This is a genomic window from Cyclobacterium salsum (assembly GCF_010119245.1).
Taxonomy (GTDB): domain Bacteria; phylum Bacteroidota; class Bacteroidia; order Cytophagales; family Cyclobacteriaceae; genus Cyclobacterium; species Cyclobacterium salsum.
On record NZ_WNKG01000007.1, the window covers coordinates 288,358 to 346,028 of the forward strand.

At 45.8% G+C, this 57,671-nt stretch carries 44 protein-coding genes (2 of these 44 only partly in view); 29 read left to right on the forward strand and 15 right to left on the reverse strand.

Annotation, left to right across the window (positions count from 1 at the left end; genetic code table 11):
- Window positions 1-476, forward strand: the 3' end of a protein-coding gene (locus GJS45_RS14360; RefSeq protein ID WP_162342545.1) for an alpha/beta hydrolase. The gene continues 562 nt to the left of window position 1, outside the view; 476 of the gene's 1,038 nt are visible here — the last part of the coding sequence; its start codon lies off the left edge, out of view; it ends in the stop codon at window positions 474-476.
- Between the two features lie 204 nt (window positions 477-680).
- On the opposite strand, the gene GJS45_RS14365 is transcribed toward GJS45_RS14360, so the two are convergent.
- Window positions 681-1,016 carry a winged helix-turn-helix transcriptional regulator gene (locus GJS45_RS14365; RefSeq protein ID WP_162342546.1) on the reverse strand — a complete coding sequence of 112 codons (336 nt, stop codon included), beginning with the start codon at window positions 1,014-1,016 and terminating at the stop codon, window positions 681-683.
- A gap of 78 nt (window positions 1,017-1,094) precedes the next feature.
- Here GJS45_RS14365 and GJS45_RS14370 point away from each other — a divergent pair, with 78 nt between their 5' ends.
- Together GJS45_RS14370 and GJS45_RS14375 are read left to right on the forward strand one after the other, a co-directional pair.
- On the forward strand, window positions 1,095-1,721 hold the full coding sequence (locus tag GJS45_RS14370) for an NAD(P)-dependent oxidoreductase (RefSeq protein ID WP_162342547.1): 627 nt from the start codon (window positions 1,095-1,097) through the stop codon (window positions 1,719-1,721).
- A 1-nt stretch (window position 1,722) separates the two neighbouring features.
- Window positions 1,723-2,604: an NmrA family NAD(P)-binding protein gene (locus GJS45_RS14375; RefSeq protein WP_162342548.1), complete on the forward strand. Its 882-nt coding sequence runs from the start codon at window positions 1,723-1,725 to the stop codon at window positions 2,602-2,604.
- 316 nt (window positions 2,605-2,920) lie between these two features.
- Here the strand turns inward: GJS45_RS14375 and GJS45_RS14380 are convergent, their stop codons facing one another.
- The gene (locus tag GJS45_RS14380; protein ID WP_162342549.1) at window positions 2,921-3,337 is read right to left on the reverse strand and encodes a GxxExxY protein; all 417 of its coding nucleotides are present in this window, start codon (window positions 3,335-3,337) and stop codon (window positions 2,921-2,923) included.
- A 692-nt stretch (window positions 3,338-4,029) separates the two neighbouring features.
- Between GJS45_RS14380 and GJS45_RS14385 the strand changes: the two genes are divergently transcribed.
- Complete coding sequence (locus tag GJS45_RS14385) at window positions 4,030-4,425, forward strand: MerC domain-containing protein (RefSeq protein WP_162342550.1); 396 nt, start codon at window positions 4,030-4,032, stop codon at window positions 4,423-4,425.
- Between the two features lie 46 nt (window positions 4,426-4,471).
- On the opposite strand, the gene GJS45_RS14390 is transcribed toward GJS45_RS14385, so the two are convergent.
- Entirely contained in the window at window positions 4,472-5,752 is a 1,281-nt protein-coding gene (locus GJS45_RS14390; protein ID WP_162342551.1) for a nucleoside hydrolase-like domain-containing protein, read from the reverse strand.
- A 128-nt stretch (window positions 5,753-5,880) separates the two neighbouring features.
- Here GJS45_RS14390 and GJS45_RS14395 point away from each other — a divergent pair, with 128 nt between their 5' ends.
- Complete coding sequence (locus GJS45_RS14395) at window positions 5,881-7,305, forward strand: DUF1593 domain-containing protein (protein WP_162342552.1); 1,425 nt, start codon at window positions 5,881-5,883, stop codon at window positions 7,303-7,305.
- Window positions 7,306-7,943: 638 nt separating this feature from the next.
- Here GJS45_RS14395 and GJS45_RS14400 read toward each other — a convergent pair.
- Window positions 7,944-10,787, reverse strand: a complete 2,844-nt coding sequence (locus tag GJS45_RS14400) for a triple tyrosine motif-containing protein (RefSeq protein ID WP_235954766.1) — start codon at window positions 10,785-10,787, stop codon at window positions 7,944-7,946.
- A 250-nt stretch (window positions 10,788-11,037) separates the two neighbouring features.
- On the opposite strand from GJS45_RS14400, the gene GJS45_RS14405 reads away from it, so the two are divergent.
- From GJS45_RS14405 to GJS45_RS14420, 4 genes are read left to right on the forward strand one after another with little or no spacing between them, the layout of a single operon-like run.
- Complete coding sequence (locus tag GJS45_RS14405) at window positions 11,038-14,118, forward strand: SusC/RagA family TonB-linked outer membrane protein (RefSeq protein ID WP_162342553.1); 3,081 nt, start codon at window positions 11,038-11,040, stop codon at window positions 14,116-14,118.
- Between the two features lie 5 nt (window positions 14,119-14,123).
- A complete protein-coding gene (locus GJS45_RS14410) occupies window positions 14,124-15,596 on the forward strand; it encodes a RagB/SusD family nutrient uptake outer membrane protein (RefSeq protein ID WP_202928088.1) in 1,473 nt (490 codons plus the stop codon).
- A gap of 12 nt (window positions 15,597-15,608) precedes the next feature.
- Window positions 15,609-17,090, forward strand: a complete 1,482-nt coding sequence (locus tag GJS45_RS14415; protein WP_162342554.1) for a PKD domain-containing protein — start codon at window positions 15,609-15,611, stop codon at window positions 17,088-17,090.
- A gap of 8 nt (window positions 17,091-17,098) precedes the next feature.
- Entirely contained in the window at window positions 17,099-18,223 is a 1,125-nt protein-coding gene (locus tag GJS45_RS14420) for a glycoside hydrolase family 16 protein (protein ID WP_235954768.1), read from the forward strand.
- Between the two features lie 703 nt (window positions 18,224-18,926).
- On the opposite strand, the gene GJS45_RS14425 is transcribed toward GJS45_RS14420, so the two are convergent.
- From GJS45_RS14425 to GJS45_RS14435, 3 genes are all read right to left on the reverse strand, one after another.
- Entirely contained in the window at window positions 18,927-20,942 is a 2,016-nt protein-coding gene (locus tag GJS45_RS14425) for a protein-disulfide reductase DsbD family protein (RefSeq protein WP_162342555.1), read from the reverse strand.
- 102 nt (window positions 20,943-21,044) lie between these two features.
- Window positions 21,045-22,436, reverse strand: a complete 1,392-nt coding sequence (locus GJS45_RS14430) for a dipeptidase (protein WP_162342556.1) — start codon at window positions 22,434-22,436, stop codon at window positions 21,045-21,047.
- 56 nt (window positions 22,437-22,492) lie between these two features.
- Window positions 22,493-23,428: a hydrogen peroxide-inducible genes activator gene (locus GJS45_RS14435; protein ID WP_162342557.1), complete on the reverse strand. Its 936-nt coding sequence runs from the start codon at window positions 23,426-23,428 to the stop codon at window positions 22,493-22,495.
- A gap of 134 nt (window positions 23,429-23,562) precedes the next feature.
- Here GJS45_RS14435 and GJS45_RS14440 point away from each other — a divergent pair, with 134 nt between their 5' ends.
- The 4 genes from GJS45_RS14440 (at window position 23,563) to GJS45_RS14455 (ending at window position 28,719) form a co-directional block, all read left to right on the forward strand.
- On the forward strand, window positions 23,563-24,594 hold the full coding sequence (locus tag GJS45_RS14440) for a Fe(3+) ABC transporter substrate-binding protein (RefSeq protein WP_162342558.1): 1,032 nt from the start codon (window positions 23,563-23,565) through the stop codon (window positions 24,592-24,594).
- 13 nt (window positions 24,595-24,607) lie between these two features.
- A complete protein-coding gene (locus tag GJS45_RS14445; RefSeq protein ID WP_162342559.1) occupies window positions 24,608-26,242 on the forward strand; it encodes an ABC transporter permease in 1,635 nt (544 codons plus the stop codon).
- Between the two features lie 19 nt (window positions 26,243-26,261).
- Window positions 26,262-27,299, forward strand: a complete 1,038-nt coding sequence (locus tag GJS45_RS14450) for an ABC transporter ATP-binding protein (protein ID WP_162342560.1) — start codon at window positions 26,262-26,264, stop codon at window positions 27,297-27,299.
- 196 nt (window positions 27,300-27,495) lie between these two features.
- Window positions 27,496-28,719, forward strand: coding sequence for a redoxin domain-containing protein (locus GJS45_RS14455; RefSeq protein WP_162342561.1), 1,224 nt, complete (start codon window positions 27,496-27,498; stop codon window positions 28,717-28,719).
- Window positions 28,720-28,829: 110 nt separating this feature from the next.
- Here the strand turns inward: GJS45_RS14455 and GJS45_RS14460 are convergent, their stop codons facing one another.
- The 3 genes from GJS45_RS14460 to GJS45_RS14470 are packed head-to-tail and all read right to left on the reverse strand — an operon-like array spanning window position 28,830 to window position 31,999.
- Entirely contained in the window at window positions 28,830-30,362 is a 1,533-nt protein-coding gene (locus GJS45_RS14460) for a P-loop NTPase family protein (protein ID WP_162342562.1), read from the reverse strand.
- Between the two features lie 3 nt (window positions 30,363-30,365).
- Complete coding sequence (locus tag GJS45_RS14465; protein ID WP_162342563.1) at window positions 30,366-31,466, reverse strand: vWA domain-containing protein; 1,101 nt, start codon at window positions 31,464-31,466, stop codon at window positions 30,366-30,368.
- A 50-nt stretch (window positions 31,467-31,516) separates the two neighbouring features.
- A complete protein-coding gene (locus GJS45_RS14470; protein WP_162342564.1) occupies window positions 31,517-31,999 on the reverse strand; it encodes a GNAT family N-acetyltransferase in 483 nt (160 codons plus the stop codon).
- Window positions 32,000-32,126: 127 nt separating this feature from the next.
- On the opposite strand from GJS45_RS14470, the gene GJS45_RS14475 reads away from it, so the two are divergent.
- Both GJS45_RS14475 and GJS45_RS14480 read left to right on the forward strand, forming a co-directional pair.
- Complete coding sequence (locus GJS45_RS14475) at window positions 32,127-32,909, forward strand: type III pantothenate kinase (protein WP_162342565.1); 783 nt, start codon at window positions 32,127-32,129, stop codon at window positions 32,907-32,909.
- Between the two features lie 79 nt (window positions 32,910-32,988).
- Complete coding sequence (locus GJS45_RS14480) at window positions 32,989-33,369, forward strand: DUF805 domain-containing protein (RefSeq protein ID WP_162342566.1); 381 nt, start codon at window positions 32,989-32,991, stop codon at window positions 33,367-33,369.
- A gap of 15 nt (window positions 33,370-33,384) precedes the next feature.
- Here the strand turns inward: GJS45_RS14480 and GJS45_RS14485 are convergent, their stop codons facing one another.
- The 3 genes from GJS45_RS14485 to GJS45_RS14495 all read right to left on the reverse strand — a co-directional run bounded on the left by GJS45_RS14485 (window position 33,385) and on the right by GJS45_RS14495 (window position 36,285).
- The gene (locus GJS45_RS14485; protein ID WP_162342567.1) at window positions 33,385-34,956 is read right to left on the reverse strand and encodes an Rne/Rng family ribonuclease; all 1,572 of its coding nucleotides are present in this window, start codon (window positions 34,954-34,956) and stop codon (window positions 33,385-33,387) included.
- 179 nt (window positions 34,957-35,135) lie between these two features.
- The gene (locus GJS45_RS14490) at window positions 35,136-35,957 is read right to left on the reverse strand and encodes a tetratricopeptide repeat protein (protein WP_162342568.1); all 822 of its coding nucleotides are present in this window, start codon (window positions 35,955-35,957) and stop codon (window positions 35,136-35,138) included.
- A 19-nt stretch (window positions 35,958-35,976) separates the two neighbouring features.
- Window positions 35,977-36,285: an HU family DNA-binding protein gene (locus GJS45_RS14495; RefSeq protein ID WP_162342569.1), complete on the reverse strand. Its 309-nt coding sequence runs from the start codon at window positions 36,283-36,285 to the stop codon at window positions 35,977-35,979.
- Between the two features lie 162 nt (window positions 36,286-36,447).
- Between GJS45_RS14495 and mutY the strand changes: the two genes are divergently transcribed.
- The 5 genes from mutY to GJS45_RS14520 all read left to right on the forward strand — a co-directional run bounded on the left by mutY (window position 36,448) and on the right by GJS45_RS14520 (window position 45,795).
- Complete coding sequence (mutY, locus tag GJS45_RS14500) at window positions 36,448-37,530, forward strand: A/G-specific adenine glycosylase (protein ID WP_162342570.1); 1,083 nt, start codon at window positions 36,448-36,450, stop codon at window positions 37,528-37,530.
- 57 nt (window positions 37,531-37,587) lie between these two features.
- Window positions 37,588-38,052: a single-stranded DNA-binding protein gene (locus GJS45_RS14505; protein WP_162342571.1), complete on the forward strand. Its 465-nt coding sequence runs from the start codon at window positions 37,588-37,590 to the stop codon at window positions 38,050-38,052.
- A gap of 56 nt (window positions 38,053-38,108) precedes the next feature.
- On the forward strand, window positions 38,109-39,458 hold the full coding sequence (gldE, locus tag GJS45_RS14510; protein WP_162342572.1) for a gliding motility-associated protein GldE: 1,350 nt from the start codon (window positions 38,109-38,111) through the stop codon (window positions 39,456-39,458).
- A gap of 366 nt (window positions 39,459-39,824) precedes the next feature.
- The gene (gltB, locus tag GJS45_RS14515; RefSeq protein ID WP_162342573.1) at window positions 39,825-44,318 is read left to right on the forward strand and encodes a glutamate synthase large subunit; all 4,494 of its coding nucleotides are present in this window, start codon (window positions 39,825-39,827) and stop codon (window positions 44,316-44,318) included.
- 1 nt (window position 44,319) lies between these two features.
- Window positions 44,320-45,795, forward strand: a complete 1,476-nt coding sequence (locus GJS45_RS14520) for a glutamate synthase subunit beta (protein ID WP_162342574.1) — start codon at window positions 44,320-44,322, stop codon at window positions 45,793-45,795.
- A 339-nt stretch (window positions 45,796-46,134) separates the two neighbouring features.
- On the opposite strand, the gene GJS45_RS14525 is transcribed toward GJS45_RS14520, so the two are convergent.
- Both GJS45_RS14525 and GJS45_RS14530 read right to left on the reverse strand, forming a co-directional pair.
- Window positions 46,135-47,007 (reverse strand): receptor L domain-containing protein, encoded by an 873-nt coding sequence (locus GJS45_RS14525; RefSeq protein WP_162342575.1) that lies wholly within the window; start codon window positions 47,005-47,007, stop codon window positions 46,135-46,137.
- Window positions 47,008-47,400: 393 nt separating this feature from the next.
- Window positions 47,401-48,498 carry an amidohydrolase family protein gene (locus GJS45_RS14530; protein ID WP_162342669.1) on the reverse strand — a complete coding sequence of 366 codons (1,098 nt, stop codon included), beginning with the start codon at window positions 48,496-48,498 and terminating at the stop codon, window positions 47,401-47,403.
- 240 nt (window positions 48,499-48,738) lie between these two features.
- Here GJS45_RS14530 and rnhA point away from each other — a divergent pair, with 240 nt between their 5' ends.
- The 9 genes from rnhA to GJS45_RS14575 all read left to right on the forward strand — a co-directional run.
- Complete coding sequence (gene rnhA, locus GJS45_RS14535; RefSeq protein ID WP_162342576.1) at window positions 48,739-49,206, forward strand: ribonuclease HI; 468 nt, start codon at window positions 48,739-48,741, stop codon at window positions 49,204-49,206.
- A 59-nt stretch (window positions 49,207-49,265) separates the two neighbouring features.
- The gene (locus tag GJS45_RS14540; RefSeq protein ID WP_162342577.1) at window positions 49,266-49,925 is read left to right on the forward strand and encodes a tRNA1(Val) (adenine(37)-N6)-methyltransferase; all 660 of its coding nucleotides are present in this window, start codon (window positions 49,266-49,268) and stop codon (window positions 49,923-49,925) included.
- 59 nt (window positions 49,926-49,984) lie between these two features.
- Window positions 49,985-52,267 (forward strand): glycosyltransferase family 4 protein, encoded by a 2,283-nt coding sequence (locus GJS45_RS14545; RefSeq protein WP_162342578.1) that lies wholly within the window; start codon window positions 49,985-49,987, stop codon window positions 52,265-52,267.
- A gap of 332 nt (window positions 52,268-52,599) precedes the next feature.
- Window positions 52,600-53,610 (forward strand): glycosyltransferase family 4 protein, encoded by a 1,011-nt coding sequence (locus tag GJS45_RS14550; protein WP_162342579.1) that lies wholly within the window; start codon window positions 52,600-52,602, stop codon window positions 53,608-53,610.
- 316 nt (window positions 53,611-53,926) lie between these two features.
- Window positions 53,927-55,177 (forward strand): glycoside hydrolase family 130 protein, encoded by a 1,251-nt coding sequence (locus GJS45_RS14555; RefSeq protein WP_317165107.1) that lies wholly within the window; start codon window positions 53,927-53,929, stop codon window positions 55,175-55,177.
- Window positions 55,178-55,304: 127 nt separating this feature from the next.
- The gene (locus tag GJS45_RS14560; protein WP_162342580.1) at window positions 55,305-56,201 is read left to right on the forward strand and encodes an endonuclease/exonuclease/phosphatase family protein; all 897 of its coding nucleotides are present in this window, start codon (window positions 55,305-55,307) and stop codon (window positions 56,199-56,201) included.
- A gap of 44 nt (window positions 56,202-56,245) precedes the next feature.
- Window positions 56,246-56,791, forward strand: a complete 546-nt coding sequence (locus tag GJS45_RS14565; RefSeq protein ID WP_162342581.1) for a macro domain-containing protein — start codon at window positions 56,246-56,248, stop codon at window positions 56,789-56,791.
- A gap of 75 nt (window positions 56,792-56,866) precedes the next feature.
- Window positions 56,867-57,478, forward strand: coding sequence for a bifunctional nicotinamidase/pyrazinamidase (pncA, locus tag GJS45_RS14570; protein WP_162342582.1), 612 nt, complete (start codon window positions 56,867-56,869; stop codon window positions 57,476-57,478).
- Between the two features lie 160 nt (window positions 57,479-57,638).
- A protein-coding gene (locus tag GJS45_RS14575) for an AAA family ATPase (RefSeq protein WP_162342583.1) crosses the window boundary here: on the forward strand, window positions 57,639-57,671 show its beginning. It continues 3,324 nt past the right edge of the window; only the first 33 of its 3,357 coding nucleotides appear in the window; the start codon lies at window positions 57,639-57,641; its stop codon lies off the right edge, out of view.

Sequence of the window (57,671 nt, forward strand, 5' to 3'; positions counted from 1 at the left end):
CAACCATCACAAAAGTTAACCCGGGAGTGCATCCAGATCAACTCAAAGGCCTGCTGCTGTACTGTGGCATTTATGAGGTAGACAATCTAAATTCCGAAGGTGCCTTTGCGTCTTTTCTGAATACCGTCACCTGGGCCTATTTTCGCGAAAAAGACATTTCCAATAACGAATACGCCAAAACGGCATCGGTACTCAATTATCTTACAGGTTCATTTCCCCCTACCTTTATTTCAGCCGGAAACAAGGATCCGCTATTGGCTCAGTCCAAACGCCTTGCCGTGAAGCTTTCAAGCCTTGGTGTCCAATTGGATACCCTGTTCTTTCCTGATAATTACGAACCAGCGCTGGGGCATGAATATCAGTTTACTTTTGATGAGGATGGAAAACGAGCCTTTGAAAGGTCCATCCAATTTATTGATCAGTTGCTCCCTACTAAGGTTGGCACTGATACACCTTCCGTGGTTCCCGCTTTTTGAACCACATAAAACATATAAGCTTGTTTGCAATCCCTTCCATGCCCTTATATCCCTTATATGGTTCCAATTTTTTTTAAACCATATAAGGTATTTAAGAAAATATAAGCTTGTTTGTAGCCCCTTCCATGCCCTTATATCCCTTATATGGTTTCTTTTTTACCCTTGATGGCAGTCTCTTCCAAGCAAGGACGTTACTTATTAGGTTCACCCCTTTTTTACCATTTTTTCCTCATAAAACAGGGCAAAGTGGCGCATTTCTTCGATCAGTGGCAGCACGGCCCGACCGGTATCGGTTAGGGAATATTCTACCCTGGGCGGTACCTCACCGAAATTCCTTCGAATAGCCAAACCGCTTTCTACCAGGGTTTTTAGCTCTTGTATCAGCATTTTTTCGCTGATATCCGGGATCTGTTTTTTGAGCTCCGAAAGTCGCAAGGGCTTTTCCATAAGCTGGAACAAAATCAGCAACTTCCATTTACCGCCCACCAATTCCAGAGTAGTGCGTATCGGACAGCGATTGGTGATGCGAATCGACTTCATACTGACAAAAAGGTTAGTACGTAACTTTTTATATGGTAAGGCAAAAACAGGTACTATTGCCGAAACAAATAGATAATTATGAAAAGAATTGCGCTATTTGGTGGCTCCGGACAGACGGGCCGTCAGTTTTTGGATCGGGCGCTTGAAAATGGGTACCTTGTGAAAGCACTGGTTCGAAATCGGGAAAAACTACCCATTACTCACCCCTACCTGGAAATTGTTCAAGGGGATGTGCTGCATGCCGGGGAAGTCAAGGCGAACCTTGAAGGAACGGACCTGGTGGTCAGCCTTTTTGGGCATGTTAAGGGTTCCCCGGATTGGCTGCAAACCGAAGGAACCCGAAACATTGTATCTGCTATGAAAGAATTGGGTATTGAGCGTATCATTTCCCTTTCCGGCGGCGGCCTGCCCTTCCCGGAGAAAGACCGGCCGAAAATGGCCGACAAATTCATCCGTACTATCATGAAACTGGCGGTCCCCCGTGTCTTAAACGATGCCATCCGACACCAGCAAGTGTTGGCGGAAAGCGGATTGCAATGGGTTATTGTACGCGGTCCGCGGCTGACCAATACACCTCCCAAAGGCAACTATCGGGTAGGGGTCAATGCCAGCACCAATATCAGCCGGGCGGACCTGGCCGACTTTATCCTGAGCCAGGTAGAAGACCAAACCTTTATTCACCAAATGCCCTTTGTCAGTCAATAGGATGAACATCTTGATCAGCGGAGCAACCGGAAACGTGGGAATTGAAATTTGCAAGCTACTGCAGGAGGGTCACCATGGCCAACAGGTCTTTGCGGGGGTTAGAATCCCTCAAAAGGAAAGCGAATTTCAACGGCGCTTTCCTTCGATTCAGTTGAAAGAATTTGACTTTGACCGGCCGGACAAATTTCCCTCCTATTTAGCGGGTATGGATGTTTTATTTTTTTTGCGACCTCCCCAAATTTCGAATGTCAAAAAGTATTTTGAGCCTCTCATCGCAGCTTGTATCGGCGCAAAAATAAAGCACCTGGTATTTCTATCGGTGCAGGGGGCAGATAAAAGCCGGCTGATCCCACATCACAAAATTGAAAGGTTAATCAGGACCTCGGGCATTCCTTTTACCTTTCTGCGTCCGGCTTATTTTATGCAAAACTTCACAACCATTTTGCGCAACGATATCCTCAGGAAAAACAGGGTATACCTTCCTGCCGGCAAGGCAAAATTCACCCTGATTGATGTCAACGACCTGGCAGCTGTGGCTGTGGAAATCCTATCGAAACCGGATCCCCATCGCAACAAGGCCTACGACCTTACTAATTCGGAACAAATGGATTTCTCCGGAATGTGTGGCGTATTGAGCAAGGTATTGGGAAGGAAGGTTAGGTTTGTTTCCCCGAACCCGCTACGTTTTTTTCTTCAAAAACGAAAGGAGGGAGTGGCGACTCCGTATATTTTAGTGATGATCCTTCTTCATTACCTTCCCCGCTTTCAGCCTACTCCCCCAACTTCGGCTACGCTGGAGCAAATTGTGGGGAGGAAAGCCAGTACTTTTGAGGAATTTGTGCGGCGGGAAAAAAGTAAATTCGATGATGGATGTCACCGATAGTTTCGCTTTTTTTTAAACCACATAAGTAATTTAAGTGAATATCAGGGTGCTCGTAGCCCCTTCCATGTCCTTATATCCCTTATATGGTTCCAATTTTTTAAACCATATAAGGTATTTAAGAAAATATAAGCTTGTTCGTAACCCCTTCCAAATCCTTATATCCCTTATATGGTTCCCTATTTTTTAAACCATATAAGGTATTTAAGAAAATATAAGCTTGTTTGTAGCCCCTTCCAAGTCCTTATATCCCTTATATGGTTCCCCTTTTTTTGACCATATAGCCTGTTGCTAGATTTTATTCCTTTTAGTTTTTCAATCACTCATCCTCGAGATCTCTATAAAATTCATTCACGTAGGTCTTCTGGCCTTCGTTAAAAATATGGCTGGTATTAAAATTGATTAGCAAGCCTTCTGGGGAATTCAGAAGTTTCATGTAGGTGATAAGCTGGGCTTCGTGAACAGGTAATACCTTTTCTACGGCTTTTAGCTCCACAACCAGAATGTTTTCAATAAAAAAATCACAGCGCAACGCTGTTTCAAGGGTGTGGCCCTTGTAGTTTACGGGTACCGGTATCTCGGACTGGAAGTGTAGGCCTCTCAGGCGAAACTCTTGAATCATGCATTTTTGATAGACACTTTCAAAAAGCCCGGGTCCGAGAGCTTTATGGACCTCTATGGCGGCCCCATTAACCTGATATACCAGGTCCGTTAAGAAACGCTTGGTTATCCTCATGCCTTCAAAATTATAGATCAAAATAAAATTAAGCCTTTCTCATAAAAAATAATAGATTATTACATTTTTTTTAAAACCATATAAGGAATTTAAGAGAATATCAGGGTGTTCGTAGCCCCTTCCATGTCCTTACATCCCTTATATGGTTCCCCTTTTTTTTAAACCATATAAGTAATTTAAGTGAATATCAGGGTGTTCGTAGTTCCTTCCATGCACTTATATCCCTTATATGGTTCCCCTTTATTTTTAAACCATTTAAGGAATTTAAGAGAATATCAGGGTGTTCGTAGCCCCTTCCATGTCCTTACATCCCTTATATGGTTCCCCTTTTTTTTAAACCATATAAGTAATTTAAGTGAATATCAGGGTGTTCGTAGTTCCTTCCATGCACTTATATCCCTTATATGGTTCCCCTTTATTTTTAAACCATTTAAGGAATTTAAGAGAATATCAGGGTGTTCGTAGCCCCTTCCATGTCCTTACATCCCTTATATGGTTCCCTATTTTTTTAAACCATATAAGGAATTTAAGAGAATATCAGGGTGTTCGTAGTTCCTTCCATGCTCTTATATCCCTTATATGGTTCCCTCTTTTTTGATAGCAAACCTACAATCTCAAATTATTAAACGCAACAGTATTGCATTAAAAATAATAAGTACTACATTTGCAATAAAGTTGCATAAAATTGAAGTATGAAAAATCAGTTTGTCGGCCTTCATTTGGATTTTGTTGGTTTTAGTGCTTCCATGCTTTGTGCCATCCATTGTATAGCCGTACCCTTTCTAGTCACATTAGCACCCCTTGCGGGGCTACATTTTCTCCACGATCCCTGGATTGAATACACCGTTATCTTGTTGGGCTTTTTTATTGCTGCTATTGCATTGGCACATGGTTATCGAAGCCATCATCAAAAAGGTCAGGCACTATGCTTGGTGGTAGCGGGATTTCTACTGATTGGATCAGGTCACTTGTTTCATAGCCAGTGGGGGGAACTACTATTGACCGGTTCGGGAGGAATTACCGTAGCCATTGCCCACCTGGTAAACTGGAAGCATATCCGCCAGTCTGGTTCGGACTTATCATCCTGAAATAAACGAACCATTTTCAATATAGAACCTTTCGCTAAGCATCCACTTAATCGCTCAGCCAGTCCCACCTTTTGGCCCAGTCCAGTAAGTATTCCTCCCGGTACTGGGCAATGGTCCGGGCACCTTGCTGGTCTTCTATAAATAAGTCCGGATCCGGTCGGTCGCTATACCAATGGGATCCCAACTGGAAATCTTCTTCGGAAGATCTTCCCGGCCAGGGGTTGGTGCTGGTATAACCGCCCTTTAGGCCATGAAGTGCCGGAAGTTCGCTAATGGTTTCATAGCTGCCGGTTTCGGCTCGCTTAGGAGAATAGCGGATGCTATATACCCCGTCTCCCAAGTAATACCCTGGCCATACCTGATCCCATATCTCCATATGGAAACAAGCACTATCCGGAGAAATGCCCATCTCGGGGCCCTTAAATCGCCATTCCAACGTGGCATAAGAATTTACCGTATCGGCAGGACTGCTATTTCCGTCAAAAATTACCCGGGCACTCCGGTCAATAGGAACAAAGCTTCCCCCCCAACTTTCTCCCTCCGGGTCATCCGGATCGCCGTGCAACAGGTACGCCAGGGAGGGCGTGTCACCCATTTTAATCCGGCCTCCGTAAAAGTCCTTAAAAGCCTCCCCCATCGCTCCTTTGCCCTGAATATAGCGGGAATAATAGGCATCGCCTTTCAGGTGATCAGGAGATTCGTTATCCATAAACCAGCCCCGGTAGCTGGCATTCGCCTCAACCATCCATAGCTCCGGATGATTTTGGGCAATGTAGGCATAGCTATTGACGCTCCATTTTTTATTGGGACCGCCAATCCAGTACACCCGAATTTTCTCCTCAATATCCGGGGCATCGTGCAGGGCCTGGGCCAGATCCTCCAACCCTCCCCATACCAAGACCCATAAGGGCCGGTCAATTTGCTTTCTGGCACAATGGATGATCCAGTCAGACCCTTCACTAGCATTGGCATAGCCCGCAAAAGGGGCACTGGAAATAGCACCTTGTTTGGTTAGGGTACGGAGTGATTCTGGTTCGGGAAAGCCTTCCGCCTGCCCGGAAAGTAGGGGATAGTCCTGCTCGTACAGGTCAATGATTTGATGAATTGCGGCCGTTCTCCCTTCTCCGAAAGGGGAAGCAATGAGCCCTTCGATGGCTACCTTGTCCGCATACATAAACAAATGAATCAGGGACTGAAAATCATCCGGGTCGGTTCCCCCGACATCCGTGCTCACCAGCACGCGTGGCTTTTCCATTTGTCCAAAAGCCGGGGATCCTTGAATCAACAGCAGTAGGGTCAGACAAAGATTAAAGTACCGAAAAGTCATAGGTGGGGTCATTTTTGGGTTTACGGTTCTGTAAATGCTGGCATTAGAAGCAGAGACAGGACTAAAGGTAAAAACAATGAATATAAAATCGGACAAAAAAAGTAAAGAAAAATCAATAAATTAGTACTATGAAATTAATACAAACGCTACTGCTGACGGCTATCCTGGCCTTGACTTCCGGAAGCATCTCCGCTCAGGAAGTCCCCGCCAAAAATCGCATCCTGGTACTGACCGATATCGAAAATGAACCCGATGATGCCCAGTCCCTGGTGCGGTTTCTAACGTATGCCAATCAATGGGATGTAGAGGGCCTTATCGCTACCACTTCCCGGCACCAGCCAGATCAAACGGCCGCCTGGCGAATTTTAGAAATTCTTGATGCCTATGAAAAGGTACGGGATAACCTGGAAATGCACGAAAAGGGTTACCCTCAAGCAGCTTCCCTGCGTAAACTTGTAAAAGAAGGCCGAGCGGATTATGGAATGGAAGCCGTGGGAGCCGGTATGGACTCACCTGGATCGGATTGGATCATTCAGACCGTTGACCAACCGGATGATCGCCCGGTATGGGTCTTGGTTTGGGGCGGCTCCAACTGCCTGGCCCAGGCACTTTGGAAGGTACGGGAAACCCGCTCTCCGGAGGACTTGGAACGCTTTGTGGATAAATTAAGGGTATATACCATCTCGGATCAGGATGACAGTGGTCCCTGGCTTCGGAAAAACTTTCCGGAGCTTTTCTATATCGCCAGCCCGGGAGTTCATTCAATTGGAGCCTACCATTTTGGTACCTGGTCAGGTATTAGCGGGGACAAGTTTCATGGCAGGTTTGCCGGTGGCAATTTTGAAATCGTGGACAATCCCTGGTTGGACCGGCATATCCGGAGTAAAGGACCGCTCGGTGCCGAATACCCTCACACTGAATACTTGATGGAAGGCGATTCTCCCAGCTTCCTGTACCTGATACCCAATGGCCTGGGAAACCCGGAGCGACCGGATTGGGGCAGTTGGGGTGGCAGGTACGAATATTACCAGCCACGCATGGAATCCTGGTTTTCCGAACCGGAAACCCGACCCCTTTGGACCGATGCCATGGATGAGGTGCTGGGTGCGGACGGCGAGTGGCACACGAGCAACAAAGCCACCATCTTCCGATGGCGAAGGGCTTTTCAAAACGATTTTTCCGCCAGGATGGATTGGACCATCAAATCGTATTCGGAGGCGAATCATCCACCGGTTCCCAAGTTGGCCATGGAGCAGCGCATGCAGGCAAGGGTAGGGGATCGGATTGAGCTGAATGCGGAAGGAAGCAGCGACCCGGATGGGGATACCTTGCAGTACCGTTGGTACCTGTATGGAGAACCAGGAGATTTCACCCTTTCCAACGGCCGGACGGCGACACCCCTGACCATTACGGATGCAGACAAAGCACGGGCGCATTTTGTGGTTCCCCAACCAGGTAAAATGGGAGAACTTCACCTTATTTTGGAAGTGACGGATGATGGAGAGCCTGCCCTTACCCGGTACAAGCGGGTAATTGTGGATGTCCGCCCCTGATAGCCAGGAGGGGAAAGTTGAGAAGGGTTGTTTCAGGTAGCTAGAGACAAAATTAAAGAACTGTTAAAAAAAGGGTTTCACGCAACGGGCGCGGCGAAATACGCAGCGATCGCAGCGGATTGGGATGATCGGGTTGATGTCTTGGTGACTTCTTCTCGTCAATTCGAGGGTGTTAACGTGAATTCAATCGAAAGGCAATACCTTCTCCGGCACGTGCGGCAGACTGTCGGTATACGTTTACGCTACTCGTTTTCTATTTGCTTTCTACGGAGGACTTGCGGTTTCGCACCGTATCAGATTGCTTCGCTAGTGCTCGCAATGACGAGGATTTACGTTATAGGGGCCCCTTCCCATCGCTGCGAGACCTAACATTTTAAAAAACGCAGAAATCGGGATGACGGTGTAAAATAACCAACCACGGTAGGGGTCACCTGTTTGTAGCCCCGGGTAAGCCGACGCAGGAGGTGCGACTTCTAAAACAAGTTTCCATACTCGGGGGATATGTAAATGGGAAAATGTGTTGTCCCCGCCGCGTCCGCCGCGACTCCTTTGCGTCCGCCGCGTGAACCCCCGGGATCGCACAAAAAAGGATAACCGCGAAGTATCTCTCTATTCTGAATGTGATGGAAAATGCCAACCTAAAATTTAAGAATGTACTCCTGCAAGTTGTCGCTGCGTTCCAGTTGTAGTTTCTTTCGGAGTCGGTAGCGGCCGATTTCTACTCCCCGGACTGAAATATTCATCAGATAGGCAATTTCTTTGGTGGACAGATTCATCCGCAGGTAGGCGCTAAGCTTGATTTCCTGGGGACTGAGGGTGTCGTATTCCTTTTTAAATCGGGCCATAAAATCACCGTGCACCTGGTCAAAATGGATTTCAAACTGCTCCCAGTCCTGGTCTTCCGCAATGTTCTTTTCGATGGTCTTAATTACCTTTTGGATTTCATTCTTTACTTCCTGATTTTTACTCTTTTTGGTAATGCTGTTCAGGTTGTTCCGCATCTGATCGATAAAGCCGTTTTTGTTAATCAGATGCATGGTGGCTGCGGCCAATTCTTTGTCCTTGATTTGGATTTCCTGCTTCAACCTTTCAGTTTTTAGCCGCTCCACCTCTTTTCGGCTTACCTTCAACTCACTTTCTTTTGCTTCAATGGCTTTTTGAGAGTCCGATTTCAATTGTAAGGTTTTCTTTTGGTACCTTTTTTCAACCAGGCGGTAGACCAGGAAGGCGTTCAGAATCAGCAGTGAAAGGTATATCAGATAGGCCGTTCGGCTTCTGTACCAGGGGGGCAACACTTCAAAAGAAAAAGTGGCTTCCGGACTGACCGCTCCATACAGGTTTTTACTCCGAACATGAAATGTATACCTACCTTCCCTTAAGTTAGTATAGGCTTTTTCCCTTCTCTCAACCCATTGTCCAAACCCATCCTCAAATCCTTCCAGCCAGTATTGGTACCTCAGGTCCTTTTCGTTATTGGGGGTAGGGTTGCTACTTTCGAAACGTATATTGGCTTGTTTATAGGGGATGCGAATGGATGGTAAGGGGAGTTGCTCCCCGGCATTTCCGGCAAAAATCAAGGAGTCCGCAGCCCCTGTCAGGTAAGCCGCCCGGATCAGGGTAGGGAAAACAGGGGGATCAAAGGCGTTGTCATTCAGGCTAAACCGAATAAACCCTTCGTTGGCTGCGAAAAGCACTTCGTTTCCGCGCATGACGGAGATATTTTGCAGGTCGTCGTTGAGCAGGGGAAGCAATGGATTAAAAACCTGAAATTGCTTGGAATAGCTACCATCAACTTCCTTTTCCAATACCCCGGCTTCGGTCTCTCCGATAAAATAAATATTTCCCATCTGGTCTTCTGCCAGGTAATGGATCAGGCTACCTTCTTCAAAATAAGTGCTAAAAAAGGAGTCTCTTTCGAAGGAATTTCTACTTTCGTTGTAACGGAAAATTCCAGCCTGGGTGGTCACCACCAGGCGATTGTTTATTTTCCAGACGTTGTTTAGAATATCCGTTGGCAGGCCTTGTTCCGACCCGAAATAGCTTACCTCGGCCGATTTCAGGGATTCATCCAGTTGGAGCTTATACAAGCCCTTGTAGCCATGGGCAACCCAAATATTGCCCTGATCATCCTGCTCCACAATCCTGCTGGACTCATTGAATCCGTCAATTTTACGCATGTAACGGAGGGAATCTTCCTTTATTTCAAAAAGATGCAAACCAAAATACCCGCCAGATAAGATGAGTTCGGGATGATTTCGGAGGGGCTGAAAATTCCATATTCCCTCCGGTGACCCGATATCACGGGCAACGCCATCCTGAAGGACAAGGGCACCGTCATTGTGAGCGATCAGGATCCGGTCCTGAATGGTTTTAATCTGATATACCTGCCCGGTAGAATTGGGAAGCCATTCCACGCCATCCGTTGTATTTTCTTCCCGTACATAGACCCCATTATTCGTCCCAAAGTAGAATTTACCTTCGTGGAAAGTGGCATGGTAGCCCGTGCCGGAAAGTCCTGAAAAATGATTGATTTTATTAAAGGGAAGGCTCAATTGAATCAGGCTAAGCCCGTTATTATGCCCCAGCCATAAATTACCCGAAAGGTCTTCAAAAAGCGATACGACGGAGTTATTGTTTAATCCGTTTTGCCGGTCCATTTTCATCAGTTCCGTTCCAGCTGGATCCAGCAACAGCAGCCCATTAAGCTGGGTTGCTACTGCAACGGTCCCGTTTCTAAGGCGCAGGGCTGCATTGATGGTCAGATGTTGGCCTCCTGGCCAGCTTTCGGTTGATTTTCCGGAACTGGTAAAAATTCCGTTGTCACGGGTAAAGACCAAAAAACGATCCGGCCCGGTAGGAAGCAGGCCTGTTACCAGTTTATCTGAGAAAAAGGGATTTAATGGGCTAAAGCTGCCATTTTGAACTTGAAGCAAGCCGGTTCCCCTTTCATTTACAATCAGGGAGTTGTTTTGGAAATGAAAGCTCTCAAAATCGTTGCTCGTTTCCAGGCTATAATCAAATTCATGATCGGTCGTATAGGCAAAGATCCTTTCGCTTGTGCAGAAATACAGGTTTTCTTCCCCTAAAAATACCTTCCAGACTTCATCCAGGTCCCGAAGGTTTTCCGGAAGACTGTCTTTCAAGGAGTGAAATTGGAGTCGGCCCAGTTTGTCGGGCATAAAAATGCCAAAATCTCCCTGTCCGGAGGCATACACGATTCCCTTTTCATTGACCGCTACATGCCTGATTTTAGTGCTGTTGGGTAAGGACTGTCGCCTCCAGGTGCTGCCATCGTGTATAAGGAGGCCGTAGTTGTTCGCCACATACAGCATACCACTTGCATGTTGGGTAATGGCATAATTTTGAATTCCGCCCTGGTATTCCTGACTGGAATAATAGCGGGAAAAGGGGATACCCATGGATTGGGATTGGACCATTTTCACTCCTGCCAGTAGGACTAGGAGGCTGAGTAGGTACTTCATCTGCGTTAGTCGCCTGGTACGAGTAGCCAAGTTACTGGATTTCTTTTTGATGTACTAACTAATTACAGAACATGAGGTTTACTGGAAATTTAAAAGTTCGATTTTAATCCTTTAAACCCGTATTTTACACGTTTTTGTAGAGTTTTTGTGAAAATGAAAATAGGACCTTGTAGTACTTATGATGTACTTCTATTTTTTCGAGAAACGGATATTTGCAGCACCTTGGGGCCAGAAATAAATCCAAGATCAAATGAAAAATGTTTTATTGCTTTATTTTACCCTGTTCCTCTCCGCAAGTGGATGGGCACAGTCCAATGAAATCATTGGCACGGTAACAGACGAGACAGGGTTTCCGCTTCCGGGGGTAAGCATCCTCAAGTTGGGAACCAGCACGGGTACGGTGACGGATATTGATGGGAGTTTTTCCATCGAAGCTAGTACCGGAGAAAGGCTCCAGTTTTCTTATCTGGGCTTCCAAAGTCAAACCCTGACGATTGACAACAGCACGGAGCTAACCGTAGTCATGCAGGAAGATGTGTCCAACCTGGACGAAGTAGTGGTCATTGGCTATGGTTCTGCCTCCAAAAGGGAATTAACCGGAGCCACCTCCCAGGTAAAAGGGGAGGCCATCGAAAAGATGAATATGCCCAGAGTGGACCAGGCCCTTCAGGGGAAATTGGCCGGTGTGAATATTTCTACCAACTCTGGTGCGCCCGGCGGAACATCCAATATCCGGATTCGGGGAATTGGCACCTTTGGGGATAACGATCCGCTGATCCTGGTAGACGGAGTGATTTATGATGCTGCTGGATTAAATGCCCTTAACCCAGGCGATATCGAGTCAGTGAACGTATTGAAGGATGGTACGGCCGGAATCTACGGAGTCCGGGCTGCCAATGGCGTTATCCTGATTGAAACGAAAAAGGGAAATCTAGGATCGAAACCGCAATTGGACCTAAACGGTTATTATGGCGTGCAGGAGACGGCCAGACAACTAGATCTGCTTAATGCCCGGGAATATGCTATTTTAAAAAATGAGGCGTTCGCCGCAGGGGGACAGCCTCTACCCTTTGCCAACGTAGAATTGGGAGAAGGCACCAACTGGCAGCGTGCGGCATTCCAGCAAGCCCCTATTCAGGAATATAACCTGACTGTAACCGGAGGATCCGAGAAGACCAGCTACTCCATCGGTGGAGGCTATTTTGCCCAGGATGGTATTGTAGGAGGGTCTAAAGCGAATTTTGAAAGGTACAATGCACGGATAAACTTCACCACGCAACTAGCACCAAAGCTTAAATTCACCAACGTATTATTGTTTACCCGTGAAGAGAGCAGTGGCCTGCCGCAGGGAGGAATCGGATCAGTTTTGTACAATACCATCAACGCCTATCCGACAGAACCCATACGAGTGGGTGACCGGTACTCTTACCTGGAAAATGTCAATGACATCATCAATCCGATGGCCCAAATGGAGAATACCTACAACAACTCCTATGTAAACAAGCTGGTGGGTAAGGAAGAACTAGAATATACCATCAACGATCATTTTACCTGGACCGGAAGGGCCGGTTACAATTTTGCGATGGTAGATGCCAAAACGTTTAATCCATTGGTCTGGTACGGACCGGGCAAATTTGCCAATTCGGCTAGAAATGCCAACCTGGATCCGGTGTTGGTGGATGTAGGTGGTTTGGAAATTGAGCGGGGAGCCAATGTGTTTGAGTCCAGAAATACCTTTTTGGACTATAACCTGGAAACTTATTTAAATTACAACAGAACCTTCGCCGATGTACACCGGGTAAAAGGGATGTTTGGGCTTTCCCTGGTGGGTAACCGAAGTGAGGGGCTAAATGGCACGGGCTTTAATATCCCCAACAATGACCTGGATTTTGCTGACATTTCGGCCAATCAGGCTTCGGGAGGCTTTTTGAATAATGTAGGTTCCTTTCAGAGTCGGCAGCGGCTCACTTCCGCTTTCTTCCGAGGAGAATACGATTACAAGCAGCGGTATCTCTTTTCCGCCATCATCCGAAGGGATGGCTCTACCAATTTCGGCCCCAATAACCGGATCGGGTATTTTCCCGCCATTTCAGGAGCTTGGGTGGTGTCTGACGAACCGTTTTTTAATGTATCAGGCATTGATTTTATGAAATTGAGGGCCAGTTTTGGTGTTTCCGGAAACGATCAGATCGGGCTGTTTCGTTACAGGGGGCTCCTGAACGGATCGGCGACCTATGTATTTAACGACCTGATCGTCAACGGGGCGGCCATAGGCAATACCAGTAATCCCGATCTGAAATGGGAAACGACCTACCAAACGAATATTGGATTGGACTTTTCCCTTTTGGGTAACCTGGATTTTACGGCTAACTATTTTGTCAAAAATACCAAGGACCTGCTCTTCCAGCCGGATGTCTCTGCGCTATTGGGAGCCTACGGTCCCGGGGGGGCACCACCGGTAATCAACGCCGGGGACGTGTTAAACCGAGGCATCGAATTGGAACTGGGATATGCCACCAATCGCTCAGAGGGAGTGAATTTCAGCGTGGATTACAATTTGACATTATTGAAAAACGAAGTGACAGCCGTTCCGATTGGATTTGAGTTTATTCCGGGAGCAGCCTTTAGCGTGGGAGGCAATGTAGCCAGTCGTTTTGAGAAAGGATATCCCATAGGATATTTCATCGGGTACCAAACCGATGGGGTTTTCCAAACTCAGGAAGAAATTGTTACGAGTCCCGTGAGTCAACCCGGGGCGCAGCCGGGAGATTTTCGCTTTGTGGACCAAAACGGGGACGGTGTCATTAGCTTTGGGGACGACAGCGATCGGACAAGCCTGGGATCTCCCATACCTGACATGACCATGGGCCTCAACTTATCGGTAGACTACAAAGGATTCGATATGGCAGCCAATGCGTACGCAGCACTGGGTCAGGAAATTATCCGTAATTACGAAAGGCAACAACCCTATGCCAACCAACAAGCCTATTGGATAAACCGTTGGACCGGGGCGGGAAGTACCAATGAGTATCCAAGACTCACTACGGGAGCCACCCGAAACACCGTATTCTCCGATTTCTATGTAGAGGACGGGTCTTTTCTACGGTTACGGAATGTACAACTGGGATATACCCTACCTACTACCGTTTCGCAGAAAATCGGCATGAATTATTTTCGCTTTTACCTGGCAGCCAACAACCTGCTGACCCTAACCCGATACCAGGGTTTTGACCCGGATGTGGGTTCCGGAAACCCGCTTTTTGCCGGAGTGGATAATGGGATTTATCCTCAGGCAAGAACATTTATGGCAGGTTTTAACATTAAATTCTAAATACAATGAAGTATATATATCAATGGTCACTCGTCCTGCTATTCGGGACAATGACCGCTTGCGATAGCTTACTGGACATCGATCCGGAATTTACGCAGGATGCCGAAAATTTCTTTAATACGGAAGAAGATTTTGACAGAGCCATTATAGGTGTCTACGACATGATGCAACCAGCCTATCTGAACATGTGGATTGGAGAGATCGCATCCGACAATGCCATTGCAGGTGGAGAAAGCGTGAATGATTCTCGCGGTCTTCACGAAATTGAAAACATGACCCATGGAGGTGTCAACGAAGAGTTGAGAGCCGTCATGCGTGTAAATTATACGGGCATTGCCCGGGCAAATTACATTTTCGAAAATCAGGAGAAAGTCGATTTCGAAGGAAAAGACCTGATACTGGCCGAGGCAAAATTCTTGCGCGCCTATTTCTACTTTAACCTGGTGAACTATTTTGGAGACATGCCGCTAATTGTGGACCGCAGGATTTCCATCAATGAGATTTCCGCTGCACCACGCACGCCAAAAGCGGAGGTTTATCAGCAAATTGAATCCGACCTCCGGGATGCCGTGGCGGTGTTGCCCTGGAATGTGGATCAAACCGGCCGTCTGACTAAAGGAGCCGCGATGGCCCTATTGGGAAAAGCCTTGCTGTATCAGCAGAAATACGAGGATGCTGCCACGGTTTTGGGAGAGCTGATTGATACCAATCAGGCGGGATATGCCCTTTTTGAGAATTTCGAAACCCTTTTTCTCGCTCAAAACCAAAATGTGGCAGAAGATGTATTCACCATCCAATTCAGCGGATTGCAGGGTGGAGACTATGGATGCCTGGTCTGCCTGAATGGAAACGCCGCTGTAGGATTTCAAAGTATCCGCCAATACACTGGTCCGGTGTATGCCGATGGCAACAGCTATAATCTGCCCACCGAAGACTTGTACCAGGCATTCGAAGACGGAGACATCCGTAGGGATGCCAGCGTATTGGACCTGGAGGCCTTTATTGCTGCACAGCCTAATCCGGATGAGATCACCTATGCGATAGGTGGTGGAGGCCATACCGGCTATTTCAACAATAAGTACATCAAGCGGCTGGATGAGCTTGGCTTGCCCGATAACGATCTGACCAGCCCCTTGAATTACCGGGCGATCCGTTGGGCGGATGTGTTGCTGATGGCTGCAGAGGCTTTCCAACGTTCCGGGAACGATGAGAGGGCCCGGACGGAGCTAAACAAGGTTCGCTCCAGGGTTGATATGCCAGCGATCACTAGCTCCGACGATGCCCTGTATCAGGACATTTTGCAAGAAAGAAGGCTCGAACTCTCCGGAGAAGGACTACGGTTCTTTGACTTGGTCAGGACAGGTCAGGCAGCTGAGCGGATCAGTGGCTTTATAGCAGGTCAACACGAGTTGTTTCCCATTCCTCAGGTCGAAATTGATCTGGCAGGGGGTAATTGGGAACAAAATCCAGGATATTAAACATATAAACTCATGAAAAAATACCTAAACTTCATCCTATTAATGCTGCCTGTATTTCTTATGGCGGCATGTGTTGAGGAATACCGTTTGCAGGAAGCGCCTCCCGCAGAGGAAGAGGCGGATTTTAGCTTTGAACCAACGGAGGAAAGTGACAATATCCTTCAATTTACGGCCTCCAATGACTTTTTCATTATGAACTGGGATTTGGGAAATGGAAGTGCCGGAACCGGACAGACCATCACCGGTACCTATCCAACGGCCGGAACCTATACCGTCAGCCTGACGGTATTTAATGCAGGAGGTAGCGTTACGATGAGCAAGGAAATTGTAATTGCAGAAACCGACCCCCTGCTTTTGGACAAACCGCTTTATAATTTATTGACGGGTGGTGTCGAAGCTACGGAAGGTAAAACCTGGAAAGTGGATGCCAGTCGGCAGGGCCACTTTGGCCTGGGACCCAATCCTTCTCAGGCAGGCGACTTCCCGGAATGGTATGAAGCCCAGCCCAACGAAAAAGCAGGTTCGGGTATGTACACCGACCGGTACACCTTTTACCTGGCCGACTTTGCTTTTGACATGGAAACTGACGGGCTGGTTTATCTGAATGCAGCCCAGGGGACTAATTTTCCGGGTTCCTTTGATCCCGGAGTGGGTGACCTTTCTGCTCCGTATGAAGCCCCTGAAGGGCTAAAATGGAGCATGGCCGAGCCGGAAGATAGCTATCCGGAACTGACCATATCCCAGGGAGGCTTTCTAGGCTACTTTGCCGGAGGAAGGACCTACCAAATTATAACCATCGAAGAAAATGAAATATTGCTTCGTTTCGTGGATCAGGCCAATACCGAATTTGCCTGGTACATTCGCCTGATCCCTGAAGATTACGTCCCGGAAGAAGAAACGCCGGAGCCCGAACCCGAGCCGGTGGACCCCGGAACATTATCCCTCCAAAGCCTGATCGGTGATGGTAGCAAAGCCTGGAAACTGAAACCAGTCGCCGGAGCCTTCGGGGTAGGCCCTGCACCTGGAAGTGATGAATTCTATCCCAACGGTGAGGACATCTCGGAAGCCCGTGCCTGCTTGTTTAACGATCGGTTTATTTTCAACGAAGACGGTACCTATGCCTACGACCCTGTGGATGATATCTACGGAGAAGCGTATATGGGGGTAGAAGAAGGCTGTCAGCCGGTGGCCAACCTGGCCGGGACGGCTGGAGAAGCCTGGGGAGCCGGCACGCACGACTTCAGCTTTACCGAGGCTACCGAAACGGAAAACGCACGCATTACGGTTACGGGGACTGGCGCATTTATCGCTCTTCCCAAGGCTTTCAATGGCGGTGAATACCAATCAGGACCACCTGCTGATGACCGTGCAGTTACCTACGAGGTGATTGGGTATACGAATGAAGAAGGAGTAGAAGAACTGACGATCAGTATAGATATTTCGGATTCGGGTTCTGTTTTCTGGACATTCGTGCTTATTCCGGATAACCAATGATGGTGCTTATGATGAGCAAAGCAATTCAAGGTTTTTTTCTATTCCTCACCCTTCTTTCGACCCAGGCTTGCGAGCAAGAGGAAGTAGATGGGCAGGTAGTCTTGCCCAGCAACCTGGAAGTTTCCCTGGAGAAACAGGCGAACGGGCAGGTGCAGGTTACCTTTATGGCGGAAAAGGCTAACTTTTTCCGGGTGAGTTTCGGAACGGAAAATGAATTGCCGGAGCTGGCAAGCGGAACGGAAGCTAGTTACCGCTACGACAGTCCCGGAGTTTATACCATCCGGGTGCAGGCACATGCTACGGAAACTAACTTTATCAGTGAAGAAAGAACGGTGACCATTTCCGAACAGGATCTGGGCCTGGGCATTCCGGAATCGGGATTTACCTCTCCGGAGCGGTACGAGGGGTATTCCCTGGTTTGGCGGGACGAGTTTGAGGGAACAAATCTTTCCGGAGACTGGGTGGCAGAAATCGGAGACGGTTGTCCGGACTTGTGTGGTTGGGGAAATAATGAACTCCAGTTTTACCATAGAAAGAATGCCGAATTGAAAGATGGCTATTTGGTGATTACGGCAAAAGAAGAGTCCATGGGAGGAAAAAACTATACTTCTAGCCGGCTAAAAACGCAGGGGCAGCAAAACGTTCAGTTTGGAAGGATTGATTTTCGGGCCGCCTTGCCCAGGGGACAGGGCATCTGGCCGGCATTTTGGATGCTGGGAGAAAGCATTACCGAAACGCCTTGGCCAGCTAGTGGAGAAATTGACATCATGGAAATGATCGGAGGGGCTGCCGATGGACGGGACAATACCGTCCACGGCACGCTTCACTGGGATAATAACGGTGCCTATGCCACTGCCGGAGGCAAAACCTCACTCCCTGAAGGGGCCATTTTCAATGACCGCTTTCACGTATTTTCCATTATTTGGACCGAAGAGTCCATTACCTGGTTGCTGGATGATGAGGTGTTTCATGAGATAAGCATCGCTTCCGATGCCATGGATGAATTCCGGGAGCCGTTTTTTCTGCTGATTAATCTGGCGGTAGGCGGCAATTGGCCCGGAAGCCCGGATGCCAGTACCAACTTCCCCCAACAATTGGTAGTGGATTATGTGCGGGTCTTTCAGCGAGAGTAAGGGATTACCTATTTCCTATTGGTTATATAAAAGCGGTTCTCAAGGGAGCCGCTTTTTTTCTTAGCTTAAAAATTAAGGATAAAAGGGTTTCACGCAGCGGGTGGCGATGCAGGGGTTGTTGTCTTGGTGAACCCTTCCCGCCACTGCGAGAATTAACATATAAAAAACCCAGAAATCGGGATGACGGTGTAAGAAAACCAACCCCGGTAGGGGTGACATGTTGGTAGCCCCGGGTAAGCCGACGCAGGAGGTGCGACCCGGGGTAAAATAGCGTTGGTTTTAAAGCATTAGCCGCAAGCAAGTTCAATAGTGAAACGAGCCTTTCGCTAATGCCAGTGGCCCCTTGATCTTTAAATTCTGCTTTAAATTCTGCCATCGGTAAAAGATGAGAAAAGAAAATTCAGGCAAGTGGAGGCAAAATTCTGGGCCTGGGAAAAAGGGTTTCACGCAGCGAAATGCGCGACGAACGCAGCGAGGGGCAATGCAGAGGATCGTGTAAATCAAGTAACCATATTCGGGGGATATGTAAATGGAAAAATGTGATAGTCCCCGCCGCGCTCGCTGCGACTCCTTTGCGACCGCCGCGTGAAACACATACGCTGCCTTATGGGGTCTTGGCTAGGGTACAGCGAAACGGCAACAGTATTTTTACCTGCAGCTAAAATAAGTAAGATAGAACAACCGCCCTTATTTTAAAATGACCCTATTGCCGCCTGGCAAATTCTTCTTTGGCGGCATCCAGAAACTCCACAAACTTCTGAATATCGGTTTCGTAGGCGATGGGATTCACCAGCAATTCCTCCTCATGATCCAGAATGACATAATAGGGCTGTGCATTGTTATTGAATCGGGTGATCTGAAAATCGGCGTTTTGCTTGCCGATGGTGGTTTTTTCCTTGTTGTCGTAGGTGGAAATGTACCATTCCGATTCGGGTAGGGTGTAGCGTTCGTCAATGTACAGGGCTACCATCACAAAATCCTCTTTCAGCCTTTTCAATACTCTTGGGTCGGACCAGACCCGTGCTTCCATTTCCCGGCAATTCACACAGCCATGCCCCGTAAAATCGATAAATAAGGGCTTATCCTGCTTTCTGGCGACTTCCAGGGCCTGCTGGTAATCGAAGTAGCCCTGAATGCCGTGTGGGAAATGAAGAAAATCGGCATATTTCGGAACCTCATCCAGTTCCTGATCCGAAGACGAAGCGTTTTCTCTGCTGATTTTTACCAAATCAAAATCATGGGAAGATATGGGAGGAAGGTAGCCGCTCAGTGCTTTTAGCGGGGCTCCCCACAAACCGGGTATCATATAGACCACGAATACAAAGGTGACCATGGCCAGCAGCAACCGGGGAACGCCCAGGTATTCCAGGGGACTGTCGTGCGGCAGTCGCAATTTTCCCAGCAGGTAAAGTCCCAACAGGGCAAAAATAACAATCCAGATAGCCAGATATATATCCCGGTCCAGCATTCCCCAATGATACACCTGGTCGGCGATACTCAGGAACTTAAAGGCCAGCGCCAATTCCAAAAATCCCAGGACTACCTTGACAGAATTAAGCCAGCCGCCTGATTTGGGAAGTGAATTAAGCCAGCCCGGAAAAATGGCGAAGAGGGTAAACGGAAGCGCAAAGGCCAGCGCAAAGGAAAACATGCCTAATATGGGTTTTAACAGGGCGCCACCGGCAGAACTGATCAATATAGATCCCACAATAGGACCGGTACAGGAAAAGGAAACGAGCACCAGGGTAAACGCCATAAAGAAAATACCGGCTATTCCTCCTTTATCTGCTTTGGCATCTATTTTATTTACAAAACCGGTGGGCAAGGTGATCTCAAATAAGCCGAGAAAGGCCAAGGCAAAGAAAATGAAAACGGCAAAAAAGAAAATATTGGGTAACCAATGGGTAGAAAGCCAATTGGCAAATTCCGGCCCTTGTACGGCAGCGACAATGGTTCCTGCAATGGTATAGATAGCGATGATGGAAAACCCATAAATAAAGGCATTACGATACCCCTGAAATTTGGAATTCGCCCTGCCGGTGAAAAAGGTGACTGTCATGGGAATCATGGGGAACACGCAGGGAGTTAGCAAAGCAGCCAGACCAGCCAGAAAGGCGATGAGCATGAAGCTAAGCAGGGAAGACTCCGGCTGTTCCAAGGTAATGGCAGACGATTCCCCGCTCTCTTTTCCTTCCTCCGCATTGAACAGGTCAGCATCGGAAGCTTCCGGTTCGGGAGAACTTGCCGGGGCATTTCCCAATACAAAGGAGAAATCCTCCTGATAGTTGATGCACTGGTTGGTAATATCGGAACACATTTGGTATTCCAGGGTACCTTGAATCAGCACATCTTCTTCTTCGATCAGCAGGGTTTGTTGAAATTCCCCCTCTTTGTCAAAATAGGTGACCTCTCCTTCCCATACTTCCTCGTACTTGGTTTTTGGATTTATAGCCGTCAAATCTCCGACCGATTGGAATCCTTCCTGGTCTTCCCAGACGATCTCAGTCAGCAAAGGCCCCAGGTCAGGATCAAAATCATTGGAATAGATGTACCAGTTCATGGGAATGGAAGCCTTCAAAATCAGGGTAACTTCTTCACCGACCCCGGCTTCCGGATTATCAATCCGTATATCCCACTTGGGGGGAGAAATTACCTGAGCGTTCAGGCTGGTCGCAAAAGCAAGCAGGAAAATAAGGGGAATCAAATAAGATACCTTCATAAATTTTATGGGCCATTCAATGGTTCAGAAATCAATCCATTCCCTCTATTAATTAAAAAGCTACTGGATAAGTTCCTGAGAGTAGTGATTAGGATTACTTGCTTACTTTTCCTTTGAAAGGTGGTGGAAATGCTTAAAAAACAAGGCAATTGTTTCGATTCCTTTCAGGTAATTGGCAACCCCATAATGTTCGTTTGGAGAATGAATCGCATCGGTATCCAGTCCAAAACCCAGTAAAATTGGATCAAGGCCCAATACCTTCTGAAAGAGTGCTGTGATGGGGATCGACCCCCCTTCCCGGGTAGGGATGGCTTTTTTACCAAAGGCTTCCTGAATGGCGGCTTCTGCTGCCTGATAGCCGATGGAGTCGGTGGGAACCACTGCAGCTTGTCCTCCGTGGTGGGGAACCACTTTCACTTTTACGGCGGGAGGAGCGATGCGTTTAAAATGCTGTTCAAATAACTGGGCGATGGCCTTGTGCTCCTGATCGGGGACCAGGCGCATGGAAATCTTCGCATGGGCTTTGGAAGGCAGTACGGTTTTGGCTCCCTCTCCTATGTAGCCGCCCCAAATACCATTCACGTCCAGTGTGGGCCGGATGCCTACCCGTTCAATGGTGGTGTACCCTTTCTCTCCATAGGTTTCTTTTACATCCAGTTTTCGCTTGAAATCAGCTTCCTCAAAAGGAGCTTGATTTAACTGCTTTCGGTATTCCGGGCCGTACTCCTGCACCTGATCGTAAAATCCCGGAATGGTGATGTGGTTGTCTTCATCGTGCAGGGAAGCGATCATTTTACACAACACATTGATGGGATTCGCTACGGAGCCTCCGAAGGTTCCACTGTGCAGGTCCTTATTGGGTCCGGTGACTTCCACCTGCAGGTAGGCTAGCCCGCGCAGTCCCACCGTCACGGAAGGATGTTCCAGCGAAATCATCGAAGTGTCCGAAATCAATACCACGTCCGCTTTCAGCTTTTCCTGATTTTTCTGAACAAAAAGGTCCAGGTTTTCGGATCCTACCTCCTCTTCTCCCTCGATCATGAATTTCACATTGCACTGAAGCATGCCTTCTGCTATCATGGCTTCAAAGGCCTTCACATGCATGTAAAACTGCCCCTTGTCATCGGCTGATCCCCGAGCGAAAATGGCCCCTTCCGGGTGCAGTTCCGTGTTACGAATCACCGGTTCAAAGGGAGGAGAATCCCATAGCTCCAAAGGATCTGCTGGTTGCACATCGTAGTGACCATAAATTAAAATGGTAGGGGCTGCCGGATCAACGATCTTTTCTCCGTACACGATGGGGAAACCGGCCGTTGCACAGATTTCGGCATGGTCGACCCCGGCGGCAATTAACTTCTCCTTGACAAATTCGGCAGCTTTTACCACTTCTTCCTTATAGGCCGGGTCAGCACTGACAGAGGGGATTTTCAGTAAGTCTACCAACTCATCTAAAAACCGGGGAGAATTTGCTGCTATGTAACGCTGAATGGACATGTATTTTTAGTTCTTGATTTCAAGATCGAAATTAATGCTTTTTAAAGGATTTTCCTTTATAATTTAAAACTTACCAGCTTGCCCTCCTTTTTGGAAAGCATGTGTTTCGGGATTACGTTTCGAATCTCCTCAAAAAGTAGGGAAACCAACTTTTGTTTCAGAAAGCTACGGGTGAGAATCAGGCTTACTTCCCGGACCGGTGCTTCTCCCCGAAATGGTCGCAGCCTGCTTTTTTCCTCTTCACTCAGGCTTTCTGTAGCCAACTCAGGTAGCAGGGTAATACCTTTGTAGCGGTTGACCATGTTTTTCAATCCTTCCAATGAACCACTTTCGTAGTGGAAATTCATCCGTTGAAATTTATTTTGATCGCACAGGTTGAGTACCTGATCCCGAAAACAATGCCCCTGCTGCAAGACCCAGAGGTCTTCTGATAGAATGGCTCCTGCTTCCACCTGATCCTGTTTTAACAGGGGGTGGTACTTCGACAGGTATACGAAAAATTTTTCGTAGAAAATGGGCTTTTCCACGATTCCTGATTCCTCTAGGGGAGTGACTACCAGCCCTATATCCAGTTCGTCGTTTTTTAGCTTTTTTAAGATGTCTTCCGTTACCATTTCCTGTACTTGTAGCTGCACACGAGGGTATTTTTGGATAAAGTTTTGGATAAAAAGCGGCAGCAAATACGGAGCAATCGTGGGAATCACCCCCATTTTGATCAGGCCGCTTACATCCCCCTTCATTTGAGAGACCAACTCGAAGATCCCCTTGCTTTCAGAAACAACTTTTTTGGCCTGAGCAATGATCCTTTCACCGATTTCCGTGGGAATGACAGGCATTTTTGACCTGTCAAAGAGAATGACTCCCAGTTCTTTTTCCAATTTACTCACCTGGGCACTCAGGGTAGGCTGGGTGACAAAACAGGCTTCGGCAGCATGGCCGAAATGGCGGCACTTATCGACGGCCAATATGTATTCCAGTTGCTGAATGGTCATTATACCTTTCTGGTGTGGGGTTAATTTCTCTAATAAAAAGAGCTTCGCAAATATAAAAATCTTTTTTCTTTTATTTAGATTTGATATAAATAATGCCTAATTTTGTGCCCAAACATCGTAATAACACCGTAATTATGAAGCAAATTCAAACGTTAATTCTTTCCTTTTTGGTTTTGGCCGTTACCTTTTCCTGTGCTCAGAAAAGCACGGAAGAAGAAGTAGTGAATGTCTACACGCACCGACATTACGATGCCGATCAGCAATTATTCGATGCTTTTACTGCCGAAACCGGAATCGAAGTCAATGTAGTTAGTGCCAGTGCCGACGAACTGATCCAGAAACTGGAGTTGGAGGGAGAAGGATCTCCGGCGGATTTGCTGATTACAGTGGATGCAGGCAGGCTTCACCGGGCTCAGGAAAAAGGCTTGTTTCAGGCAGTTTCCTCATCGGTATTGGAGCAAAACATCCCTGCAAAGTTTCGAAACCCGGAAGGCTTGTGGTTTGGGCTGACTTACAGGGCCCGAATAATGGCTTATCATAAAGAAAGGGTAAATCCGGAAGAGTTGGATGCTTACGAAAGTCTTACCGAACCCCAATGGGAAGGAAGGGTATTGACCCGGTCTTCTGAAAATATTTATAACCAATCCCTGCTGGCTTCTCTAATTGTGGCACATGGGCCTGAGAAAGCCAAGGAATGGGCGGCCGGACTTTTGGCTAACATGGCCCGGGATCCGAAAGGAAGCGATCGGGATCAGGTGAAAGCCGTTGCTTCCGGAGAGGGAGATGTGGCCATTGTGAACAGCTACTATATAGGGATCATGCTCAATGATGCCAATCCGGAGACGGTTAAAGCTGCTGAGCAGGTAGGCATATTTTTCCCCAACCAAAATGACAGGGGAACCCATATCAATATATCCGGAGCAGGCGTAACCCGTCATGCTCCCAACAAGGAAAATGCTGTTCGGTTGATTGAGTTTTTGTCAGAGGAAAAATCGCAGCAGGTTTTGGCCAATGTAAACTACGAATACCCCGTAAATCCAAAGGTTTCCCCTTCCGAATTGCTTCAGAGTTGGGGAGATTTTAAAGCCGATTCCATAAACCTGTCACTTCTTGGAGAAAATAACAGGCAAGCAGTAATTATTTTTGATGAAGTAGGCTGGAAATAATTAGCAAGTAATATTGGAAATTGCCAAACAACGGATTTTCTGGTGGAATAAGTGGATGACAGGCACCTTACTGGTACTGTTGTTAATAGCTACGCCTCTTTTTACGATTCTTTTTAAGCTGACCGACCCACCAGGTGAAAGTTGGATGCACCTTAGGGAAACTTTGCTGTCAGGTTATTTTAAAAATACGGTGATTTTACTCGCAGGGGTGGGTATTGGCACCTTTTTACTAGGCGTATCGACTGCCTGGGCCGTAACCAATTACCGATTTCCCGGGAGGAGGTATTTTGAGTGGCTCCTGATTTTACCATTGGGATTTCCGGGATACATCATGGCCTATACCTATACCGGCATGCTTGATTACTCGGGTCCTTTGCAAGCCTTTCTTAGAAATACCCTGGGTTTTCAGGTCGTTGGAAGTATCGTGGATATCATGAACCTTCCCGGGGCAATTTTTATTTTATCTATCACCTTGTTTCCCTACGTGTATTTGTTGTCCCGAGCTTCTTTTTTGCGGCAATCCCGGACCTTGCAGGAAGCCGCTGCCCTTTTGGGAAGTAATGGCTGGCAAACCTTTTTGAAAGTGGCCCTTCCCATGGCCCGGCCTGCCATTGTCGGCGGCATTGCTTTGGCCTCCATGGAGGTGCTAAATGATTACGGTACCGTCAAATATTTCGGAGTAAGTACGTTTACGACCGGAATTTTCCGATCCTGGTTCTCGATGGGTGATGTGACTACGGCCATTTATCTGGCCGCCATTCTGATGCTTTTGGTGTTCGTTATTTTATTGCTGGAGGGTTGGCAGCGCGGACACAGGCGGTTTTCATCCAACCATTCGATAAGCAAGCCATTAGTAAGCGTAGTGCTCCCAACCGGGAAAAAGTGGCTACTCACCATTTTTTGTTCCACATTATTTTTCTTCAGTTTTTTTGCTCCCTTTTTGCAAATTATTCAATGGGTTTGGCTGACGTATCAGCAATCAATGGATGCCGATTTCTTTTATTTAGTGCTTAGAAGTTTCGGATTGGCAGCTGCAGCAGGCCTGCTGGTGGCCGTGATAGCGGTAATTTTATTGTATACCTTACGATTAAGTTCCCTGCCATGGCTGAAAAATGTGACCCGCATCGGCACGCTTGGATATGCCATTCCGGGAGCGGTGATAGCGGTCGGCATCATGGTACCTGTTTTGGGTTTGGACCAGTGGTTGCGGGAAAATCTGTTATCAGACCGAATGGGGATGGTCATTTCGGGTACGATTTCGGTGCTTATCTTTGCGTATATCGTTCGGTTTATGGCCGTGGGTTATCATCCGATTGATGCTGGATTTCAAAAAATTGGTATCCATGTGAATGAAGCCGGAAGGCTGTTGGGTAAAAGCAGCTGGAAAACCTTGTGGAGAGTTGATTTGCCCTTGATCAAAGCAAGTGTATTGAGCGGCATATTGCTGGTGTTTGTGGATGTTTTAAAAGAATTACCCTTAACTTTGATTCTTCGACCGTTTAATTATCATACGTTGGCCACTAAAGCGTTTGACATGGCCACTAATGAAATGATAGCGGAATCGGCCAATGCCTCTCTAATCATTATCCTTACGGGAATAGTACCCATCGTTTTTCTGAACAGGATGATCCGGAAGGCGAACGTGTAGGAAAAACTGACATTTTTGAATGAATATACTCAGGCTGCAAGGCATCGATAAAAAATATGCAAGTTCCGATGATTATGCGGTAAAGGACATCTCCCTGGAAGTAAAGAAAGGAGAGATTCTGGCACTGGTCGGGGAAAGCGGCTCTGGAAAGACCACCCTGCTTCGCTTGATTTCCGGCTTGGAACACCCCGATGCCGGCACGATCACGCTATCGGGGCAAACCCTGGTAGAGGGAAGTAGATCGGTGCCCGCAAATGAACGGAATGTCGGTATGGTTTTTCAGGATTATGCACTTTTCCCCCATCTCAACATTCTAGACAATGTGAAATTTGGGATCAGGGCTTCTCAGGGAAATGCCAATGATATCGCAACGAAAACATTAAAGCTGGTGGGTTTGAATGAAAAGCCCACCAAATATCCACACCAGCTTTCAGGCGGTCAGCAACAACGTGTGGCCCTCGCAAGAGCGATTGCTCCCAATCCGACCATTCTGCTGCTGGATGAACCCTTCAGTAACCTGGATGGGGTCCTTAAGGACCAGGTCCGGGAAGAAACCCGTCAAATTATCAAAAAAGCGGGAATCACCGCTTTGTTTGTAACGCATGATACCCGGGATGCCCTTTCTACCGCTGATCGGGTGGCCATTCTGCACAAAGGTTTCCTACAGCAACTGGATAGCCCAAAGAAATTATACGAAAACCCTGTTAATCCCTACGTGGCCAATTTTTTTGGTCGAAGAAACCAGGTGTTGGCAACGGCCACTGATGACGGGTTTTATACCTCCTTCGGTTTTATCACCGATGAAAGGTCCCGAAATTTCCAGAATAAGGTAAAAATCCTTTTCCGTCCCGAAGAGATAAAAATCAAGAAAAGCCTTAGACAGGCACTGATTGGTACCGTCAGGCAAAGTGCCTATTTTGGTGACCATCAAATGGTCCGCCTGGCAGATGAAAACGGAAAGTGCATATATGTTCGTGCGACCCCAACCCGCCATTTTACCAACGGGAGCAGCGTATTTTTCACCATCCGGTCCTTTAGTGTGGAAGATGCTTTCTAAAAGGTCGCTGTTTCATTAAACCCCTGTGACAGGCATAAGTAGATCCTAATGTCCATTTTTGAAGCGCTGCCGATTTCCTGATTTTCCCAGGCTTGGCAGTCGGGAGGTTTTACCTGCCGCTTTTATTCTGTATATTTATTTCAGTCAACTGGACAATTCCTGGTTTTCATGTATGTTACATTAGATCCATTCCAAAATGAGCCCTTTGCACGCACTAAATACCTTGTTTGTGAAAGTTTCCTTTGCTTTTATCCTGCTGTCACTTGTTTATGCCTGCGGACAGCGCAATCAGTCTTCGGAAAAGGAAGAAACAGTTGCCGCCGAGGAATTTTTTACGCCGGATCCAAAAGTGGTGGCGGAAAAGCCCGTTACTACCCTGGAAATAGGCGACAGTGCTCCTGATTTCAAATTGCCGGGGGTAGATGGCCACTACCACGAACTTTCGGATTACCAGGACAAAGAAGTTTTGGTGATCAACTTCACCTGCAATCACTGCCCTACCGCCCAGGCCTACGAACAGCGGTTTATTGATCTGGCGGAGGAATACAGCGATCAGGGCGTGCAGTTCATTGCTATTTCTCCCAATTCGCCAATAGCCGTTCTTCCGGAGGAATTGGGCTACACGGATCTGAACGATGACTTCGAAAGTATGAAAATCCGTGCTGAGGAAATGGATTATAATTTCCCCTATCTATACGATGGGGACGAGCATCACTTTTCCACTGCCTATGGTCCTACGGCGACACCTCATATTTTCATTTTTGATAAGGATCGAAAACTGACTTATCAGGGCCGGATAGATGCTTCCGAAAAGCCCGGGACCGGAAAAGCAGAGGATGCCATCTATGCCATCGAAAAGACCCTGCAGGGAGAGGCTCTGGCTGCCGACCGAGCCACGACACCCGCCTTTGGCTGTTCCATCAAATGGGCCTGGAAAAACGAGTATACCCTCAAGGTGAACGAAGAATGGAAAGAAAAGCCGGTGGACCTGTCTACTATCAGCTTGGAGGAGTTAGAAAACCTTCTGGAAAATGACAGCGATCAGCTACGATTAGTGAATTTTTGGGCTACCTGGTGCGGTCCCTGTATTGTGGAGTATCCTGAATTTATTGAAATCCAACGCATGTATGGCAACCGGGATTTTGAATTTGTGTCGGTCTCACTGGACAATCCGGAATCTGCCGACAAAGCCCTGAAATTCCTGCAAAAAAAGTATTCGGCAACAACCAATTACCTGGTGGATACCGATGATAAATATGCCATTATCGATGTGGTAAAAAACGATTGGGACGGTAGTCTTCCCCTAACCTTGCTAATCGAACCGGGAGGAAAGGTGTACCACAAAGTACCTGGCACCATAGATCCACTGGCAATGAAAAAAACCATTGTGGATCATCCCATGATAGGCAGGTATTACTAATAACCAAATTAATATACTGCCCGGAAATCCTGGACGATATCCCGAATTTACCTCTCCCTTTCTCCCCCTCCTGAAAACAGGAGAGGGGATTGACAATCTGTTTTCAGCAATTAGTTGTCAAAGGGATCCTCCTCATCATCGTCCTCCAATCCGGGATTTCCGAGATCAAACATGCTGCTGAAAAGGTCCTTGAATTGCATGCCTGTATCCAGCAGCTTTTTGCTTAGCTGGCTGTATTCTGCCAGTCCGTGCAGGGCAAATTCCATGAAGAATTCTTTTTCCTTTTCAGGCAAGTCTTTTACAAATTCCGTAACAATCTTCTCCAATCCAGGTACCTGGTGTAAGTCGGATTTATAGGTTTTGTCCGTATGGGAAGCCAAAATATCCAATTCATTTCCTTCTCCAAACCAGGCCAGGGGCAATACATAAGGATTTCCTTCCTTCTCTTTCTTCTTTTGTTCGGGAGAAGGGAAGTATTGTACAAACAAACTTCGAATGGCTTTTCCGATCAGGTTGTGCGCCACCAGGCCGGCTCCCTCCTGTTCTCCTTCATAGACCAGTTCTACCTTTCCTGTGATGGCGGGAATGACACCGATAAGATCCACAATCCGTACCATGGTCTGGTTTTCATTATTCAGGTACAATCTCCTTTCGGCAGCAGAAATGAGGTTTTCGTAAGCGGAAATCGTCAGCCTTGCCGAAACGCCACTTTTCTCATCCACGTACTCGCTATCCCGGGCTTCTATGGCAATTTGCTCAATCAGGTCTTTCATAAGTTCCGGCACGTGGATTTTATCCAGTGGTCGATGGGTTAACTTGGCTTCCTGTTGGGTTATTTTTCTGCCGATTTCAATGTTTTTGGGATAATGGGTAATGATCTGACTTTCGATCCGGTCTTTAAGTGGAGTAACGATGCTTCCCCGATTGGTATAATCCTCTGGGTTTGCGGTAAACACAAACTGTATATCCAGCGGAAGCCTTAGCTTAAAGCCTCTGATCTGAATATCTCCCTCTTGCAGAATATTAAAAAGAGCCACCTGAATCCTTGCCTGTAAATCCGGCAATTCATTGATCACAAAAATGGATCGATGAGATCGGGGTACTAACCCAAAGTGAATGACTCGTTCGTCATTGTAGGAGAGTTTCATGGTGGCGGCCTTAATGGGGTCTACATCCCCAATCAAATCGGCAACTGACACATCCGGCGTCGCAAGTTTTTCCGTGTATCGGTCCTCTTTAGCCCACCAAACTACCGGGGTATCGTCCCCTTTTTCCTGAATCAATTCCCGGGCAAAAGTAGAAATAGGCCGCAACGGGTCGTCATTGAGTTCTGCACCTTTAACCACTGGAACGTAATCGTCCAGTAGGAGGGTCATCATCCTGGCAATCCGGGTTTTTGCCTGCCCCCTTAATCCAAGCAGGTTGATATTGTGACCGGAGAGAATCGCTCGTTCAATATCCGGTATCACGGTATCTTCATAGCCCCAGATGCCTTCAAAAACATTCTCCTTATGTTGTATTTTGTGGATTAGATTTTGCCTTAATTCTTCTTTTATGGTTTTCCCTGAGTAGCCTACGGCCTTTAACTGTCCCAGGGTTTGTATTTTCAATCGTTCTTTGTTGGTCATTTTTTGGTATTCCATGCTTTAAAAACGTTTCGTTCGGTTTCTTCTGTAATCTTCGAAAATCAAATGACCCAGGCCTTTGAGATTGCTGTAGTAGGCGTTACCGTTATTGACGGTGGTAAATTCTTTAACAAATTCTTTGAGATAGGGGTCGGAGGCGATCATAAAAGTCGTGACAGGAATTTTCAATCGCCGACACTGCGCTGCCAGTTTTAATGTTTCCTTCAGTATTTTGCTATCAATGCCGAAGCTATTTTTATAATACTTAATGCCAACCTTCAAACAGGTAGGTTTTCCATCCGTGATCATAAAGATCTGCTTATTGGGATTTTTTCTCCGCCTCAACAGATCCATAGCCAGTTCCAGACCTGCTACCGTGTTCGTATGGTAAGGCCCAACTTGCAGGTAGGGAAGGTCTTTAATGGCTATCTGCCAGGCATCGTTGCCAAAAACGATTACGTCCAGGGTGTCTTTCGGGTAGCGGGTCTTGATCAGCTCTGCCAGGGCCATGGCTACCTTTTTGGCAGGCGTGATCCTGTCCTCTCCATAGAGGATCATGGAATGGGAAATATCGATCATCAGAACCGTGGAGGTCTGCGTACGGGTCTCGCTTTCCACCACTTCCAAATCATCCTCAGTCAACAAATAGTCACCTGAAAACCCGTGGTTTGCCTGCGCATTTCTCAGGGAATCGGTAAGTGCGATTTGATCCAGGTTGTCGCCAAATTGAAAGGGCCGTCTTTCGGAACCCCTTTCCTCTCCGGGCCCGGTGTGGGTTGTTTTGTGCTGCCCGCCTTTTCCTTTTTTTAGCTTCCCGAAAATTTCCTCCAACGCACTTTTTCGAATGGTCTGTTCGGCTTTTCCGGTAATTTTAATCGACCCTTTTCCCTGCTTCTCGTCCAGGTAGCCCTTGCTTTTCAAATCCTCGATAAAATCACCAATGCCGTAACCGGGAGTGGTCATCTGGTAGCGTTTGTCCAGGTTGGTCAGCCAGCTGAGTGCTTCGGCTACATCTCCACCGGTCATGGTGACTAATTGAAGGAAAATGTCCAATAGCTGATCAAAGGTATTCTTATCGGGATCTTTCTGTGGGACAAATTTGGTAAATCTGAAACCTTTCATAACTCCTTAACAAAATATTACTGCCAGAGGTTTTCGCTTTTCGAAATCCCTCATTGATTTTCGATGAGCGCGACGATCTCATCGGCCTGAAGATGGCAATTGAGCCATTCTTCCTCAAAACTCGCACCGTATTTCTTGTAAAATTTAATGGCTGGTTCGTTCCAATCCAGCACCTGCCACATCATGCCTGTGCAACCTTCTTCCAGCGATTTGGCCAGCACTGCCTCAAATAGCAATTTACCCGCGCCCTTTCCTCTCTCCGATGCGGTGATGATGTAATCTTCCAGGTAAAGCCGTTTTCCTTTCCAGGTGCTGTAGCGGTAATAGTAAATGGCTGTTCCGATAATGGGGCCATTACCTTCTTTTTCTATCACAAAAAAACCAAAGACAGGGTTCGGACCAAAGCCATCCTTTTCCATTAGTTGTACGGTATTGGTCACCTCTTCGGGTGCCTTTTCATAAAGGGCTAATTCCTGGATGAGGGCAAAGACCTCTGGTAAGTCTTCTTTTTTTCCTTTTCTAACGATATACATGAGTTGAAATTAATAAAAAGGGCCCACTTTAGCCAATACGGTTCTCCTTTCTGGGAAAATTAACCGGAGGATGGGGCAGGGCAATTGCCGCACGATTTTTATCTTTGGTCAAACAAATCTATTTGCCATGTTTTTATCCATCGATGCCGGTAATTCGACCATTATTTTTGGTTTGTATAGGGAGGGGGCTGATTCCTGGAGCCCCACCCTTAGCGTGGATAGCCATAAAAACCTGACGGTTTTTCAGCTTGAAAAGAAGCTGGGTCACTTCTTTTTGGAGAATGATTGGAAGCTGGAATCCGTTACCGATATTGGGTTGAGCACGGTGGTTCCTGATTTAGCACCCGTACTTTTGCAATGTTGTGAAAACTTTTTTGGGAGGACTCCTTATCTCATTGACGGAAACAGCTATGAAAGGCTCCCGGTAAAAACGGTAAACCCACACGAAATAGGTACTGATCTGATGGCTAACATTACCGCCGCTTACGCGTGTTTTAGGGAAGCTTGTATTGTGGTAGATTTTGGGACTGCCCTGACATTTAGCATCGTGAATGAACAGGGGCAGGTCATTGGGGTAAACATCGTCCCCGGAATCAAAACGGCTATCGATGCACTTTTCACTGGAACGGCCAAATTACCCAAGGTAAGCTTGGAAATACCGGATTCTGTATTGGGAAAGAATACGGTTCATTCCATACAGGCAGGAATTTTTTACGGCTATACGGCCCTGGTCAAGGGGATGCTGGCAGCCATTGCTGAGGAGACCAACCGAAGCTACAAGGTAGTGGCCACAGGTGGGCTTTCAGCAGTGATGGACCATCTCCATGATCAATTTAATCTGATAGACAGGCACCTGACCTTAAGGGGAATCTATCAGATTACGAATTCAAACAGGAATGGGCAGGGCTGAGTGGCATCAAATTTTGGAAATTTGCAGATATATAGGTAGTTTAATCACAGTTAAATTTTCGAACGTAAACCCCTTATTTATGAATGCCCAATCCCAGCCTTTTGATTATTTTCTGGATGTGATAAAAAATAAATACGCGCAATTTGATGGCAGGGCCAGGAGAAGCGAGTATTGGTACTTTGTGCTGTTTAATATTCTGATCAGTCTCGGTATCGGAATCGTGGGAACCCTCCTCGATCTTTCATTTTTGAGTATGATTTACAGCTTAGCCATATTTATTCCGGGTATAGCAGTAGCTGTGAGGAGACTCCATGATACAGGAAGGTCAGGGTTATGGGTGCTGATTGGCTTGATTCCGGTAATCGGGGTTATCGTGCTGATCGTGTTTTTAGTAGAAGACAGCAAACCTGCCAATCAGTACGGTCCCAATCCCAAAACACCAAATAGTGGTATCGTCTAAAAAAAAAAGCGAGTCTTACTCAGACTCGCTTTTTATGATAATTTCTATAGGTTCTCCTGTGCTATCCAGGAATTTGTACTCCGTCACCGGTAATGAAGAATCTTTAATCAGACTGATCCATTTGTAATAGTTAAAAAACCACTGAATCCTTTTGGAATAGATGCCATGTGTAAAGTAGGCATATAAATAAGGGTGCATGGCTATTTTAATCTTCGATTCGTTTTGGTGTGTTGCAAGATGGTCTAAATCTTTTTCCAATTTGTCTGCTACCAAAATGGAAGCCTGGATTTTTCCAGTTCCATTACAGGATGGGCAGGTTTCTTTGGTGACAATGTTCATTTCGGGTCGGACGCGTTGTCGGGTGATTTGCATCAGTCCGAATTTTGTGAGTGGGAGCACCGTGTTTTTTGATCGGTCATCTCTCATTGCGTCTTTCATCGCCTCGAAAATTGCCCGTTTGTTATCGGCTTTTTTCATGTCAATGAAATCAATCACAATGATGCCACCCATATCGCGTAGCCTTAATTGTCTTGCAATTTCCTTTACCGCTACTAAATTGGTTTTAAGGCCGGTATTTTCCTGATCATTTTCCTGGTTGGATTTGTTTCCACTGTTCACATCTACCACATGAAGGGCTTCGGTGTGCTCAATAATGAGGTATCCGCCCTGGGGCAAACTTACGGCGGATCCAAACAGGCTTTTGATCTGTTTTTCGATACCAAAACTTTCAAAGAGCTTTGCTTTTCCGTTGAAAAGCTTAACAATTTTTTCTTTTTCTGGAGCAATCGATCTTATGTAAGATCGCATCTGATCGTAAATTACTTCATCCTCTACCGTGATTGCGTCGAAAGATTCGTTGAGTAGGTCCCTGATAATCGAGGAGGCCAAACTCATTTCTCCGATGATTTTGTCTTTTACCTTGGCTGTTTGCAGCTTTTTCATGCCTTCTTCCCATGATTCCAGAAGGTTTCTGAGATCTTTGTCCAATTCGGTGACAGATTGTCCTTCTGCCACAGTTCGGATGATCACCCCAAAATTCACGGGTTTGATAGACGTGATAAGCCTGGCTAACCTTCTTCTTTCCTCGGCACTGCGTATTTTTTTAGATACGTTCACCGTGTCAGAAAAGGGCACCAAAACCAGGTATCGACCAGCAAGGGAGAGCTCACAGGACAGTCGCGGTCCTTTCGTTGAAATCGGTTCTTTCACTACTTGCACCAAAACCTGATTGTTCTTAGACAATACCTGGGAAATTTTTCCCAGCTTGTCTATTTCAGGTTCATTTTCAAAGCCCTTCAGGTTGAATCCCTGATGACTCTTATTTCGGGTAACTTTAACCAGCTTATTCAAGCTGTTTACCCTAGGTCCAAGATCCTGATAATGTAAAAATGCGTCTTTTTCAAAACCAACGTCTATAAAAGCGGCGTTTAGCCCATTGACGATTTTTTTTACAGAGCCAAGATAGATATCTCCGACTTTAAACTTGTTGTCTTCTTCTTCTAAGTGAAGCTCAATCAAGCTTTTGTTTTTCAACAAGGCAATGCGACTACCGTTTTGAGAGGAATCAATTAATAATTCTGAACTCAAATTGTGTCTCTATTATGAAATAAAAGAACGTTTTTGTTTTAAGAAGTTATCGAATTACTTCTTTTTGTGTCTGTTTTTTCTCAATCTTTTCTTACGCTTGTGCGTAGCGATCTTATGTCTCTTCCTTTTTTTACCGCAAGGCATAATTTTATGGTTTAAAGTTTAACACTTATTTTAAATTATAATCTATCCAAATAATTCTCGATCCCTGATAGGATCTGTGGATCATCCGTTTTCTGCTGCAGGGCTTCCAACTGCTTTTTGGCCTGGTTCTTTTGATTCGACTCAAATAAACTTACGCCCAGATAAAACTGTCCCTGTATGTTTTCAGGGTGATTGGCCACTAACCTTTCGAATCGCTCCACCGCACGCTTGTATTGACCACTTTGCATGGATAAAATACCCATATTGAACAGGGCCTCTTCGTTATCCGGATCCTGTTCCAATATATCCCTCAGCATGGTAATCCCTTGCATGGGATTGGACGAAGATACGTAGGTCATGGCTACTTTGGTCTTCAGATCCAGCCTTTCCGGGTTTTGTTCCAATACCTTTCCGAGATACAAACGGGCTTTTTCTGCCATTAGTCTGGTTTTGTCATCTTCCATGGCAAAACCAAAGGCTTCGTAGTACAAGTTGCCTGCTTTTTCCCAGTTCTCGAGTTCCGGAACCTTTTCGGCAATTAAGCCATAGTAATAAGCCGCACTGTCCAATTTTCCACCCTTTTCATAAACACTGGCAATGGAATCAGCAAATATAACAAAATTTTCGTCATCAGGTTCCCCTTCCATTTGACCCATTAGATTTTCAATCATTTCCAGGTCAGTGGCATTCAGGGAACTTCCATGTGAATTTGCCTCCGGATTAACACCAGATCCCAAATCACTTTCACCTGTAGCGAGATCTCCCTGCTCATTTTCAACCACCACCAAGGGTAAGGAGTAAAGAAAATAAGTCAGTAATAAACCTACTACAACGAAAATAATTTGGGATCGCTTCATCTTTAACATTTACCCGAACTTAGTCCTGGGGAGCCAACTCTTTCACATTTTGGCTGTTTTTGATTTTTTCGATAAAAGATTTTGAAGGTTTAAAAGCGGGAACATAATGTTCGTCAATCACAATAGCTGTGTTTTTGGAAATGTTTCTCGCAATTTTTTTAGCCCTTTTTTTGTTAATAAAACTGCCAAAACCTCTGACATAGATGTTATCTCCCTCTGCCATTGAATCCTTTACAACCTTAAAGAACGCCTCGACGGTCTGTGTAACATCGTCCTTCTGAATTCCTGTCTTCTCCGAAATCTTTGTGATTACCTCTGCTTTAGTCACTGTCTTAAAATTTTATTGTGTAATTCATTAGAGGCTTAACCTCCTATTAACCAAGTAATTTTGGGAGTGCAAATTTACAATAACCATTCCAATTAAAAAATAAAATGAACAAAATTAGCTTGTTTTGTCAAATAAGTGGTCGAAAATTAACTTAAATAAATTTTGAATAGTAGCTATTTTACTGAAAAACTGCTCCGTTGGTATCCCCATAATCGTCGCGATTTGCCTTGGAGAGGCACAAGGGATCCATATATCATTTGGTTGTCCGAAATCATTCTTCAGCAGACACGGGTAGCTCAGGGCTTACCTTATTTTTACGATTTTGTAAATAAATTTCCCACTTTGGCACAATTGGCCGCAGCACCAGAGTCGGAAATCCTTCGGAGTTGGCAAGGATTGGGTTATTATAGCAGGGCCCGTAACCTGCATGCTTGCGCCAGGGGAATCGTAAATGAGCGGGAAGGAAAATTTCCCAATAATTATAAAGACCTCCTGAAGCTTAAGGGAGTGGGTCCCTATACTGCGGCTGCTATCGCCTCCTTCGCCTTCCGTGAGCCCGTGGCAGTGGTAGATGGGAATGTTTACCGGGTTCTTTCCCGGTTTTTTGGGATTAGTACGGATATAGGCTCCCCTGCCGGTAAGAAAGAGTTCGAATTGCTGGCAAACCGGTTAATTCCAAAAAGCAATCCGGATGACTACAATCAGGCCATCATGGAATTTGGGGCGCTTCAGTGCGTCCCAACAAATCCGGATTGCCCAAACTGCCCACTCCAGCCTGACTGTTTTGCCTCAAAACGTGAACTGGTACACAGCTTACCTGTAAAAGAGAAAAAAACCAAGGTTAGGCCACGATACTTTGTCTATCACTATATCCATGCCGCCGGTCAGATTGTCGTGCGTAAACGAACTGCAAAGGATATATGGCAAGGATTGGTAGACTTTCCACTTGAAGAATTCAGCAGTGAAGAAGCTATTTTTCCTCCAAAGCCTGAAAACCTGTCAGCTTTTCGGGAATTAGCATCCCTTGGACCGGTTTTTGAGCCCCACGCAGAAAAACCCTGGAAGCACATTCTTAGTCATCAGCGAATATTTGCTTCGTTCGTAGAGATCAAGTTGAAAGCAGCGCAAAAACCGCAGTTAGAAAAGTGGGCTACCGAGAACGGATACACGCTGGCAGACGAACAGGCTTTGGAAGAAATGGGAAAACCCAAATTGATTGTCAGGTATTTGAATCAAAAAAAATAAATCATTACATTTAAGATAGGTAACGCTAACCACCTCGAATATATAAAATAGCAAATCATGGCAGGAGTAAATAAAGTAATTCTACTGGGAAATCTGGGTGCTGACCCGGAGGTCAAGCACCTGGAGGGAGATAAGGTAGTCGCCAATCTGCGGTTGGCTACCACTGAAACGTACAAGGATCGATCCGGAAACCGGGTCGAAAACACAGAATGGCACGACCTGGAACTGTGGGACGGACAGGCAAAAGTAGCAGAGCAATATTTAAAAAAGGGAAGCCAGATTTACGTAGAAGGTAAAATAAAATCGGATACCTGGCAGGATGATCATGGGAATAACCGGAAACGAATGAAAATTCGGGTGTTGAGTTTTACCATGCTGGGTTCCAAAAGCATGGGGCAGGATAGTCCGGGGTCCGGGCAGGCACAACCTTCCGGAAATACCGAAAATGCCAGAGGCAACCAAATGGCACAGGAGCCATCCTTTGAAAATGAGGAAGATGGATCAGACGATTTACCATTTTAAGAGAAAGGGTTCCGTTAAAATTCCGTAGTTTTGCAAAAAATAATTTTCTTACATTAATGGACGACCCCTACCCGAGTTTGCTGTTGCTGGCAGATATCCTGGCTGTTTCTCCGGTTTATGTGGTGACCAACGCGATCCTATTCCTCGCACTTTTGGTATCATCCGCTTTGGTATCCGGTTCGGAAGTAGCATTTTTTTCGCTGAACCACGAGGATATCGAATCAATTCAGCAAACAGACGACTCCCGTTCTGAGAAGGTGATTGCGCTTATTGAAAATCCTCAGAAGCTGTTGAGTACCATTTTGATTCTCAACAACCTGATCAATATCAGCATCGTTACCCTAACCACCTTTTTTACCTGGACGGTCTTTGGTACGGATACCTCCGGCATTATTATCATTTTGTTTCAAACCGTCGGCGTTACTTTCGCCATCGTATTCATTGGAGAGATTGTTCCTAAAGTATACGCCAATTCGGCCAGGGTTACCTTTTCCAGGTTGACCTCCACCTTTCTTTACTATTTTTCCTTATTGCTGAGCCCGCTTTCCTATGCCTTGATGGCCATGAGTAATGTGATTGAAAAGCGGATCGAGAGGAAAGGCTATTCCATTTCGGTAGATGAATTGCATCAGGCATTGGAAATCACCTCGGTGGACACCAGTAATAACGAACGAGATATTCTGAAAGGCATCGTTAATTTTGGTACCTTGTCCGTAAAGCAGGTAATGCGTTCACGAATGGACCTTACGGCGGTGGATGTGGAAATGGATTTCCATGAATTAATGGACAAGATCAATAAAAGTGGCTATTCCCGAATTCCGGTATACGAAGATACCATCGATCAAATCAGGGGAATCCTCTACATAAAGGACCTGCTGGATCACATAGAGAAAGACGAACATTTTCAATGGCAGGACCTGATTCGCAAGGGTTATTTCATTCCTGAGAACAAAAAGCTCGCCGACCTACTTAAAAACTTTAAAAACAAGCGGGTTCACATGGCCATCGTGGTGGATGAATATGGGGGGACTTCCGGACTGGTGACGCTGGAAGACCTGATAGAGGAAATCATCGGAGACATCAACGATGAATTTGACGATGTGGAAGAACACCTTTTTCGAAAACTCGACGAGCGGACCTACCTTTTTGAAGGCAAAATATCGTTGAATGATTTCTGCAAAAAATTGGAGCTAGACATTCAGCTTTTTGATGAAGTAAAAGGGGAAAGCGAATCCCTGGGGGGATTGCTACTGGAATTAAATTCCAATCTGCCCAAAAACGGAACAAAAATCAGGTTTGAAAATTTTGAATTTACGATCATGGCCGTTGACACCAGAAAAATCAAAAAAGTAAAGGTAGTGTTGGACGAACCCCAGGATAAAAACATTCCAGATCAATCGGACTGATTCATTTCCAGGCGAATCGGACTATTGGAAGATAGATTTTAATTTTTATAGGTACGGGTTTAATTTTCTGATTTTTTTTTGTAGTTTTAAAATTACGAAAAACGAACTTAAATACCCGATAAGGCATTAGCCTTTGTAAAGGAAGGCGAAAATTTAAACCATAAAATTCAAAATAAACGTAAAAAAACCTTACATCAGTTCGTTTTTAAAGGTAATCTCTTATTCTTGTAATCATAATTTTTCATTTCGTTACAAACAATTCTTTCATTTTTGTTTTACCTTTATTGTCTAGAATTTAAAATTTGAAAAATTTATTGTGAATTTTTCAAACTGAATTCAATACCAGTTACTAATAAATATAACAGAATGAATCAAGGATTATATCGTTCACAATTTGAGCATGATGCCTGCGGAATAGGGGCTGTTGTAAATGTGAAAGGCCAAAAAAGCCATGAAACGATAAGTGATGCGTTGCTGATGCTTAGCAATATGGAGCATAGGGGAGGAAGGGGGAGCGATCCCAAAACCGGAGATGGTGCCGGAATCCTGATCCAATTGCCCCATACGTTTCTGAAGGAAGTTACCCGACGGCTTGGATTTGAATTGCCGGAAGAGGGAAGCTATGGCGTAGGCATGGTTTTCTTCCCCAGAAATAAACAGTTATATAAGAAAAGTAAAGCACAACTTAATAATATCATTCAGGAATTGGGCTTTGAGCTATTGGGCTACCGGTCGGTACCCACGGATGAAACGGTTCCAGGGTCCGGAGCATTGGAAGTGATGCCGAATATTGAGCAGGTATTCGTTCGGCATAAGGACAGCCTTTCCGGTATTGATCTGGAAAGGAAATTGTACGTGCTACGAAATTTCGCCACCCGCGACATTAATGCTTCCATTCCCGGTGTCAATGATGCTTTCTACTTTGCCAGTTTTAGTGGGCAGACAGTAATCTACAAAGGACAATTGAGAACCGACCAGGTGCTTACGTTTTACAAGGACCTGCAAAACAACCGGCTTACTTCTGCCATAGCCCTGGTACATTCCAGGTTCTCTACGAATACCTTTCCTAACTGGAGGTTGGCACAACCCTTTCGTTTTCTCTCCCATAACGGAGAAATCAATACCATTCGCGGCAACCTGAACAAAATGAGGTCCAAGGAGACGCTGATGAAAACAGCACTGTTCACGGACGAAGAACTTCAGATGCTGATGCCGATCACCAATGCCAAGCATTCCGATTCTGCCAATTTGGATGCCATGGTGGAACTACTGGCACTCAGTGGACGAAGTCTTCCGCACGTCATGATGATGCTGGTGCCAGAAGCCTGGCAAGACAATAAGACCATGGACAAGAAGAAAAAGGCCTTCTACAAATTCCATGCTTCCCTGGTGGAGCCCTGGGATGGTCCGGCGGCACTGCTTTTTACCGATGGAAAATCTTTGGGAGCCACCCTGGACCGGAATGGATTGCGTCCCCTGAGGTATTTTGTTACTTCCGATGATCGCCTGATTCTTTCCTCTGAGGCGGGAGCCCTGCCGATTCGCGATGCTACCATTGTGGAAAAAGGGAGGATCAGCCCGGGCAGGATGTTATTGGCGGACCTTGCTAAGGGAAAAGTTGCCTTCGATGAGGAGGTAAAAGCAGAAGTTTGCAACAAAAAGCCCTACGATGCCTGGATACGGAAGGAACGGCTAAAGCTCCGCTTGATCCCGTCCCCGAAAGCACTTTCCCTGCCCTATACCACCGAAAATATTCGGAAAAGACAAACCATCTTCGGATATAGCCAGGAGGATTTGAAAGTATTGTTAGCCCCCATGGCAGATACAGCCTATGAACCTATCGGCTCTATGGGTGCTGATACACCTCTGGCCGTACTTTCGAAGCAAAGTCAGCATATAGCCAATTATTTCAAGCAACTATTTGCACAGGTGAGTAATCCGCCGATCGATCCTATTCGGGAACGACTGGTGATGTCGCTTTTCACCAGGATCGGTGAAAGCCATAATATTCTGGAGGAGAGTCCGCAGCATACCCGGCAGATTCATATTTCTCAGCCTGTATTGGTTAACGAAGACCTGGAGAAACTCAGAAGCCTCGAGGAAAGGGGCTATCGCGCCGCTACCTTACAGGCACACTTCACTGCCGATCACAAGCCGGGGCGATTGTTAGAAGCATTGAATCGCCTGTGTCAAGAGGCAGAAGATGCTATTGCGGCGGGTAAAAATATATTAATTATTTCCGATAGGGATTGTAAGCAGGAAACCGCGCCCATCCCGTCGCTTCTGGCGGTGGGAGCGGTTCATCACCATTTGGTCAACCAAAAAATACGGACCAAAGCCGGAATAGTCGTGGAGGCAGGAGATATCCGTGAAACCCACCACTTTGCCACCGTGATAGGATATGGTGCCAGCGCCATAAATCCCTATCTGGCCTTGGAAACGCTACTCTACCTCAACGAGAATGAGATGCTTTCCAAAAAGATCCCGCAGAAAAAACTCTTTGAGAATTATAAGGAAGCTATCGGGAAAGGGTTGCTTAAGGTATTGTCCAAAATGGGTATCAGTACCCTGCAGTCCTACCAGAGCGCTCAGATTTTTGAAGCCATAGGGCTGGGACCTGAGGTCATCGAAAGGTGTTTCAAAGGCACGGTCAGCCGGATCAGTGGCGTTTCTTTCGATGAATTGGCAGATGAGGTGCTGGTCCGGCATCACGCCGCCTACGAGACAGAAAGCCCCTTATTGGAAGCAGGAGGTATTTACCAGTGGAAACGAAGGGGAGAAAAGCATTTGTTTAATCCCGAAACGATCCACCTGCTGCAAAAATCTACTCGTCTGGGAGATTATCAGTTGTACAAAAAATTTGCACAAAAAATAAATGACCAAACCAAGGATGCCCTGACGTTGCGTGGTCTCCTTGAGTTTAAGAAAAGGATTTCCATTCCCCTTGATGAAGTCGAGCCGGTGGAAAACATCCTGAAGCGCTTTGCCACAGGGGCCATGTCCTTCGGGTCCATTTCACATGAGGCCCACTCTACCCTGGCCATTGCCATGAACCGTATGGGTGCCAAAAGCAATAGTGGAGAAGGGGGAGAAGACGAAATCCGTTTTGAGAAGAAGCCCAATGGCGATTGGGAGCGGTCTGCAATCAAGCAGGTAGCCTCCGGCCGATTCGGTGTCACCAGTAATTACCTTTCCAATGCGGATGAGTTGCAGATCAAAATGGCCCAGGGTGCCAAGCCCGGAGAAGGAGGACAGCTTCCGGGCCATAAAGTAGATGATTGGATTGGTAAGGTTCGGCATTCCACCCCTGGCGTAGGCTTGATATCGCCTCCTCCTCATCACGATATTTACTCCATTGAGGATTTGGCGCAGCTCATATACGATCTCAAAAATGCCAACCGAAAAGCAAGGATCAACGTGAAGCTTGTTTCACAGGCTGGCGTTGGTACGGTAGCGGCAGGTGTTGCCAAAGCACAGTCGGATGTAATTCTGATTTCCGGTGCTGATGGCGGTACAGGCGCATCTCCCCTGAGTTCGATCCGGCATGCAGGATTGCCCTGGGAGTTGGGCCTTTCGGAAGCGCATCAAACGCTGGTAAAAAACAATCTCCGCAGTAGGGTGACCCTTCAAACGGATGGACAGTTACGTACAGGACGGGATCTGGCCATTGCCGCCCTGCTTGGAGCGGAAGAATGGGGGATTTCTACGGGTGCCTTGGTAGTGGAGGGATGCATTATGATGAGAAAATGCCACCTCAACACCTGCCCGGTAGGTATTGCCACCCAAAATCCCGAACTCAGAAAGCTATTTACGGGAGATCCGGATCATGTGGTTAACTTCTTCCGGTTCCTTGCCGAAGATTTACGGGAAATCATGGCTTCGCTTGGTTTCCGTACCGTAAATGAAATGGTGGGACAGAGCGATGTGTTGAAAGCTGCCAATGGGCAAATGAACCATTGGAAGTGGGATAAACTGGACCTGAGTCCGATTTTCCATAAAGTGGAAGTGCCGGATCACGTCGGCATTTACAAGCAAATCGATCAGGACTTCAGGCTGAAAAAAGTACTGGACAGGAAGCTAATAGAAGTAGCTACCCCCGCTTTAGAGCAGGCAAACCCTGTCAGAGGAAGTTTCGAAATCAAAAACGTGGATAGAACCGTTGGGGCCATGCTTTCAAATGAGGTATCCAAGTTTTTCGGAAGTCCCGGATTGCCGGATAATACCATTCATTTTAAATTCAAAGGCTCTGCCGGTCAAACGTTCGGTGGCTTTCTGGCAAAAGGCATTACCTTCGAACTGGAAGGTGAAGGCAATGATTATTTTGGAAAAGGACTATCGGGTGGAAAACTGATTGTATACCCGAACCGAAACGCCAATTTTGTCGCCGAAGACAATATCATCATCGGCAACGTGGCCTTCTATGGAGCCACTTCCGGAAAGTCCTTTATCAAAGGGAAAGCTGGCGAACGCTTCTGTGTCAGGAACTCCGGTGTTGAAGCGGTGGTTGAAGGTATTGGAGATCATGGATGCGAGTATATGACGGGTGGTTTGGCCGTTATCCTGGGGGAAATAGGTAGAAATTTTGCCGCCGGTATGAGTGGTGGAATTGCCTACATATTCAAGGAAAATGTAGGCAACATCAACAAAGAAATGGTGGATATTGATCCATTGAACGAAGACGACTTTGCTACCATTAAGAGTTCCATTCAGGATCACCTGGAGTATACTTCCAGCAATATTGGAAGTACCATTCTGGAAAACTGGGAAGAAAACAAAGAGCGTTTTATAAAGGTTATTCCAAGAGACTACAAGGAAGTATTGAGAAAAAGAGCGTTGGAAAAATCAAAAACTTTAGTGTAATATGCCGGATAAGGAAGGATTCTTAAAATATAAAAGAGAGCTGGAACGCTCACGGTCGCCTGAAGATAGGAAAAACGATTACAAGGAAATACACAAGCCTTTGGATCCCAAAGTGCTGAACCAGCAGGCAGCCCGTTGTATGGACTGTGGGATACCCTTTTGTCACAACGGCTGTCCCCTGGGAAATGTCATCCCCGATTTCAACGATGCCGTTTACCAAAAAGAATGGGAATTGGCTTACAACATCTTGCGGGGCACCAATAATTTCCCCGAGTTCACCGGAAGGATTTGTCCGGCTCCCTGCGAAGCGAGCTGTGTGTTAGGCATCAACAAAGACCCGGTAGCGATCGAATTGATCGAAAAGAGTATCGCCGAAAAAGCCTTTGAGCTTGATTTGGTCAAGCCAAAGATTCCGACTCACCGAACAGGTAAAAAAGTAGCCGTTATTGGCTCCGGTCCGGCAGGCCTTGCAGCGGCTGACCAGTTGAACCAGGCAGGTCACGAGGTGACCCTTTTTGAAAAAGACAAGGAAGTAGGGGGCTTACTGCGTTACGGCATTCCCGATTTTAAGCTAGAGAAATGGGTGATCGACCGACGGGTAAATGTGATGAACGAAGAGGGGGTCATATTTAGTAAGGATACCGAGGTAGGCTTTAACATCAAAGCCGACAATATTCTTCAAAATTACGATGCAGTGGTCTTGTCCACAGGAGCCCAACACCCCAGGGATCTGAAAATTAATAACAGGGATGCCAAAGGGGTTCACTTTGCTATGGAATTCCTGGGGCGACAAAATCAGGTAATTGCAGGGGAATTGGATGAGAATCCGATTAGTGCGAAGGATAAGCATGTCATCGTGATCGGTGGTGGGGATACCGGAAGCGATTGTATCGGTACCTCTAACCGGCATGGCGCAGCTTCTGTTACCCAGTTGGAATTACTTCCCAAACCACCTCAAGCGAGGACTACCCTCAATCCCTGGCCGGAATGGCCTATGACGATGAGGACATCTAGCTCCCACGAAGAAGGTGCAGAGCGGGTTTGGTCGGTTCTTACCAAAGAATTTACCAAGGATTCTAAGGGCATTGTCACAGGGCTGTCGATTGTAGAAATAGAGTGGAAGGAGGAAAACGGGAGGATGCAGTTTTTCGAGATTGAGGGCACCGAAAAAACCTTGCCATGTGATTTGGCTTTGTTGGCGATTGGATACCTTGGTCCCAAATCTGGTCTTTTAGAGGCTTTTGATGTGGATCTATTGGAAAACGGGCTCCCCAAATCCAAAAATTACCAAAGCTCTGTTCCCAAGGTGTTTCTCGCAGGAGACATGCGCCGGGGACAATCCCTGGTCGTATGGGCCATCGCAGAAGGAAGAGAGTGTGCTGTAGAAGTAGACAAATTCCTTAGTGGTGGTAAATCTTCGCTGGCCAGAAGGGATCAGTCCTTCTATTCCTATGAGCAAAGTGAGGCGGAAGCCTAAAATTGATTAGTTGATTTTATGAAGTAATACAAAAGGCAGTTTTAAAAAGCTGCCTTTTTTTAGGTAAACCCAAAAATGAAAAAATCGATCGTATGACCCAATCTCCGGAAGTTTTATTCTTGCGTGGCATGCCATTCAGGTTCAACCCCATCTGGGGTTGGAAGTACTTGGTGGTCAGCAAGCCGTGGGCTGCACCCACGGTTATTGTTGTTCAGGCCCTTCAGGCCTGCCTTTCCTATTCAAAGGATCGCTGTGAAAAAACGAACATAATAAAATTTAATTTGGAATAGGAAAAATAACTACAGTAGCAGGTCAATAAATATACTAAAAGCATATCAGTTAGTTACTACAGTTTTCATCAGAAAGGTTGTTCAAATCTGGATTATTTGCGTTTCCAGTGACATTGGGTTGCCTATTTGAATTGGCGGAATTTATGTTTTTTAAAGCACAAAAATCTTCAAGATTCTCATTGGAACTAATTTGTATCATCTCGCCCACGATAGTTAAATTTTCCAATCCTTTTAGAGATTTGAGTTGGGGATTATTTTGAATGAAAAGTCTTGATTTAACCTCCCTGAGGTTTTGTAAACCTTGAAGGGAGTTTAAACTTTCATTTTCAGCTATTAACAACCAGCCTACTTTGGAAAGATTTTCCAGTCCGTTTAAGCTTGTTAAATAGGTGTTTTTTCTGATAATAAGATCACCTTCTATTTCCCGAATGGAATTTAGTGGAGATAAGTCAATAGTTTCTTGATGGTCTGTAATCATAATATCTCCAATTATTTTGGTATAACAGAGGGCTCCAAAATCTTCAATCATTTTCTGAGAAAGCAAATGAACCCGTCCCTCAAATGTCCTCCCATCACAAGCAGGCTCCTCTCTAAATATCACTTCTTCTTGGTCCAAGCCAAAATCCTCCGGACTATGGCCTTTTGTGGACAGAGATGTTGTGGACAGACTATTTTCAATACTTTCTGTAGCTTCAAATGGCATAGGAAGGGCATCTGGTACCGCCGAAGAAAGGGGAGATCCTTCCAGGGGAATCGCATAAATCGCTTCCCCCTTGGCATCTTCAAGCCATAACCTGGTGAGCTGGTAGCGCCCTATTGGCAGGTTAAAAAGTTCGAATCGTACTTCATTCCCATCAAGGATGAAATCGTCAACCTTTTTTGGAAAACCTTCAAGCACGCCATTTTCATCTTCAATGGCCATCCAAACAGATACCACCTCCTGAAGTCTTTCGGAAGAAATTCGGCCATTAGCCGAAGATGGAATGGGTTCGTTAAGGTCAATGGAAAATGAAACTTCTGCGGAGGGCTTATTTTCTGGTGTAGGATCAGACGTACACGAAGCTCCAAAAACAAACAGCAATGCCCCAACCAGAAAGGTGGAAAAAGGGAAATTTTTCATGGTAAAAAAAAGAAAGCGTAAAAAACGATTATAATAAGTTGATAAAAACAGACTAAAGAAAAATGGTCTCGAAATATACGTTCAATCGATTTATTTTTCCAAAACAATTAAAAAATTCTTTTCAAATCCATCGGATGCAAACCGCTAGTAAAAGCCGATTTTAGGGTGTTGAATAAGGGTTGCCAACCCGATTAATTATTCCGGAAAAAGGCTGGCATCCATATTCGGGATGATGCGCAGGGCATTTTTATAATACACTTTTTTCAGCACCTCGTCCGGAAGGTCCAGTCCGTACATGCGCCAGAAGGCGTGGTATTTTTTGTAATAGGGGAAATACTCATCGGCGGTTTCCAATACCCGGAAATAGGTGTAAAATTCTTCCTTGTTGTAGGCATCTTTTCCAAACAGAATCCGGTCCTGATAGCGGATAAAAAATTCCCGGGCCATTCTGGGCTGCCGGCCAAATTCAGCAATGACGGCTCCAATACCAAAATTTACATTGGGATATTCCTCCAGGTGCTTTCCCGCTTTGGCCAGGTCATTGGCCATCCAGCCCATGTGGGCATTGATAAAGGTGGTTTCGGGATGCTTGCGGAAAATGTGATGCTGCTCGGCGATGATTTGTTCGAAAGGAGCCGGATTATCCGCGCCTCTTTTCCGGTTGGGGTTAATTTTCAGTTCCAGCCAACGCTCGTTGCTGGCATCCATAGGCTCCCAAAAGGGGGCCGGGTCTGCAGCATGGATCAGAACAGGAATTCCCAGTTCCCCACATTTGGCCCAAATCGGATCCAGGTCGGGATGATCGATTGGTACACGATTGCCGTTTATGTCGTTGACAGAAAGCCCCAGGCTTTTGTAAATTTTCAGTCCATTGGCACCATTTTTCACATCCGTTTCAAGCTCTGCCACGGCATTTTTTACCCAATCTTCCCCACCAAACCCATCAAAGCCTAAATTGGTAAATACGATAAAACGACCAGGTGCTACCCCATTAAACCTGCGGATCATGGAATTGAGGTATTCCTGTGCGTCGATTTCTGAACGGCTGCGAGCAAAGCCCTTCCCACTAAGGTTGACCATGGTGGCCATATTCAGTTCATCCATTTCCCTTACGAGGCGGTGGATCAATTCCTGAGTTACATTCCATTGGTGGCTATGGATATCCACAAAGGGAAATTTGGCCTGCATTACCGGATTCTCAGGAACTACCAGCGTGGATACCGGCTCGTATTCTTCAAAACCCATTTCCTGAGATGTTGCCGGGTGAAAATAGAAACAAAAGGCAATCAACATTCCTGGTAATAGTTGTTTGAAGGAGAAAAAAGCATTTGCAGGCATAGGTGGTCGTTTTGTTTCAGCTTTGAATTTACTACAGAAAACCCAATCTTCCCGCATCTGATTGCCTGCTTTTTAGAAAATTCCTGCTTTTGCCACCTGGTGAGGGGAGGACGGAGCAGTTTTGCCTCAAACCGTGGAAAATTTCAGCCCTATTGATATTTAATGTATTTTTGTTTTTTGACTTGAAGACCAGCTATGATTAAAATTTATACCGACGGCTCCTCCAGGGGCAACCCGGGTCCCGGGGGATATGGAGTGGTACTCCTTTACAAAGACCTGCGGAAAGAGCTTTCGGAAGGTTTTCGCCGAACTACCAATAACCGCATGGAACTGATGGCGGTCATCAAAGGGTTGGAGGCGCTGAAGGTAGCGGGGATGCCCGTCACGATCTATTCCGACAGCAAATATGTGGTGGATGCAGTCCAAAAGGGCTGGATATGGGGTTGGCAAAAAAAGGGATTTAAAGACAAGAAAAATCCGGATCTTTGGAAAAAATACATCCCCCTCCATACCCGGTTCAAACCTCGCTTCCAATGGGTAAAGGGCCATGATGGCAATTTGGAAAACGAGCGGTGTGACCAATTGGCCGTTGAAGCAGCTTCCGGTGCTGCCCTGAAAACCGATGAGGGATACGAAGCCGACGGAAAGCAGGGCTTATTTTAACGATGGGGAATCATTATTTCAAATTTAAACAATTTTCGATCCGACAGGACCGCTGTGCCATGAAGCTGAGTACCGATGCGGTTCTGCTAGGTGCCCTGGCCCGTCAGAGCCATCCAGAAATGATCCTGGATATCGGAATGGGTACGGGGGTTATCGGATTGATGCTGGCACAGCGGTATCCTATTGCCCGGGTACATGGGGTCGAATTAGAGCGGGAGGCTTTTTCCCAGGCTTCAGAAAATATCCAGGAAAGTCCCTGGAAGCATAGGGTGGCAATTTTCAACGATTCTTTTCAGCATTTTTCTCAAAATAGCGACCAAAAATACGACTTGATCGTAAGTAATCCCCCCTATTTTTCGAATCACCTCAAGTCGGTAAACCCAGGTAGAAATGTCGCCTTGCACAATGAACAACTTTCGCAAAAAGACCTGTTGAAGGGGGTGGAGCAGTTATTGCGAAAGGATGGGCTATTTTGGCTGATTCTGCCGCCTAGAGAAATGAACCTGTTTAAGGAAAGTGCACAACGCTCGAAGCTACGCCTTCAGCACCGCTATCTGATTCGAGATCAACCACATCATAATCCCCACCGGGAAATTTGTTCATACGGAATGGACACAGAAATTGCTGACTTGGTAGTAGAAATCACCCTAAAAGAAGATCCAAAACGGCATAGCCAGGCCTACAGTGAATTGGTAAAAGATTTTTTGCTCCATCACTAAAAAGGGTTGCATATTTCCTTCATCAGCAAGGGGGCCTGATATTTGCAGTGTCTAAAGCTATGAAAATTGTATATATCGGCACCTATCCCCCCCGCGAGTGCGGAATTGGTATTTTTACTCAGAACCTTTACCAATCAATGGTAACCAAACCTGGTTTTTCGGAAGAGGGTAGGGAGCACCAATCGGTTGAAGGATTTGTGGTAGCTATGAGCGACCACGATCTTGATTACAACTATCCGGAGGAAGTAAAAGCAATTATCCGGCAGGAACACCAACGCGACTATTTGAAAGCGGTCAAGTTCATCAATCTTAGCGGCGCAGATGTATGTATCTTGGAACATGAATTCGGGATTTTTGGCGGGCAGAACGGGATGTACATCCTTCCCATGCTTCACCGCCTTGAAATACCCCTTATCGTCACCCTCCACACCATTCTGGAGAAACCCTCCTATAATGAAAAGGCCGTATTAGAACAGATTTGCAGAATGGCTTATAAAGTGGTGGTGATGAGTCATAAGGCAGTCGAGTTTCTCACCACCATTTACGAAGTGGACAAGGATAAAATAGCACTTATTGAACACGGAGTACCGGAAATTCAATTTGATCAAAAACAATCTAAAAAGGAACTAAAGCTTGAAAAAAAGAAGTTTTTACTCACTTTTGGGATCATCAGTCGGAATAAGGGGATTGAAACCGTCATAAAAGCACTGCCTAAAGTCATCGAGAAGCATCCCGAAGTGGTCTACATGGTACTTGGAAAAACCCACCCAAATGTGCTCCATCACTCAGGCGAAGAATACCGAAACTACCTTCATTTATTAGTTAAAAACCTGAACCTGAGAGACCACGTTATTTTTCTGAATGAGTTCATTGCTCAAAATGAGTTATTCAAATACCTGTCAGCCTCAGATTTATACATTACTCCATACTTAAATGAGGCCCAGATTACGAGCGGCACCCTTTCCTATGCCGTAGGAGTAGGTTCGGCCGTTATTTCTACGCCCTATTGGCATGCCACCGAGCTATTGGATGAAGGAAGGGGCCGGTTGTTTAACTTTAATGATTCGGAGCAACTATCAGGCATTCTGATGGAACTGTTGGATGATCCCAAAGCACTGAAAGAGATCCGGAAAAAGGCGCGGGATTATGGAAAAACCATCACCTGGTCAAAATCCGGAGATAAATACGTCGCGCTTGCCAAAGAAGTATCCGCGGCAAGTCCACACGTTTTATCCCCCGAGGATACCTTAATAGACCCTCTTTTGCTACCCCCCTTTTCCCTGGATCATATCAAAAGGCTTACAGATGATACGGGAATTATCCAGCACGCCAAGTTTGGCATCCCGAATCTGAAAGAAGGCTACTGCCTGGATGATAATGCCAGGGCCTTGCTGATGGTACTAATGGACTATAAACAGACAAAGGATAAACAAGCGTTAGCCTTGGCACCTATTTACCTGAGTTACATTCATTACATGCAAAATGAAGACGGTACTTTCCGTAATTTCCTCAGTTTCAGCCGGCAATTCCTGGATGAAGTAGGTTCGGAAGATTCCTTTGGAAGGACCATCTGGGCACTGGGGTACCTTTTAGGCAATGCGCCCAATGATGCCTACTACCAAACTGGAAAGCTTGTTTTCTTTGATGCGGCCCCCAATTTCGAAAAACTTCAATCTATCAGAGCGATAGCCAACACCATGTTGGGAATAAGTTACTACCTAAAAGCCAATCCTGGAGATGATTCCATGTCTGAGCGTCTAAGAAACCTTGCCTGGAAACTGGTCAGGCATTATGAGGCCAACAGTTCTGAGGATTGGAAGTGGTTTGAGGCCTTGCTTGCCTATGACAATGGCATGTTGCCGCTCGCCCTTTTGAATGCAGCAGAAATACTTAATGAGGATCGCATTACCGAAGTAGCGTTGGAAAGCATGAACTTCCTTACGAGTGTCACGCTTAAAGATGGCTATTTATCAATCATTGGTAATGAAAATTGGTACGAAAAAGAAGGGGAACGTTCTCTATTTGCACAGCAACCCATCGATGCACTTGCCATGATTCTAATGTACCAACAAGCATTTCACCTTACCAAAAACAAGGAATACCTGACAAAGTTGTTTTCGTGTTTTATGTGGTTTCTGGGTGAGAATGACTTGCGGATGAGTTTGTTCGATTTTGAGACGAAAGGCTGTTGCGATGGCTTTGAAAGCTATGGTGTTAATCGGAATCAGGGAGCAGAAAGCTCGCTGGCCTATTTAATTTCCTATTTGATTGTTTTGCAGGCCTTTGAAGAATTTGAAGAAAAGGATTTTATACCGGAGTCCTTGCGGAAAGTAGTAAAATAATAATTACAGTAATCCTATCCTTTCTAAAAGTAAGGCGTACCTTGGCGGGACTTTAAAAATGATAGAAGGGATCGTATTATTTTTTGTTGTTATTTAATTGGAAAGAAACGGCCGTAGGATGGTGTTGAAAGAGGTGTTTGTTTTCAGGTAGATTTTGTCCGTTTGTTAATGGATTGCTTATCTTAATCCACCGAGTAGGATCGACTGCCAGTGAGATGTGGGAGAAAAAATTACCCTGTTCACTTTTCTACGTTTTGAAGGCACTGATGGCCTTCAACTGCTGGGAAACCCTTTAAAAAACCACTTTTTAAATAGTAGCTTTATTCGAAATTATGAAAGTAGCGGTTTTATCCCCCATTGCATGGAGAACCCCACCCGTAAAATACGGGCCTTGGGAACAGGTGGCTTCTAATCTCGTGGAAGGGCTGGTAGAAAAAGGTATTGATGTCACTTTATTTGCCACCGGAAATTCCATAACCACCGGAAAATTGGCGCATGTTACCGATAAGGGCTATGCGGAAAATCCAGCTATTGACCCAAAAGTTTGGGAAAGCCTTCATATTAGTAATTTGATGGAGCAAGCAGGCAATTTTGATTTAATTCATAATCACTTTGACTTTCTCCCGCTTAGCTACTCCCGTCTGATAAAACCACCCATGATTACCACCATCCATGGGTTTTCTTCGGCAAGAATTCTTCCGGTCTACAGAAATTACAATCCAGACAATTTTTATGTTTCTATCAGCAACTCCGACCGCCATCCGGATCTTGACTACATCGCGACGGTTTACAATGGCATCCATCCGGATGAATTTACATTCCGGAAAAATGGCACCGATTATTTATTGTTTTTTGGCAGAATTCACCCCGAGAAGGGTACCTACGAATCCATACAGATTGCCAAGCAATCGGGCAGAAAGTTGATCATTTCCGGGTTGGTTCAGGATCAGGATTACTTTAACGAGAAGGTAAAACCCTTCATTAATGACGATGATATTGTCTTTGTAGGTAATTCGGGCCCAAAGGAAAGGGACCAATTATTGGGAGAAGCCTATGCCTTACTTCATCCGATTAGTTTTAAAGAACCTTTCGGTTTGAGTGTGGCAGAATCGATGATGTGCGGTACCCCTGTCATAGCATTTAATTTAGGCTCCATGGCGGAATTGATTGTGGATGGGAAAACCGGGTTTTTGGTCAATACCATCGAAGAAGCGGTTACTGCAGTGGGCAATATTGCATCTATCGATAGAAAAAGCTGTAGAAAAGAGGCACTTTCTAAATTCAGCAGGGAAAAGATGACCGAAAGTTACCTTCAGGTTTATCACCAAATTTTGAATGGGTAGCGCATTACGAGAACGAATGAGAATTATGAAAATTATTTTTTAATAAATGGCTGTAGCAAAAAGGAACCTGGAAAACATGTACGACAAGGCAATTAGAAAACCGTTGGTTAAAAGAACCAGAATTAAAATAGTTAGAAACTCGTCTCGGGTAATTACTCGGGCCCATGTTACCGACATCGCGCGTATACCGAAAATAATTGGGCGGGTACTCCAACTGACGGAAGCGAATGCCGAAGATATATTACACCATATATACCTCCATTTTGTCGGACGTCACAAGAATATAGATGATATTTTTAAGCGTAATTTTTCAAGAGTGTCGCAATATATCGCTCCGGAAACAACAGTAAGCCCTACCAAAGAGCTTTTGATAGGAGCCTTTTTTACCATGGAGTACTCTGTCGAATCAGCGGCCCTTTTCAATCCATCAATTGTCCCCCACCCCAACCAGGACGACCTACCTGATGGAAGTATCCGATTTATCATGAGCCTCAGGGCTACTGGCGAAGGACACATATCTTCCATTGTATTCCGGAGTGGTATTATAAAGGCCGATCGTACTTTTTTGATCAATCCGGTAAGTGAATTTGTTGATACCCCTAGAATCAGGCATGATCAGTCCTATGACCGTCATTTATTTGAGCTCAAGTTGAAAAGTATGAATGCCTGGAACGAAACAAGTGTCCGTGTTTTTGAAAATTTGGCTGACTCCTTCTCCATCAATGAATTAGAAAGTCAAGTAGCCGCCGTTCAGATGGATACCGAAGAGGCATTCGATACTGAGGCCATCAAAAATATAAACTGGCTGGCGGATTCCAATTATTTTATCAGGTTTGACAAAAACCATGATATATCCGAACACGTCATTTTTCCCATATCAGCGAATGAAAGCCGGGGAATTGAGGATGCCCGATTTGTGAAGTTTTTCGATGATGGCGGCACCGTTACTTATTATGCGACCTATACCGCTTACAACGGGGTTTCTATTCTACCTCAATTATTGAAGACAAAAGACTTTGTTAATTTTGACATCATTACCTTAAACGGTAAAGCCGTTCAAAATAAGGGGATGGCCCTATTTCCGCGGAAAATAAATGGAAGGTACGCCATGCTGTCTCGTGTAGATGGAGAAAACAATTACATCATGTTTTCTGACCACCTGCATTTCTGGGATGAAGCGATACTCCTTCAGGAGCCATCCTTGCCCTGGGAATTCTTTCAGATTGGAAACTGTGGTTCCCCGCTGGAGATCAACGAAGGTTGGCTAGTGCTCACCCATGGGGTAGGCGCCATGAGACAATACTTCATCGGAGCCATATTGCTTGATCTGGAAGATCCGACCAAAGTCATTGCCCGCCTGGAAGAACCCCTGCTCACACCCAATGAAGAGGAACGTGAGGGCTATGTTCCCAACGTAGTGTATTCCTGTGGAGCGTTGATTCATAATAATATTCTGGTTGTGCCTTATGCCATGTCCGATATTACTTCCGGAATCGCCACAGTCAGTGTACGTGATCTGATAGCTTGTATGAAGCCGGTTACTGAAAGCAAAAATGAATTGATTTAGTTGGATCAATACTGGCCTCTCCCTATTGCTTGTTTAAAAGAAGTAAGCATGGTTTGGGAAATTCAAAGTGGCAGGAGATTCATTTGCAAGGTTTCTAATCCTCTGGGAATTTTGTACCTTAACTTGCATGAGCTATTTATTCGTATTGCTTCTGACAAGCTACGTTTCGATTTTCGGGATTTCGACTCCGAAAATCCAGGTACCAGCGGAATTAATCATCGTTAACCTAAATATTCGCTATGATAATCCGAAAGATGGAAAGAATAAATGGGAAAATCGCCTGCCGATAGTTGCAGACTTCATTGCCGAATCTGCTCCCCATCTGCTGGGTTTTCAGGAAGTAACGCACCGGCAGTTACTCGATTTGAAAAGCATAATGCCGAATCATGATTTCGTCGGTAGGGGGCGCAAAGACGGGCTGAAGGGAGGAGAATACAATCCCATTTTCTATCGTAAAGATCGGTTTCATTTACTGGAATCCGGGACCTTTTGGCTTTCAGATACCCCTGAGGAGCCTGGTAGTATAGGTTGGGATGCGCAGCTTCCCCGGATAGTAACCTGGGCTAAACTCAAAGATCAGGAAAACGGAAAGGTTATTTTTCATTTTAATACCCACTTTGACAACAGAGGCACGGAAGCCCGTTTTAAGAGCGTGGACTTACTGGTCGAAAAGATGGAAGAGATTGCAGGTGAAGCACCGCTTTTAGCTACCGGAGATTTTAACATCCGCAAAGAACATCCCCGATATGGAAAAGAGCCCTATGTATATCTGATCGAGACGATGAGCCAACGATTGCAGATGGAAAGTGCTGAATTTGCAGCGGAAAAGGTGATTTCTGCCGGAGCTACCGGTAATGGATTTGAAGAAAACTGGCAGCTCCGGCCTCCTAATGCGGTGGATTATATTTTTGTAGATCCTGGCTTTAACGTTAACAGCTACCAGGTAGATAAAATCATTCAAGACGCTGTATTCATTGCGGACCATTGGCCGGTTTTGGCTAAATTGAAATATGGCAACCCTTGATCCACAATGCTTTGCAGGAAGTGAATTATTGATTATCTTAAAGCATGGCACATCAAACCATACAAACCATCCAAAATATTCAAGTTGAACTGGTACAGGGTGATATTACCCAACAGCCGGATGTTTCGGTTATCGTCAATGCAGCCAATGCGCAATTGGAAACCGGTGGCGGAGTGGCTGGTGCCATTCACCGTGCCGCTGGGCCGGCGCTGGCGAAGGAATGTAAACCCATGGCACCCATAAACCCTGGGGAAGCGGTTATTTCCAGCGGCCACCGATTGCCCAACGGCCATGTCATCCATTGTCTGGGTCCGGTGTATGGAGTGGACCAACCTTCCGATTCCCTGTTGGCTGACTGCTACCGAAATGCATTGCTCCTGGCTGATGAGTATAAACTTACTTCTATTGCCTTCCCTTCGATTTCTACAGGAGCCTTTGGTTATCCCATCAAAGCCGCTGCCGGGATAGCCCTGGACACTATCAAGAAAACCATACCTCACTTAAAAAACATCCAAAAAATCCGACTGGTACTGTTTGACCAAAGTGATTTTGAAACTTTCAAGAAAAGACTAGAACAGTTGGAGGATTGATCTTACGGCTACCTATATTAATGAACGGCAAATAGTGAAAGAAGAGCGCGCTATTTTGATAAGAAAATATAAGAAATGAATGCACTGTTAATTATTGACGTACAAAATGATTTTATCCCGGGGGGATCATTGGCTGTTCCTGGTGGAGATGAAATCGTACCGGTGATCAATGGCCTGATGGGTCGGTTTGAGTTGGTCTTGGCCACTCAGGACTGGCACCCCCAAGACCATATGAGTTTTGCCTCCAATCATAAGGGAAAAAAACCTTTTGAGGAGATCGTGCACCAAGGCTTGGATCAGATTCTCTGGCCAGACCATTGTGTACAAGGAACGTCAGGTGCCGCCTTTCATCCCGATTTAAATGCAAATCCAATAGAAGCAATTTTTCGGAAAGGTATGGACCGGGATATTGACAGTTACAGCGGGTTTTATGACAATGGCCATAAAAAAAGTACGGGACTTACAGGATACTTGAAAGAAAAGGGCGATCCTGTCATTTATTGCTGTGGATTGGCGGCGGATGTATGTGTTTATTTTACCCTAAAAGATGCCCTGCAAGAAGGGTTTGAGGTTACGTTAATTTCCGATGCCACCCGGGCATTGGATGATGAAAAATTTGCCGAAATGGAAAAAGAACTGGTGAGCTTGGGGATGGAGTCGGTTGAAAGTAGAGAGCTCACCTTTTAGGCGGGTTCCAGGTCCCGCTGTTCCCGATAATCGGTTCCCTTACGTTAAAATGGCTAAACTTCGCTGGATTGACAATGAGCCAATTTTTTGTTACATTGGGTTAATTGGTTGATTATCATCGTCTTCATCCTAAGGTTGAATTCAACAAAAAGATCGGGTCATGACTTCACCAGCAGCACTTTTATCTCCTACC

What these genes read in the sequence shown, in the direction of transcription:
- GJS45_RS14365 (WP_162342546.1), bottom strand. Translation starts at nt 1,016, where the DNA reads ATGAAGTCGATTCGCATCACCAATCGCTGTCCGATACGCACTACTCTG.
- GJS45_RS14370 (WP_162342547.1), top strand. Translation starts at nt 1,095, where the DNA reads ATGAAAAGAATTGCGCTATTTGGTGGCTCCGGACAGACGGGCCGTCAG.
- GJS45_RS14375 (WP_162342548.1), top strand. Translation starts at nt 1,723, where the DNA reads ATGAACATCTTGATCAGCGGAGCAACCGGAAACGTGGGAATTGAAATT.
- GJS45_RS14380 (WP_162342549.1), bottom strand. Translation starts at nt 3,337, where the DNA reads ATGAGGATAACCAAGCGTTTCTTAACGGACCTGGTATATCAGGTTAAT.
- GJS45_RS14385 (WP_162342550.1), top strand. Translation starts at nt 4,030, where the DNA reads ATGAAAAATCAGTTTGTCGGCCTTCATTTGGATTTTGTTGGTTTTAGT.
- GJS45_RS14390 (WP_162342551.1), bottom strand. Translation starts at nt 5,752, where the DNA reads ATGACTTTTCGGTACTTTAATCTTTGTCTGACCCTACTGCTGTTGATT.
- GJS45_RS14395 (WP_162342552.1), top strand. Translation starts at nt 5,881, where the DNA reads ATGAAATTAATACAAACGCTACTGCTGACGGCTATCCTGGCCTTGACT.
- GJS45_RS14400 (WP_235954766.1), bottom strand. Translation starts at nt 10,787, where the DNA reads ATGAAGTACCTACTCAGCCTCCTAGTCCTACTGGCAGGAGTGAAAATG.
- GJS45_RS14405 (WP_162342553.1), top strand. Translation starts at nt 11,038, where the DNA reads ATGAAAAATGTTTTATTGCTTTATTTTACCCTGTTCCTCTCCGCAAGT.
- GJS45_RS14410 (WP_202928088.1), top strand. Translation starts at nt 14,124, where the DNA reads ATGAAGTATATATATCAATGGTCACTCGTCCTGCTATTCGGGACAATG.
- GJS45_RS14415 (WP_162342554.1), top strand. Translation starts at nt 15,609, where the DNA reads ATGAAAAAATACCTAAACTTCATCCTATTAATGCTGCCTGTATTTCTT.
- GJS45_RS14420 (WP_235954768.1), top strand. Translation starts at nt 17,099, where the DNA reads ATGATGAGCAAAGCAATTCAAGGTTTTTTTCTATTCCTCACCCTTCTT.
- GJS45_RS14425 (WP_162342555.1), bottom strand. Translation starts at nt 20,942, where the DNA reads ATGAAGGTATCTTATTTGATTCCCCTTATTTTCCTGCTTGCTTTTGCG.
- GJS45_RS14430 (WP_162342556.1), bottom strand. Translation starts at nt 22,436, where the DNA reads ATGTCCATTCAGCGTTACATAGCAGCAAATTCTCCCCGGTTTTTAGAT.
- GJS45_RS14435 (WP_162342557.1), bottom strand. Translation starts at nt 23,428, where the DNA reads ATGACCATTCAGCAACTGGAATACATATTGGCCGTCGATAAGTGCCGC.
- GJS45_RS14440 (WP_162342558.1), top strand. Translation starts at nt 23,563, where the DNA reads ATGAAGCAAATTCAAACGTTAATTCTTTCCTTTTTGGTTTTGGCCGTT.
- GJS45_RS14450 (WP_162342560.1), top strand. Translation starts at nt 26,262, where the DNA reads ATGAATATACTCAGGCTGCAAGGCATCGATAAAAAATATGCAAGTTCC.
- GJS45_RS14455 (WP_162342561.1), top strand. Translation starts at nt 27,496, where the DNA reads ATGAGCCCTTTGCACGCACTAAATACCTTGTTTGTGAAAGTTTCCTTT.
- GJS45_RS14460 (WP_162342562.1), bottom strand. Translation starts at nt 30,362, where the DNA reads ATGGAATACCAAAAAATGACCAACAAAGAACGATTGAAAATACAAACC.
- GJS45_RS14465 (WP_162342563.1), bottom strand. Translation starts at nt 31,466, where the DNA reads ATGAAAGGTTTCAGATTTACCAAATTTGTCCCACAGAAAGATCCCGAT.
- GJS45_RS14470 (WP_162342564.1), bottom strand. Translation starts at nt 31,999, where the DNA reads ATGTATATCGTTAGAAAAGGAAAAAAAGAAGACTTACCAGAGGTCTTT.
- GJS45_RS14475 (WP_162342565.1), top strand. Translation starts at nt 32,127, where the DNA reads ATGTTTTTATCCATCGATGCCGGTAATTCGACCATTATTTTTGGTTTG.
- GJS45_RS14480 (WP_162342566.1), top strand. Translation starts at nt 32,989, where the DNA reads ATGAATGCCCAATCCCAGCCTTTTGATTATTTTCTGGATGTGATAAAA.
- GJS45_RS14490 (WP_162342568.1), bottom strand. Translation starts at nt 35,957, where the DNA reads ATGAAGCGATCCCAAATTATTTTCGTTGTAGTAGGTTTATTACTGACT.
- GJS45_RS14505 (WP_162342571.1), top strand. Translation starts at nt 37,588, where the DNA reads ATGGCAGGAGTAAATAAAGTAATTCTACTGGGAAATCTGGGTGCTGAC.
- gldE (WP_162342572.1), top strand. Translation starts at nt 38,109, where the DNA reads ATGGACGACCCCTACCCGAGTTTGCTGTTGCTGGCAGATATCCTGGCT.
- gltB (WP_162342573.1), top strand. Translation starts at nt 39,825, where the DNA reads ATGAATCAAGGATTATATCGTTCACAATTTGAGCATGATGCCTGCGGA.
- GJS45_RS14520 (WP_162342574.1), top strand. Translation starts at nt 44,320, where the DNA reads ATGCCGGATAAGGAAGGATTCTTAAAATATAAAAGAGAGCTGGAACGC.
- GJS45_RS14525 (WP_162342575.1), bottom strand. Translation starts at nt 47,007, where the DNA reads ATGGCCATTGAAGATGAAAATGGCGTGCTTGAAGGTTTTCCAAAAAAG.
- GJS45_RS14530 (WP_162342669.1), bottom strand. Translation starts at nt 48,498, where the DNA reads ATGTTGATTGCCTTTTGTTTCTATTTTCACCCGGCAACATCTCAGGAA.
- rnhA (WP_162342576.1), top strand. Translation starts at nt 48,739, where the DNA reads ATGATTAAAATTTATACCGACGGCTCCTCCAGGGGCAACCCGGGTCCC.
- GJS45_RS14540 (WP_162342577.1), top strand. Translation starts at nt 49,266, where the DNA reads ATGAAGCTGAGTACCGATGCGGTTCTGCTAGGTGCCCTGGCCCGTCAG.
- GJS45_RS14545 (WP_162342578.1), top strand. Translation starts at nt 49,985, where the DNA reads ATGAAAATTGTATATATCGGCACCTATCCCCCCCGCGAGTGCGGAATT.
- GJS45_RS14550 (WP_162342579.1), top strand. Translation starts at nt 52,600, where the DNA reads ATGAAAGTAGCGGTTTTATCCCCCATTGCATGGAGAACCCCACCCGTA.
- GJS45_RS14560 (WP_162342580.1), top strand. Translation starts at nt 55,305, where the DNA reads ATGAGCTATTTATTCGTATTGCTTCTGACAAGCTACGTTTCGATTTTC.
- GJS45_RS14565 (WP_162342581.1), top strand. Translation starts at nt 56,246, where the DNA reads ATGGCACATCAAACCATACAAACCATCCAAAATATTCAAGTTGAACTG.
- pncA (WP_162342582.1), top strand. Translation starts at nt 56,867, where the DNA reads ATGAATGCACTGTTAATTATTGACGTACAAAATGATTTTATCCCGGGG.